At 72.9% G+C, this 55,892-nt stretch carries 53 protein-coding genes (1 of these 53 only partly in view); 33 read left to right on the top strand and 20 right to left on the bottom strand.

From position 1 onward, the window contains the following. From F7Q99_RS25205 to F7Q99_RS25195, 3 genes are all read left to right on the top strand, one after another. A protein-coding gene (locus F7Q99_RS25205; protein WP_153465019.1) for a hypothetical protein crosses the window boundary here: on the top strand, nt 1–640 show its 3' portion. It extends 83 nt beyond the left edge of the window; only the last 640 of its 723 coding nucleotides appear in the window; its start codon lies off the left edge, out of view; its stop codon occupies nt 638–640. An 80-nt stretch (nt 641–720) separates the two neighbouring features. Continuing rightward, a complete protein-coding gene (locus F7Q99_RS25200; RefSeq protein ID WP_153465017.1) occupies nt 721–1,344 on the top strand; it encodes a hypothetical protein in 624 nt (207 codons plus the stop codon). Between the two features lie 494 nt (nt 1,345–1,838). After that, complete coding sequence (locus F7Q99_RS25195; protein ID WP_153465015.1) at nt 1,839–3,497, top strand: APC family permease; 1,659 nt, start codon at nt 1,839–1,841, stop codon at nt 3,495–3,497. A gap of 176 nt (nt 3,498–3,673) precedes the next feature. Here F7Q99_RS25195 and F7Q99_RS25190 read toward each other — a convergent pair whose 3' ends face one another. Then, complete coding sequence (locus F7Q99_RS25190) at nt 3,674–5,299, bottom strand: FAD-dependent oxidoreductase (protein ID WP_153465014.1); 1,626 nt, start codon at nt 5,297–5,299, stop codon at nt 3,674–3,676. A gap of 302 nt (nt 5,300–5,601) precedes the next feature. Here F7Q99_RS25190 and F7Q99_RS25185 point away from each other — a divergent pair, with 302 nt between their 5' ends. From F7Q99_RS25185 to F7Q99_RS25145, 9 genes are all read left to right on the top strand, one after another. Further along, nucleotides 5,602–6,768 (top strand): SchA/CurD-like domain-containing protein, encoded by a 1,167-nt coding sequence (locus F7Q99_RS25185; protein WP_153465012.1) that lies wholly within the window; start codon nt 5,602–5,604, stop codon nt 6,766–6,768. Nucleotides 6,769–6,794: 26 nt separating this feature from the next. Then, nucleotides 6,795–7,220 (top strand): cupin domain-containing protein, encoded by a 426-nt coding sequence (locus F7Q99_RS25180; protein ID WP_153465010.1) that lies wholly within the window; start codon nt 6,795–6,797, stop codon nt 7,218–7,220. Further along, on the top strand, nt 7,217–8,473 hold the full coding sequence (locus tag F7Q99_RS25175; protein WP_326847098.1) for a beta-ketoacyl-[acyl-carrier-protein] synthase family protein: 1,257 nt from the start codon (nt 7,217–7,219) through the stop codon (nt 8,471–8,473). The genes F7Q99_RS25180 and F7Q99_RS25175 overlap by 4 nt, the downstream gene beginning before the upstream one ends. Nucleotides 8,474–8,478: 5 nt before the next feature. Next, nucleotides 8,479–9,720 carry a beta-ketoacyl synthase N-terminal-like domain-containing protein gene (locus F7Q99_RS25170; RefSeq protein ID WP_153465008.1) on the top strand — a complete coding sequence of 414 codons (1,242 nt, stop codon included), beginning with the start codon at nt 8,479–8,481 and terminating at the stop codon, nt 9,718–9,720. 34 nt (nt 9,721–9,754) lie between these two features. Next, nucleotides 9,755–10,015 (top strand): acyl carrier protein, encoded by a 261-nt coding sequence (locus F7Q99_RS25165; RefSeq protein ID WP_326847097.1) that lies wholly within the window; start codon nt 9,755–9,757, stop codon nt 10,013–10,015. Between the two features lies 1 nt (nt 10,016). Further along, nucleotides 10,017–10,472: an SRPBCC family protein gene (locus tag F7Q99_RS25160; RefSeq protein ID WP_153465006.1), complete on the top strand. Its 456-nt coding sequence runs from the start codon at nt 10,017–10,019 to the stop codon at nt 10,470–10,472. Nucleotides 10,473–10,477: 5 nt separating this feature from the next. Further along, on the top strand, nt 10,478–10,798 hold the full coding sequence (locus F7Q99_RS25155; RefSeq protein WP_153465004.1) for a TcmI family type II polyketide cyclase: 321 nt from the start codon (nt 10,478–10,480) through the stop codon (nt 10,796–10,798). A 310-nt stretch (nt 10,799–11,108) separates the two neighbouring features. After that, nucleotides 11,109–11,519, top strand: a complete 411-nt coding sequence (locus tag F7Q99_RS25150) for a hypothetical protein (RefSeq protein WP_153465003.1) — start codon at nt 11,109–11,111, stop codon at nt 11,517–11,519. A 92-nt stretch (nt 11,520–11,611) separates the two neighbouring features. Further along, nucleotides 11,612–12,310, top strand: coding sequence for a class F sortase (locus tag F7Q99_RS25145; RefSeq protein WP_153465001.1), 699 nt, complete (start codon nt 11,612–11,614; stop codon nt 12,308–12,310). Nucleotides 12,311–12,395: 85 nt separating this feature from the next. On the opposite strand, the gene F7Q99_RS25140 is transcribed toward F7Q99_RS25145, so the two are convergent. From F7Q99_RS25140 to F7Q99_RS43255, 3 genes are all read right to left on the bottom strand, one after another. Further along, nucleotides 12,396–13,427: a methyltransferase gene (locus tag F7Q99_RS25140; protein WP_153464999.1), complete on the bottom strand. Its 1,032-nt coding sequence runs from the start codon at nt 13,425–13,427 to the stop codon at nt 12,396–12,398. Nucleotides 13,428–13,463: 36 nt separating this feature from the next. After that, nucleotides 13,464–14,543, bottom strand: coding sequence for a right-handed parallel beta-helix repeat-containing protein (locus tag F7Q99_RS25135; protein WP_153464997.1), 1,080 nt, complete (start codon nt 14,541–14,543; stop codon nt 13,464–13,466). Between the two features lie 267 nt (nt 14,544–14,810). Then, entirely contained in the window at nt 14,811–16,085 is a 1,275-nt protein-coding gene (locus F7Q99_RS43255) for a cytochrome P450 family protein (protein ID WP_326847096.1), read from the bottom strand. Nucleotides 16,086–16,267: 182 nt separating this feature from the next. Here F7Q99_RS43255 and F7Q99_RS25125 point away from each other — a divergent pair, with 182 nt between their 5' ends. The 4 genes from F7Q99_RS25125 (at nt 16,268) to F7Q99_RS25110 (ending at nt 25,470) form a co-directional block, all read left to right on the top strand. Then, nucleotides 16,268–17,227, top strand: a complete 960-nt coding sequence (locus tag F7Q99_RS25125; RefSeq protein WP_326847095.1) for a deoxyribonuclease IV — start codon at nt 16,268–16,270, stop codon at nt 17,225–17,227. Between the two features lie 79 nt (nt 17,228–17,306). Continuing rightward, complete coding sequence (locus F7Q99_RS25120) at nt 17,307–19,403, top strand: MMPL family transporter (RefSeq protein ID WP_153464993.1); 2,097 nt, start codon at nt 17,307–17,309, stop codon at nt 19,401–19,403. 191 nt (nt 19,404–19,594) lie between these two features. After that, the gene (locus F7Q99_RS25115; protein ID WP_153464991.1) at nt 19,595–21,760 is read left to right on the top strand and encodes a TerD family protein; all 2,166 of its coding nucleotides are present in this window, start codon (nt 19,595–19,597) and stop codon (nt 21,758–21,760) included. Between the two features lie 557 nt (nt 21,761–22,317). Beyond that, the gene (locus F7Q99_RS25110; protein WP_195911163.1) at nt 22,318–25,470 is read left to right on the top strand and encodes an EAL domain-containing protein; all 3,153 of its coding nucleotides are present in this window, start codon (nt 22,318–22,320) and stop codon (nt 25,468–25,470) included. 53 nt (nt 25,471–25,523) lie between these two features. Here the strand turns inward: F7Q99_RS25110 and F7Q99_RS25105 are convergent, their stop codons facing one another. The 5 genes from F7Q99_RS25105 to F7Q99_RS25085 all read right to left on the bottom strand — a co-directional run bounded on the left by F7Q99_RS25105 (nt 25,524) and on the right by F7Q99_RS25085 (nt 31,656). Then, nucleotides 25,524–26,795: an MFS transporter gene (locus tag F7Q99_RS25105; RefSeq protein ID WP_326847094.1), complete on the bottom strand. Its 1,272-nt coding sequence runs from the start codon at nt 26,793–26,795 to the stop codon at nt 25,524–25,526. Between the two features lie 246 nt (nt 26,796–27,041). Beyond that, nucleotides 27,042–28,715: a sensor histidine kinase gene (locus tag F7Q99_RS43250; RefSeq protein WP_153464985.1), complete on the bottom strand. Its 1,674-nt coding sequence runs from the start codon at nt 28,713–28,715 to the stop codon at nt 27,042–27,044. Between the two features lie 6 nt (nt 28,716–28,721). Next, the gene (locus tag F7Q99_RS25095; protein WP_326847093.1) at nt 28,722–30,182 is read right to left on the bottom strand and encodes a glycosyltransferase family 2 protein; all 1,461 of its coding nucleotides are present in this window, start codon (nt 30,180–30,182) and stop codon (nt 28,722–28,724) included. Further along, on the bottom strand, nt 30,179–31,282 hold the full coding sequence (locus tag F7Q99_RS25090; protein ID WP_153464983.1) for a HEAT repeat domain-containing protein: 1,104 nt from the start codon (nt 31,280–31,282) through the stop codon (nt 30,179–30,181). Before F7Q99_RS25090 ends, F7Q99_RS25095 begins: the two co-directional genes overlap by 4 nt. Continuing rightward, entirely contained in the window at nt 31,279–31,656 is a 378-nt protein-coding gene (locus F7Q99_RS25085) for a response regulator transcription factor (RefSeq protein ID WP_153464981.1), read from the bottom strand. Before F7Q99_RS25085 ends, F7Q99_RS25090 begins: the two co-directional genes overlap by 4 nt. A 410-nt stretch (nt 31,657–32,066) precedes the next feature. On the opposite strand from F7Q99_RS25085, the gene F7Q99_RS25080 reads away from it, so the two are divergent. The 6 genes from F7Q99_RS25080 (at nt 32,067) to F7Q99_RS25055 (ending at nt 37,458) form a co-directional block, all read left to right on the top strand. Next, the gene (locus tag F7Q99_RS25080; protein WP_153464979.1) at nt 32,067–32,258 is read left to right on the top strand and encodes a YegP family protein; all 192 of its coding nucleotides are present in this window, start codon (nt 32,067–32,069) and stop codon (nt 32,256–32,258) included. A 109-nt stretch (nt 32,259–32,367) separates the two neighbouring features. Then, nucleotides 32,368–33,588, top strand: a complete 1,221-nt coding sequence (locus F7Q99_RS25075) for a glycosyltransferase family 4 protein (RefSeq protein ID WP_153464977.1) — start codon at nt 32,368–32,370, stop codon at nt 33,586–33,588. Beyond that, nucleotides 33,585–34,829: a glycosyltransferase gene (locus F7Q99_RS25070; RefSeq protein ID WP_153464975.1), complete on the top strand. Its 1,245-nt coding sequence runs from the start codon at nt 33,585–33,587 to the stop codon at nt 34,827–34,829. The genes F7Q99_RS25075 and F7Q99_RS25070 overlap by 4 nt, the downstream gene beginning before the upstream one ends. Beyond that, complete coding sequence (locus F7Q99_RS25065; protein ID WP_153464973.1) at nt 34,804–35,754, top strand: SGNH/GDSL hydrolase family protein; 951 nt, start codon at nt 34,804–34,806, stop codon at nt 35,752–35,754. The genes F7Q99_RS25070 and F7Q99_RS25065 overlap by 26 nt, the downstream gene beginning before the upstream one ends. 143 nt (nt 35,755–35,897) lie before the next feature. Next, a complete protein-coding gene (locus F7Q99_RS25060; RefSeq protein WP_153464971.1) occupies nt 35,898–36,998 on the top strand; it encodes an NUDIX hydrolase in 1,101 nt (366 codons plus the stop codon). Nucleotides 36,999–37,044: 46 nt separating this feature from the next. Further along, nucleotides 37,045–37,458 (top strand): DUF6188 family protein, encoded by a 414-nt coding sequence (locus F7Q99_RS25055; RefSeq protein ID WP_153464969.1) that lies wholly within the window; start codon nt 37,045–37,047, stop codon nt 37,456–37,458. Between the two features lie 71 nt (nt 37,459–37,529). Here the strand turns inward: F7Q99_RS25055 and F7Q99_RS25050 are convergent, their stop codons facing one another. From F7Q99_RS25050 to F7Q99_RS25025, 6 genes are all read right to left on the bottom strand, one after another. Then, nucleotides 37,530–37,904 (bottom strand): hypothetical protein, encoded by a 375-nt coding sequence (locus F7Q99_RS25050; RefSeq protein ID WP_153464968.1) that lies wholly within the window; start codon nt 37,902–37,904, stop codon nt 37,530–37,532. Nucleotides 37,905–38,067: 163 nt separating this feature from the next. After that, the gene (locus tag F7Q99_RS25045; RefSeq protein ID WP_326847092.1) at nt 38,068–38,463 is read right to left on the bottom strand and encodes a roadblock/LC7 domain-containing protein; all 396 of its coding nucleotides are present in this window, start codon (nt 38,461–38,463) and stop codon (nt 38,068–38,070) included. 82 nt (nt 38,464–38,545) lie between these two features. Continuing rightward, on the bottom strand, nt 38,546–39,601 hold the full coding sequence (locus F7Q99_RS25040) for a hypothetical protein (RefSeq protein WP_153464964.1): 1,056 nt from the start codon (nt 39,599–39,601) through the stop codon (nt 38,546–38,548). Continuing rightward, entirely contained in the window at nt 39,598–39,981 is a 384-nt protein-coding gene (locus F7Q99_RS25035) for a hypothetical protein (RefSeq protein WP_326847091.1), read from the bottom strand. The genes F7Q99_RS25040 and F7Q99_RS25035 overlap by 4 nt, the downstream gene beginning before the upstream one ends. A 579-nt stretch (nt 39,982–40,560) precedes the next feature. Further along, entirely contained in the window at nt 40,561–40,737 is a 177-nt protein-coding gene (locus tag F7Q99_RS25030) for a hypothetical protein (RefSeq protein ID WP_153464963.1), read from the bottom strand. A 242-nt stretch (nt 40,738–40,979) separates the two neighbouring features. Next, nucleotides 40,980–42,149, bottom strand: a complete 1,170-nt coding sequence (locus F7Q99_RS25025; RefSeq protein WP_153464961.1) for a peptidoglycan-binding protein — start codon at nt 42,147–42,149, stop codon at nt 40,980–40,982. Between the two features lie 370 nt (nt 42,150–42,519). On the opposite strand from F7Q99_RS25025, the gene F7Q99_RS25020 reads away from it, so the two are divergent. Then, nucleotides 42,520–43,500, top strand: coding sequence for a hypothetical protein (locus F7Q99_RS25020; protein ID WP_153464959.1), 981 nt, complete (start codon nt 42,520–42,522; stop codon nt 43,498–43,500). Further along, nucleotides 43,501–43,866, top strand: coding sequence for a DUF4386 domain-containing protein (locus F7Q99_RS25015; protein WP_326847260.1), 366 nt, complete (start codon nt 43,501–43,503; stop codon nt 43,864–43,866). It abuts the gene before it with no gap. 42 nt (nt 43,867–43,908) lie between these two features. Here F7Q99_RS25015 and F7Q99_RS25010 read toward each other — a convergent pair whose 3' ends face one another. Continuing rightward, on the bottom strand, nt 43,909–44,649 hold the full coding sequence (locus F7Q99_RS25010; RefSeq protein ID WP_153464957.1) for a VOC family protein: 741 nt from the start codon (nt 44,647–44,649) through the stop codon (nt 43,909–43,911). Between the two features lie 147 nt (nt 44,650–44,796). Between F7Q99_RS25010 and F7Q99_RS25005 the strand changes: the two genes are divergently transcribed. From F7Q99_RS25005 to F7Q99_RS24990, 4 genes are all read left to right on the top strand, one after another. Continuing rightward, nucleotides 44,797–45,465, top strand: a complete 669-nt coding sequence (locus F7Q99_RS25005; protein ID WP_153464955.1) for an alpha-ketoglutarate-dependent dioxygenase AlkB — start codon at nt 44,797–44,799, stop codon at nt 45,463–45,465. A gap of 122 nt (nt 45,466–45,587) precedes the next feature. Next, a complete protein-coding gene (locus F7Q99_RS25000) occupies nt 45,588–46,337 on the top strand; it encodes a VOC family protein (protein WP_153464954.1) in 750 nt (249 codons plus the stop codon). Between the two features lies 1 nt (nt 46,338). After that, nucleotides 46,339–46,680 carry a hypothetical protein gene (locus F7Q99_RS41455; protein WP_153464952.1) on the top strand — a complete coding sequence of 114 codons (342 nt, stop codon included), beginning with the start codon at nt 46,339–46,341 and terminating at the stop codon, nt 46,678–46,680. A gap of 374 nt (nt 46,681–47,054) precedes the next feature. Continuing rightward, nucleotides 47,055–47,798 carry an alpha/beta hydrolase gene (locus tag F7Q99_RS24990; protein WP_153464950.1) on the top strand — a complete coding sequence of 248 codons (744 nt, stop codon included), beginning with the start codon at nt 47,055–47,057 and terminating at the stop codon, nt 47,796–47,798. 81 nt (nt 47,799–47,879) lie between these two features. On the opposite strand, the gene F7Q99_RS24985 is transcribed toward F7Q99_RS24990, so the two are convergent. Next, on the bottom strand, nt 47,880–48,428 hold the full coding sequence (locus F7Q99_RS24985; RefSeq protein ID WP_153464948.1) for a universal stress protein: 549 nt from the start codon (nt 48,426–48,428) through the stop codon (nt 47,880–47,882). 424 nt (nt 48,429–48,852) lie between these two features. Further along, nucleotides 48,853–49,185, bottom strand: a complete 333-nt coding sequence (locus F7Q99_RS24980; protein WP_230210889.1) for a ribonuclease — start codon at nt 49,183–49,185, stop codon at nt 48,853–48,855. 353 nt (nt 49,186–49,538) lie between these two features. Between F7Q99_RS24980 and F7Q99_RS24975 the strand changes: the two genes are divergently transcribed. Together F7Q99_RS24975 and F7Q99_RS24970 are read left to right on the top strand one after the other, a co-directional pair. Beyond that, nucleotides 49,539–51,056 (top strand): carboxyl transferase domain-containing protein, encoded by a 1,518-nt coding sequence (locus F7Q99_RS24975; RefSeq protein ID WP_153464945.1) that lies wholly within the window; start codon nt 49,539–49,541, stop codon nt 51,054–51,056. A 468-nt stretch (nt 51,057–51,524) separates the two neighbouring features. Continuing rightward, nucleotides 51,525–51,914: an aggregation-promoting factor C-terminal-like domain-containing protein gene (locus F7Q99_RS24970; protein ID WP_153464943.1), complete on the top strand. Its 390-nt coding sequence runs from the start codon at nt 51,525–51,527 to the stop codon at nt 51,912–51,914. Between the two features lie 178 nt (nt 51,915–52,092). Here F7Q99_RS24970 and F7Q99_RS24965 read toward each other — a convergent pair whose 3' ends face one another. Continuing rightward, nucleotides 52,093–52,545: an HD domain-containing protein gene (locus F7Q99_RS24965; RefSeq protein ID WP_153464942.1), complete on the bottom strand. Its 453-nt coding sequence runs from the start codon at nt 52,543–52,545 to the stop codon at nt 52,093–52,095. 178 nt (nt 52,546–52,723) lie between these two features. Here F7Q99_RS24965 and F7Q99_RS24960 point away from each other — a divergent pair, with 178 nt between their 5' ends. Continuing rightward, nucleotides 52,724–53,650: an AEC family transporter gene (locus tag F7Q99_RS24960; protein ID WP_153464940.1), complete on the top strand. Its 927-nt coding sequence runs from the start codon at nt 52,724–52,726 to the stop codon at nt 53,648–53,650. A gap of 104 nt (nt 53,651–53,754) precedes the next feature. Here the strand turns inward: F7Q99_RS24960 and F7Q99_RS24955 are convergent, their stop codons facing one another. Further along, nucleotides 53,755–54,216 carry a MarR family winged helix-turn-helix transcriptional regulator gene (locus F7Q99_RS24955; protein ID WP_153466606.1) on the bottom strand — a complete coding sequence of 154 codons (462 nt, stop codon included), beginning with the start codon at nt 54,214–54,216 and terminating at the stop codon, nt 53,755–53,757. A gap of 165 nt (nt 54,217–54,381) precedes the next feature. On the opposite strand from F7Q99_RS24955, the gene F7Q99_RS24950 reads away from it, so the two are divergent. Both F7Q99_RS24950 and F7Q99_RS24945 read left to right on the top strand, forming a co-directional pair. Beyond that, complete coding sequence (locus tag F7Q99_RS24950; protein ID WP_153464939.1) at nt 54,382–55,251, top strand: alpha/beta fold hydrolase; 870 nt, start codon at nt 54,382–54,384, stop codon at nt 55,249–55,251. Between the two features lie 100 nt (nt 55,252–55,351). Continuing rightward, nucleotides 55,352–55,783: an MFS transporter gene (locus F7Q99_RS24945; protein ID WP_153464937.1), complete on the top strand. Its 432-nt coding sequence runs from the start codon at nt 55,352–55,354 to the stop codon at nt 55,781–55,783. Nucleotides 55,784–55,892 lie beyond the last annotated feature (109 nt).

The raw sequence follows: 55,892 nt of genomic DNA, 5'->3' as shown, positions 1-55,892 counted from the left end.
CACCACCGCACCGGACCGGGGCGACGACGCCGCGGTCTCGTTCGCGGTGTTCGGTGACACGAGCCTGGTCGACGGTCAGGAACTCTCCGTCGCCGAGCTGACCCGCGACCATCACGTCGACGCGAACCTCCTCCGGGCGTACGGTCAGGGCACCGCGCCGGACGACTCGGAGGCATCCGACGACCCCGAGTCCCCGGACGTCGAGGCACCGGACGTCGAGGCCCCGACCGCCGCCGCGCCCACCGTCCAGGCCGGCGACCCGGCCTACGCCCTGGTGGCCAGCTGGACCTCCAAGGACCACCGCACGGTCAACCTCCGCCGGGGCAACGCCTCCTGGGGCCTGACCAAGATCGAGCAGAAGCACAACCTCAACGTGGCCGCCGTCCGGACCACCACCAAGTACCCCGCGCCCGGCTTTCCGGTGAAGCAGGCCGAACCGGACAGCTGGAACTACGTGACCAAGGTGCTCCACGTACGCTGCTCGGGGTGGCTCTGGTGGCGGACCTGCAAGGTCGTCGAGTTCCTCAACGTGACCGTGACGGTGAACTACGGCAACGCCAAGGGCGTCATCACCGCGTACTGCCTGGGCGTCGCCGACCGCTGCCCGGACTGGGTCAAGAACGCCGCCAACGCCGCCTGACCGGCCGCCCCGGCACGGCCGGGGTCCGGGCGACAGAATCGATCCCGACCACCTGGAGCCAGGGGAAGGCGAGCCGGATCATGGTGTCGGACCAACAGCAGCTGCAGCGCGGGTACTTCCTGCGCGAGGCCGCCGCACTCCAGCGGACCAACACCGACGGCGCCCGCCGGCTGACACGGATCGCCTTCCCCGCCGCCGAATCCCCGGACGACGCCCCACTCGTGCTGGTCACGACGTCCGGCCCCGGCTCCTCGACGACGACCCTGCGCCTGGCCGCCACCGCCACTCGCGACGACCTGTACGCCGCCCTCGCCGACGAGGGCGGCGGCTGGGCCGCGCCGGACCCGGAACCGCTGACCCGGCTCCCGCGGACCGCCCCGGAGCCGCCGCTGCTGGTCTACGCCGACCTGCTCGACGACCTCGGCGACCTCCTCTTCACCCTGACCGGCTACCCGGCCGACGTCGGCCGCCCGGACATCGCGGCCGGCCTCGACGCCGTCGGCCTCACCGGCGAGACGACCGCCACGGTGGAGGTGACCGCCCTCGGGGCCGCCCACCGGATCCGCATCCCCCTGGACTCCGGTGTCCCGCTGGTGGCCGTCCCCCTGGAGATCGCCGAACACCTGCTGAAGGTCCCGCGCGCCTCCTCCGGGGAGGAGCCCGGGCCCGACTGGGACTACCCGGTCAGCCCCACCAAGGGCTGACTCTCGCGCGTTCGTACGAGCAGGGCCCAGCTAGGACCAGGACGGCGGCCGTGGTGCCGTCGGCAGGACGCCCTGCGCCGCCGCGAGCGGCAGCAGGCAGACCAGGCCGGTCGTGAACCGGCCCCCGGCTCGGGCTGATCGTGATCACGTCAGCAGCCACGTGGACGCTCCGTGGCGGACGAACGACCCCGGAAGCAGGCGGCTGCACGCACCGCGCCGGTATCACTATGCAGAGTCCGTCATGTCTATAACCGGGGCCGGACTCAAGAATGCCTGATCCACAGCGAAAGCTCAATCAGCGCTCAAATCCCGAAACTACTCGCCAGTCACGTAATGGCCACGTTGCAACAAAGCCCCCTACCTGCAGGAATATTCGAGCAAGTAGGTAAACATTCAGCAACGGAATCTGTGCAGAGGCCTATGAATACGCCTACTGTGTGGCAACTCTCCGCGCTCCGTTCGCCGGGGCCCCCACACACCAAGAGAGATTTCGCATGGCATCCCTCAACCAGCTCTCCCCGCCGAGCTCCGGCTCCGACACCCAGGCACCCGGCCAGCAGTCGCTCCGCCGCCACGTCGGCCTCATCGGCCTCATGTGGGCCTCGGTCGGTTCGATCATCGGTTCGGGCTGGCTCTTCGGCGCCAAGAACGCCGTCGTCGCTGCAGGCCCCGCGGCGATCATCTCCTGGGGCATCGGCGCCGTCGCCATCGTGCTGCTCGCCCTGGTGCACGCCGAGCTCGGTGGGCTCTTCCCCGTCTCCGGTGGCACCGCGCGTTACCCGCACTACGCCTTCGGTGGCCTCGCGGGCATGTCGTTCGGTTGGTTCTCCTGGCTCCAGGCCGCGACCGTCGCCCCGATCGAGGTCGAGGCGATGATCGGCTACGCCGGTCACTGGCAGTTCGCCAAGAGCTTCCTCAACGAGAACGGCACCCTCACCACCAGCGGCTTCATCGTCGCGGTGCTCCTGATGGGCCTCTTCGTCGCGGTCAACTTCCTCGGTGTGCGGGTCCTCGCGGCCACCAACTCGGTCGCCACCTGGCTCAAGATCGGCGTGCCGCTGCTCACGATCCTGGCGCTGTCGATCACCAACTTCCACGGCTCGAACTTCACCTCGCACGGCTTCGCGCCGTTCGGCGCCAAGGGCGTGCTCGCCGCGATCAGCTCCAGCGGCATCATCTTCGCCCTGCTCGGCTTCGAGCAGGCCATCCAGATCTCCGGTGAGAGCCGCAACCCGAAGCGCGACATCCCCCGCGCCGTCCTCGGCTCGGTCGCCATCGGCACGCTGATCTACGTCCTGCTGCAGGTCGCCTTCATCGGCGCGCTGCCGGTCAGCTCCTTCCTCAACGGCTGGGACAAGCTCGACTTCCCCGGCATCGAGGGCCCGTTCGCCGGTCTCGCCACCCTGGTCGGCCTCGGCTGGCTGTCCTACGTGCTGTACTTCGACGCCATCGTCTCCCCCGGCGGCACCGGCCTGATCTACACCACCTCCACCTCGCGCATCTCCTACGGCCTGAGCAAGAACGGCTACGCGCCGCAGCTCTTCGAGCGCCTGGACAAGCGCGGTGTGCCGTGGTTCGGCCTGGCCATGTCCTTCGTGACCGGCGTGATCTGCTTCCTGCCCTTCCCGAGCTGGCAGGAGCTGGTCGGCTTCATCACCTCCGCGAGCGTCCTGATGTACGCCGGCGCCCCGCTGGCCTTCGGCGCCCTGCGTCGCCGGCTGCCGGAGCGCGAGCGCTCCTACAAGCTGCCCCTCGGCGGCGTGATCTCCCCGGCCGCGTTCGTGGTCTCCAGCCTGATCATCTACTGGTCCGGTTGGCACACCCTGTCCCGCCTGGGCATGGCGATCGTGCTCGGCTACGCCCTGCTCGGCAGCTACGCCGCGTACGCGATCCGCAAGGGCCTGCCGAACGCCCCGCGCCTGGACTGGCGTCCGGCGCAGTGGCTGCCCGTCTACCTGATCGGCCTCGGCGTGATCTCGTGGCAGGGCGGCTTCGGTGACGGCACCGGCATGATCCCGATGTGGTGGGACATGGGCCTGGTGGCGGTCTTCGCCCTCGGCATCTACTACTGGGCGATCCAGGTGGCCCTGCCGTCCGACGCCATCGAGCGCGAGGTCGAGGACGTCCAGGTCGTCGACGCCGGCGGTCACTGACCCCCGGTCCTACCGCCCCTGCCCCTGACAGGGGCGCGTGGGCCCGCCGATCCGCTAGCCGGTCGGCGGGCCCACGCCCGTTTTCGGCGCCGGATGCCCGGACGCCAGATACTCGGACGCTGGATGCCCAGTGCGCCAGAGCTGCTGAATGCCCAGTGCGCCGGAGGCCCGGTGCGCTAGAGGCTCAGCACCTCGCGCAGCGCCGCCGACAGCGCCGCCTCCGGATCCGCCACCGCACCCTCCGACCGCCAAGCGACGAAGCCGTCGGGGCGGACCAGCACCGCGCCGTCCGGGCCGACGCCGTGCAGCGTGGCGAAGTCCGTGCCCGGCTCCGGCGCCAGGTCGTCCTCCGCGCCGTCGCCGACCCGGTAGGCGTCCAGCGGGACGGCCAGCCGGTCGGCCGCGCGCCGCGCGCCGGTGAGCCAGGCGCCGCCCTCGGGGCCGGTGAGCAGCACCATCGCCTGCTCGTACAGGTCCAGCGTGGACAGCTTCACGCCCGCCCGCCGCAGCCACTGGTGCGGCGCCCGGCTGCCCGGCTCTCCGGCCGACTCGAACTGCTCGGGCACCACCGCGCCCGCCGGGTCCGCCCCGACCACCGCGCCCTTCGGGTAGCGGTAGCCGAGTGCCACCGCCAGCACCCCGGCCTGCCGGCCGGCGCCGGGCACCACCGCGTACCCCGGGTGGCTGTGCTCGGCCGAGCGGGCCGAGGCGCGCTCGCTCGTCACCTGCGCGACCGGACGGCGCTCGCGCCCGTACGTCTCCAGCAGGCTCGGCCCGGCCCAGCCGCACAGCACGGCGGCCAGCTTCCAGGCCAGGTTGTGCGCGTCCTGGATGCCGGTGTTGGAGCCGAACGCGCCGGTCGGCGACATCTCGTGCGCCGAGTCCCCGGCGAGGAAGACCCGCCCGGCGCCGTAGCGGTCGGCCACCCGTTCGGCCGCGTGCCAGGGCGCCATGCCGGTCACCTCGACGTCCAGCTCCGGCATGCCGACGGCGGTGCGGATGTGCCGCTCGCACCGCTCGTCGGTGAACGACTCCAGCGGCTCGCCGTGCTCGGGGTGCCAGGGGGCGTGGAAGACCCACTCCTCCTGGTTGTCCACCGGCAGCAGCGCGCCGTCCGCCTCCGGGTTGGTCAGGTAGCAGGCGATGAAGTGCCGGTCGCCGACCACGTCCGCCAGCCGCTTGGCCCGGAACGTGATGCTGACGTTGTGGAACAGCTCGCCCTGGCCGCTCTGGCCGATGCCCAGCCGCTCCCGGACGGGGCTTCGCGGGCCGTCCGCCGCCACCAGGTACTGCGAGCGCACCCGCCGCTCCTCGCCGGTCTCCCGACTGCGCAGCAGTGAGGTGACGCCCTCGGCGTCCTGCTCGAAGGAGACCAGCTCGGTGCTGAACCGCACGTCCCCGCCCAGCTCGCGGGCCGCGCGCAGCAGCACCGGCTCCAGGTCGTTCTGGCTGCACAGGCACCAGGAGCTGGGGCTGAACCGGGACAGCCGGCCGCCCGGGTCGATCTCCCGGAACAGCCACTCCTGCTCGGCCCCGGTCAGCGAGGGCGCCTGCAGGATGCCGTGGTTCGGGGCCAGCACCGAGGCCGCCTCGCGGATCGCCGGCTCGATCCCGGCCACCCGGTACAGCTCCATCGTGCGGACGTTGTTGCCTCGGCCACGCGGGTGGTGCGAGGTGTCGGCGTGCTTCTCGACCAGCAGGTGCCTGACACCCAGTCGGCCGAGGAACAGCGAGGCCGACAGCCCGACCAGCGAGCCACCCACGATCAGGACCGGCACCCGGTCGTCAACCTTCGGATTCATCAATTGCTCCGCCCTGTACGGGGATTCCGCGGCGCGGCGACTGGGATCGGCGCCGCCCTCGACGGGGCCCGCAGCGACGGCGGCCCCGCTCTTCCATCCCCCGCCCCGGACCGGTTGTGCCGCCCCTTCGCCCGGATGGACCGCAAATCTCGCGCACCCCCGGACGCGCCGCGCACGATCGACCTCAGGCCTGGCGCCGACGGCCCGGCCGACCGTCACCGCACCGCCCTCCCCAGGCCGGGAGCCATCGCCGGACGCGGCCGGAAAGCCCGCAGCGTGCGGCCCAGAGCAGAAAGTGGATCATGACGACTCTGTCCGAACCGCAGGCGAACAAGCACGCCGAGCCCGACACCCGCCTGCGGGTGGTGCTGATGCTGGAGATCCAGGACGGCGCACAGCAGCGCTTCCTCGACGTCTACGAGAAGCTGCGGCACCAGGTGGCCGCGGTCCCCGGCCATGTCAGCGACCAGCTCTGCCAGTCGATCAACGACCCCCGGCAGTGGCTGATCACCAGCGAGTGGGAGGACCAGGAGACGTTCCTGGAGTGGGTCGACAGCCCCGCCCACCGCGAGATGGTCAAGCCCATGCACGGCTGCGTGAGCGACAACTTCCGCTCGATGCGCTACGCCATCCTCCGCGAGACCTCCGCAGCCGGCGCCACCGGCACGCGGGCCCCGACCGAGGTGCCGCCCGGCCTGCCGCGCACCACGCCCTCCGGGCAGGCCGGCCCGCCGAAGGCCGAACCCGGCCCGGACGGTGTGGTCCGGCACGCCCTCACCTTCACCGTCAAGCCCGGCAGCGAGCCCGAGGTGGCCCGGATCCTGGCCGGCTACACCTCCCCCAAGGCCGAGGTGGACGAGCACACCCGGCTGCGCCGCACCTCGCTGTTCATGCACGGCAACCGGGTGGTCCGGGCCGTCGAGGTCACCGGCAGCCTCGGCGACGCGCTGCGCCACGTGGCGATGCAGCCCGAGGTCCGCGCCGTCGAGGAGGCGATCAACCCGTACCTGGAGGAGGCCCGCCAGCTCGGCGACCCGCAGTCCGCGCGCGCCTTCTTCGCCAGGGCGGCGCTGCCCGCCAAGCACCAGGCGATCGCCAGCACCCCCTCCTCCGCCCGGCTGCACCGGCACGCCGTGCTCTACCCGGTCCGCCGGGACAGCGGGCAGGCCGTCGCCGAGCTGCTGGCCGAGTACGACAACCTCGCCACCGCCGATCCGACCGGCCCGATCGCCGGGAGCACCGTGTTCCAGCGGGACGACGTGGTCGTCCGCCTGGTGGACCTGCGGGTGCCCGCCGAAGCCGACCCGGCCGCCGCCCTCGGCGTGGCCGGCGAGCAGGAGGCCGCCGCCCTCGCCCGCCTGCTCGACCTCCGCCCCGAGGTCGACCTGCGCACCGCCGCCGGGCTCGCCGCGTTCCTCGCCGCCCGGTCCATGAACCCGGTCACCGACCGTACATCACAGGACAACTGACGGTCCGCCACTCACTCGGAGGAAACATGTCCACGCAGTACCCACGGATCGTGAACGTCGACGAGGCGCCCGAGAACCGCCGGCGCGGCGGCGACCTGCGCGCCATGCTCACCCCCACCAGCTGCGGGGCCACCAGCGGGTTCATGGGCCTGGCGATCGTCCAGCCGGGCGAGCGGATCGGCGAGCACTACCACCCGTACTCCGAGGAGTTCGTGTTCGTCGTGTGCGGCGACCTGGAGGTGGACCTGGACGGGGTCACCCGCCCCATCAAGCCCAACCAGGGCGTGATGATCCCGATCAACATGCGCCACCGCTTCCGCAACGTCGGCGACACCGAGGCCCGGATGGTCTTCCACCTCGGCCCGCTCGCCCCGCGCCCCGAACTCGGCCACGTCGACACCGAGGAGACCGCGACCTCCGGCCCGCCGGAACACGCCAAGGTCGCCTCGTGACACGGCGCGTCGCCGTCACCGGGATCGGTGTGGTCGCGCCCGGAGGGGTCGGGGTCCCGGCGTTCTGGGACCTCCTCACCTCCGGTCGCACCGCCACCCGGGGCATCACGCTCTTCGACCCCACCGGGTTCCGCTCCCGGATCGCCGCCGAGTGCGACTTCGACCCGGCGGCCCACGGACTCGGCCCGGAGGAGGTCCAACGAGCCGACCGCTACGTGCAGTTCGCGATGGTCGCGGCCGACGAGGCGATCGCCGACGCGGGCCTGGACCTGGCCGCCGAGGACCCGTGGCGGATCGCCGTCTCGCTCGGCACCGCCGTCGGCGGCACCACCCGGCTGGAGCACGACTACGCCCTGGTCAGCGCCGCCGGCGAGCGCTGGGACGTCGACCACCGCCGGGCCGAGCCGCAGCTGCAGCGGGCCTTCGCACCCAGCACGCTGGCCTCGGCGGTCGCCGAACGCATCGGCGCGCACGGCCCGGTGCAGACCGTCTCCACCGGCTGCACCTCCGGCCTCGACGCGATCGGCTACGGCTTCCAGGCCGTCGAGGAGGGGCGCGCCGACATCTGCGTCGCCGGCGCCTCGGACTCCCCGATCTCGCCGATCACCGTCGCCTGCTTCGACGCCATCAAGGCCACCAGCGAGCGCAACGACGACCCGGAACACGCCTCACGCCCGTTCGACGCCCACCGGGACGGCTTCGTCCTCGGCGAGGGCGGAGCCCTCCTGGTACTGGAGGAACTGGAGCACGCCCGCCGCCGCGGCGCCCGGATCTACGGCGAGATCGCCGGCTTCGCCACCTTCGGCAACGCCTACCACATGACCGGCCTCACCAAGGAGGGGCTGGAGATGTCCCGGGCGATCGACGACGCGCTCGCCCACGCCCGGGTCGACCGCAGCGACGTCGACTACGTCAACGCGCACGGCTCGGGCACCAAGCAGAACGACCGGCACGAGACCGCCGCCGTCAAACGCTCGCTCGGCGAGCACGCCTACCGGACGCCGATGAGCTCGATCAAGTCGATGGTCGGGCACTCGCTCGGCGCGATCGGCGCCATCGAGCTCGTCGCCTGCACCCTGGCGCTCGCCCACGGCGTCGTGCCGCCGACCGCCAACTACGAGACTCCCGACCCGGAGTGCGACCTCGACTACGTGCCGCGCTCCGCGCGCGAGCTGCCGCTGAGCCACATCCTCTCGGTCGGCAGCGGATTCGGCGGATTCCAGTCCGCCGTCGTGCTCAACAGAACGGGGTGAGATCCATGACGTCACGTCAGCAGGGCCGCCGGGCGGTGGTCACCGGCCTCGGCGTGGTGGCGCCGAACGGCGTCGGGGCCGACGCCTTCTGGAAGGCCACGAGGCAGGGCGTGAGCGTCCTCGACCGGATATCCCGCGAGGGCTGCACCGAGCTGCCGCTGCGCATCGCCGGCCAGGTACGGGACTTCGACCCGCAGGCCGTGATCGACAGCCGCTACCTGGTGCAGACCGACCGCTTCACCCACTACGCGATGGCCGCCGCCGACCTGGCCGTGACGGACGCCGGGTTCTCCCCGGACGCCGAACAGCCCTTCGCCGTCGGCGTGGTGACCGCGGCCGGCTCCGGCGGCGGCGAGTTCGGCCAGCGCGAGCTCCAGCAACTCTGGGGCAAGGGACCGCAGTTCGTCGGCCCCTACCAGTCGATCGCCTGGTTCTACGCGGCCAGCACCGGCCAGATCTCGATCCGCGGCGGCTACAAGGGCCCGTGTGCCGTCGTCGCCAGCGACGAGGCCGGCGGACTGGACGCGCTCGCGCACGCCGCCCGCTCGATCGAGCGCGGCACCGACGCGGTGGTGGCCGGCGCCGCCGAGGCCCCGCTCGCGCCGTACTCGATGGTCTGCCAGCTCGGCTACCCCGAGCTCAGCCTCGCCGAGCGGCCCGACCGGGCCTACCTGCCGTTCACCGCGCAGGCCTGCGGCTTCGTCCCCGCCGAGGGCGGCGCCATGCTGCTGCTGGAGGACGAGCAGGCGGCCCGGCGGCGCGGCGCCGCCGTCCGCGCCCACCTGGCCGGGCACGGCGCCACCTTCACCGGGGCCTCCCGGTGGGAGGAGTCCCGCGAGGGGCTGGCCGCCGCCATCCGGATCGCCCTGGACGAGGCCCGGATCGCGCCCGAGGAGATCGACGTGGTCTTCGCGGACGCGCTCGGCGTCCCGGCCGCCGACCGGGCTGAGGCGCTCGCCCTCGCCGACGCCCTCGGCCCGGCCGCCGAACGCGTCCCGGTCACCGCGCCCAAGACCGGCACCGGCCGGGCCTACTGCGGCGCCCCGCTGCTGGACGTCACCGCCGCCGTCCTGGCCATGGAGGACGGCGTGCTGCCGCCCACCCCCAACGTCACCGAGGTGTGCCACGACCTCGCCCTGGTGACCGGCCGCGCCCGACCGGCCGAGCTGCGCACCGCGCTGGTGCTCAGCCGCGGGCTGATGGGCTCCAACGCCGCGCTGGTACTGCGGCGCGGGGAGCGGTCCTGATCCACCCGTCGTTTCCGTTCCGAAGGGACACCCTGTGAGCATCACCCTCAGTTACTCCGAACTGGCCGCCCTGATCAAGGCCCGGGCCGGTGTCACCGTCGACCCGCTCGACCTGGAGCGCCCCGGCTCGCACTTCGACGAGTTCGGGGTCGACTCGCTCGGCCTGCTCGGCGTGGTCGGCGAACTGGAGAACCGGCACGGCCTGAAGGTCACCGCAGGCGCCGAGTCCGCCAAGACCCCCGCCGAGTTCCTGGAGCTGGTCAACACCTCCTTCGCCGCGAAGGCCGGTGCCTGACATGCCCGGACACACCGACAACGAGATCGTCATCGCCGCGCCGCTCGACCTGGTCTGGGAGATCACCAACGACCTGGAGAACTGGCCGGACCTGTTCAGCGAGTACGCCTCCGTCGACGTGCTGGAGCGCGACGGCGACTGCGTCCGGTTCCGGCTCACCATGCACCCGGACGAGAACGGCAAGGTGTGGAGCTGGGTCTCCGAGCGCACCACCGACAAGACCTCGCTCGCGGTGCGCGCCCGCCGGGTCGAGCCCGGCCCGTTCGAGTACATGGACATCCGCTGGGAGTACGCGGAGGTCCCGGCCGGTACCAGGATGCGCTGGATCCAGGACTTCGCGATGAAGCCCACCGCGCCGGTCGACGACGAGGGCATGGTCAACCACATCAACAAGAACTCCCGGATCCAGATGCAGCTGATCCGCGAGAAGGTCGAGAAGCGGGCCGAGGAGAGGTGACCGGCATGCACCGCGCCCTGATCGTCGCCCGGATGAAGCCGGAGTGCGCCCCGGACATCGCCGAGGTGTTCGCGGACTCGGACCGGGGCGAACTGCCGCACCTGATCGGCGTCACCGGCCGCAGCCTCTTCCAGTTCGGCGACGTCTACCTGCACCTGATCGAGGCCGACCGCCCGCCGGGCCCGGCCGTCGCCAAGGTCGTCGGCCATCCCGAGTTCCGGGCCGTCAGCGACCGCCTGGCAGCCTTCGTCCAGGCCTACGACCCCGCCACCTGGCGCGAGCCCAAGGACGCGATGGCCCGCGAGTTCTACCGCTGGGAGCGCTGAACCGCACGACTCGTCCGCACTCCCGGGCCCGCCCTCGGCCACCCGCCGGGGGCGGGCCCGCGTGTGTCCGCGCCCCGCCCCTTGAGCGCGATCACCCGGAACCACCGGGATTCACCCGGATCGCCGCGGCACCCGGGTGAACACACCCGGGACTCCACTCGAAGGGCGCACGGCCCGTACCGGCACTGCCACGCTCCGGTGGCAGGCGGCGGCACCGTGGTTGACGGTGGATCAGGCGCACTCCTCGCGAGTCCCCTTGTCCGGCGCCGTGCCGGCGATCGCGGGTCCGCGCACCGGAAGGATCACCTTCATGCCTACTGCACGCACGCTGCTCGCCGGGGCGGCCGTCGCCGCCGCGCTGGCCGTCGGCACCCCCCTGGCCTTCGCCGACGGATCCTCCTCCGACCAGGGCAAGAACCTCACCTGGCAGGAGAAGCAGCCCGACAAGGCCCCGGCCGCGGACGGGCAGAAGACCTGGGACGAGAAGAAGGCCCCTGGCCCCGCGTCCACCGAGGAGCAGAAGGGCAAGGAGGAGCACAAGGGCTCCGAGGCCAAGGAGGAGGAGCACAAGGCCCCGCACGGCGGCGTGCACACCGGCGGCGGCGGCCTGGCGCTGTCCGGCGGCGGCCTGGCCTCCGGTGCGGTGCTGCTGCTCGGCGGGCTCGGGGCCGGCGCGTACGCGCTGCGGCGTGGCCGCCGGACGGCCGGCGCCACCGTCTGATCCCCGCCGCCGCCCCTGGGCGCCTTCCCGTCACGGCGGGCGCGCGGGGGCGGCGGGCTGTTGCGGAACCGGTCGAGCGGAGGACGTGAACGATGGGCGGTCCCGTCTCCGGAACGCCCCGGCTGCTGCGCGTGGGTATGGGCGCGACGGCGGTCGGCCTGCTGCTGATCTACAACTCGGTGGACACCGGGCCGAGCACCGGCCCGGCCCCCGGCCCCGCCGCTCCCCCGGCGGCGACCGCACCGGCCGTCCCCGGCCCGTCGGCCGCGGCACCGGCCGCGAAGCCCGGCCCCGCGCCCGCCTCCGCGCCGGGGGCGCCGGCGCTGAAGCGGTCGAAGCCGACGCGGCTGCGGATCCCGCAGATCGCCGTGGACGCCCCGTTCACCGAGCTGACGCTCGACCCGGCGGGCCAGCTGGGCGCCCCGCCGCCGGACGACAAGAACCTGGTCGGCTGGTACAAGGACGGTGTGAGCCCCGGCGAGCGCGGCAGTGCGGTGGTGGCCGGGCACATCGACACCACCAAGGGCCCGGCGGTGTTCCTCCTGCTGAGCCTGCTGATCCCCGGCAACAAGGTCGAGGTGACCCGCGCGGACGGCACGGTCGCGGTGTTCTCGGTGGACTCCGTCGAGACCTTCGCCAAGAACGCCTTCCCCGACCAGAAGGTGTACGGGAAGACCCCGGACGCCCAGCTGCGGCTGATCACCTGCGGCGGGACGTACGACAAGAAGCGGCGGGACTACCTGGACAACGTTGTGGTCTTCGCGCACCTGGAGTCGTCGCGGAAGGCCTGAGCGCCGCCCGGCTGACGACACCTCGCGAACGACCGCCGGCCCCATGGGAGTCGGGGTCGGCGGTCGTTCGTTCCGGTCGGGTCGTTCAGCTGCGGACGGTGGCCTCGAAGGCGTGCAGGTAGGGGTTGACCGGGCGGACGTCGGCGACGTCCAGCCCCGCCTCCTCCATCAGCCGGACCAGGCTCTCCCTGGAGTGCTTGGCGCCGCCCACGTTGAGCAGCAGCATCAGGTCCATCGCGGTGGTGAAGCGCATCGACGGACTGTCGTCGACCAGGTTCTCGACGACGACGACGCGCGCGCCGGGCCGAGCCGCGGCGACGACGTTGGCGAGGGTGCGGCGGGTGCTCTCGTCGTCCCACTCCAGGATGTTCTTGATGATGTAGAGGTCGGCGCGGACCGGGATGTCCGCCCGGCAGTCGCCGGACACCAGCCGGGCCCGGGCGGAGAACTCGCCGCCGTCCTGGAGCCGCTGGTCGGCGCCGGCGACCACCTTCGGCAGGTCGAGGAGAGTGCCGTGCAGCGCCGGGTGCTTCTCCAGCAGGCTCGCCAGGACGTGCCCCTGGCCGCCGCCGATGTCCACCACCGAGTCGACGCCGGTGAGGTCCAGGTACTCGGCGAAGTCCTTGGCGGACTGCCGGCTGGAGGTGGTCATCGCCTTGTCGAAGACCTTCGCCGAGTCCCCCGCGTCGCTGTGCAGGTAGTCGAAGAACTCCTTGCCGAACAGCTCCGGGAAGACGTTGCGGCCCGAGCGCACCGCCTCGTCCAGCTTCGGCCAGGCCTCCCAGGTCCACGGCTCGGTGCACCAGAGGGAGATGTAGCGCAGCGAGTTGGGGGCGTCCTCGCGCAGCAGGCGGGACATCTCGGTGTGCTCGAAGCGGTCGTCGGTGGTCTCGGCGAAGATGCCGTAGCAGGTGAGCGCGCGCAGCAGGCGGCGCAGCGGCCGGGGTTCGGTGTCGAGCGCGGCGGCGAGGTCGGTGACGCTCGCCGGGGTGTCGCCGAGCGCGTCGGCCACGCCGAGCCGGGCGGCGGCCCGGACGGCGGCGGCGCAGGCGGCGCCGAAGACGAGCTCGCGCAGGCGCATCGCGGCCTGGGGGCTGGTGGCAGGTGCTGTGGTCATGGACGTCCTTCTCGGTGGAGGCGGTTCAGCCGGGGTTCAGCAGTGGCCGGACGGCTCGGAGACCGAGCAGTCGTTGCGGGCGAAGGCGTTGTCGGTACCGGTGTCGCGGTCGGCGATGTCGGCCGGGCCGTTGCCGCTCAGGTGGTTGCCGGTGACGGTGTCCCGGGTGTTGGGGACGCCGACGACGCTCCGGAACAGGACGATGCCGCCGGAGAAGTCCGAGGTGCCGACGTTGTCGCGGACGTCGTTGTCGGTGACCCGGACGTCCTCGGTGCCGGTGAGGACGATGCCGGCGCCCTGGATGGCACCCAGGCGCGGGTTGGCCGGGCAGTACTTGTTGTTGGCGACGACCTGGTTGAGGCGGATGTCGAGGTCGCCGGCGCGCGGCACGCCCTCGTCGCCGACGACGAAGACGCCGCCGCAGTTGCCGCGCATCTCGTTGCCGTCGACGCTCAGCACGCGCAGCCGGCGGACGGTGACGCCGACCCGGTTCTCGGTGAGCAGGTTCCCCCACACGACCGTGCCCTCGGTGTCGTGAGCGCCGCCCTCGCGGTTGGCGTAGTTGGCGAGGAAGACGCCGGACTGGCCGTTGCGGGTGGACTCGTTCCCGACGATGGCCGCCCGGGTGGACATCTCCTGGCTGATGCCCTGCTGGCCGTTGTCGTGGACGTAGGTGGCACGCACGGCCAGGCCGGTGGTGCCGCTGGCGTCGATGCCGTTCTTGCGGAATCCGGTGACGGCGAGGGCCTCGATCGTGACATCGGGCAGCGGGGCGGCCTCGGTGCCGACGACGCAGACGCCGTGCCCGGCGGCGGCACAGGCGTTCGCGGTCGCGGCCCCGGGGACGATCTCGCTCGCCCGGCCGGCGCCGCGCAGGGTGAGGCCGGCGGTGGTGATGCGGACGCTGCCGCGGTAGGTGCCGGGGAGCAGTTGGACGGTGTCGCCGGGTCGGGCGGCGTCGACGGCCTGCTGGATCGATTCGCCCGGGAGGACGAGGTGCATCGTGCTCGCGGCCGCGTGGGCCGGGGTCGTGGTGGCCAGGGTGGCGAGGGTGGCGGTCAGGGCGGTCGCGGCGGCGGTGGCCGCGGCGAGGTGGTGGACCCGTCGCGTGGGCATGAGTGGTGACCTGTCTTTCGGCTGCGCAGGGGCTCGGCACGCTTTGCTCGGCACGCCTCGTGCGCGGTGTGTGCGGGCGTTGACGGCCTGTGGGTACGGCCGAATCGACGCTATGAGCGCCCGGGCGGACCCGCCACCAGGGCTGGGCTGCGGGACTGACGGATCGTCGGCCGGGAGTGGTACGCCCGGCGTGGCGGGTGCCGCCCCCATACGGCGGCGCGCCCGGCCGCGGGGAGCGGTCGGGCGCGCCGGTGATCCGATGATCAGTCAGTCCAGGTGTCCCGCGGGCGTGCCGAGGCGGACGGGCAGGGCGGCGAGGTGCCAGGCCGCCGGGTTCGGCCCGCGCTCGACGGCCTCGGGCCCGACCGCGAGGGAGAGCTGAGGGTAGGCCCGCAGCAGCGTGCCGAAGGCGATCACCGCCTCCTCGTGCGCGAGCGCCGCGCCGAGGCAGCGGTGGGCGCCGTGGCCGAAGCCGAGGTGGGCGTCCGGGTGCGGCGCCGCGGCGGCGCGGCACAGGTCGAGGCGCTCGGGCTCGGCGAATACCCGCGGGTCGTAGTTGGCCGCCGCGAGGATCGGCATCACTGCCTCGCCCCTGCGGATCAGGGTGTCGCCGAGGGTGACGTCCTCGGTCGCGTAGCGCGGCAGCGCGCCGAGGGTGGGGCCGCACCAGCGCATCAGCTCGTCCACGGCGGCCGGGAGCAGCCCGGGGTCGGCGCGGACCATGGCGAGCTGGTCGGGGTGGGTGAGCAGCGCGGCCGTGCCGTTGCCGATCAGGGTGGCGGTGGTCTCGTGGCCGGCCACGATCAGGTTGAGGATCAGCGAGACGATCTCGACCCGGTCGAGGGTGTCGCCCTCGGCGGCGGCCAGCTGGGACACCAGGTCGTCGCCCGGCTCGGTGCGGCGGCGGTCGACCAGCCCGTGGGCGCCGACGAGCATGCCGCGCAGCGCCTCGTCGAGGCCGGGCCCGGCGCCCCGGCCGAGGTAGGAGCTCCACGCGCGCCACTGCGGACGGTCCGCCTCCGGGATGCCGAGCAGCTCGCAGATCACGGTGACGGGCAGCGGGTAGGCGAAGTGCGCGATCAGGTCGACGACACCGCTCCGGTCCGCGTGGTCGCGCAGCGCCCTGGCGTGCTCCCCGGCGAGCCGCTCGATCCGGGGGCGCAGCCGGGCGACCGCGCCGGCCGTGAAGGAGGGGTGCACGTGGCCGCGCATCCGCCGGTGCCGAGCGCCGTCCGCGTCGAAGACGCCCGCGCGCAGGTACGCGGCGCACTCCGCGGGCATGCCGCGGGCCCGCCAGACCTGCTCTGTGCGGTGCACGGGCGCGCCGCCGGGCACGCTGGCGACGTCGTTGACGAAGCGCGGGTCACCGAGGACGGTACGGACGTCCTGGTAGCGGGTGGCGATCCAGAACGGCTCGACGCCGGGGATGGTGCCGCGGGCCAGCGGGCTGCGCTCGCGGATCCCGGCGAAGGCCGTGAACGGGTCGTTGACCAGGTGTTCGGCGCGCAGGTCGACCGTCTCGACGGGCTCGGCAGTGGTCACTGGGTTCCTCCTCCGTGGCGCTGGTGTCGTCACGGATCGTGCCGGTCCGGGTGGCGTGAGGCCTGGTGGTCTCGCCCCGGATTCACTCGATCGAGCACAGAGGATCCGTTTCCCGGGCGTGCCGCCGCTCCCGTTCCGGACGGCCCACCACGGCATCCCGGGGTCGTGGCATGCTCGGGGCCGTGAACACCGCACTCGTACCGCCCGTCGATACCGTCAGCACCGTCGGCACCGCCCGCAACCCCATCGGCGCCCACGTGCCGGTGGCCGCCCGCGGGCTGGCCGGGACCGGTCTGGCGTACGCCCGGCGGGTCGGCGCCGAGACGGTGCAGGTGTTCGTGGCGAACCCGCGCGGCTGGGCCACTCCGCCGGGCAACCCGGCCCAGGACGAGGAGTTCCGGGCCGCCTGCGCGGAGCAGGGCATCCCGGCCTGGGTGCACGCGCCGTACCTGATCAACTTCGGCTCCGACAACCCGGCGACCAGGGAGCGCTCCGCCGTCTCGCTGCGCCACTCGCTGCTGCGCGGGCACGCCATCGGCGCCTTCGGCGTGGTGCTGCACACCGGCTCCGCCGTCGGCACCGCGCCCGGCGGCGGCTCCCGCCGCGCCGAGGCGATGACGCAGGTGCGGGCGGACGTCCGCCCGTTGCTGGACGAGCTCGACGCGCTCGGCGACGACGCCCCCTGGCTGCTGCTGGAACCGACGGCCGGTCAGGGCAGCTCACTCTGCTCCCGGATGGAGGAGCTCGCCCAGTACGTGGACGCGCTCGACGGGCATCCGAAGGTCGGCGTCTGCCTGGACACCTGCCACGCCTTCGCGGCCGGCCACGACCTGGCCGCGCCGGGCGGCGTCACCGAGGCGCTGGACGCCCTAGTGGCCGCCGCCGGTCCGGGCCGGCTCCGGCTGATCCACGCCAACGACTCCGAGGACGTCGTCGGCGCGCGCAAGGACCGGCACGCCAACATCGGCGCCGGGATGATCGGCGCGGAGCCCTTCCGCGAGCTGTTCGAACACCCGGCCACAGCCGGCGTCCCCCTGGTCGTCGAGACCCCCGACCGCAAGCACGGCGGGCACGGCACCGGGCACGCGATGGACATCACCGCACTGAAGGAGCTGCGCGAGCGCGCCGCCGTTCGCTCCTGAGGCCGCGCCCGGGCTGCCGGGTCCGCACGGCGGTGGGAGGCTGGGACGAGTCACTTCCTCCGGCTCCTGGGGATGCCCGATGACTCCGACCCGGAAACTCGCCGCGCTGCCGTGCGGACGCCGCAGCAAGTGGGTGGTGCTGGCGCTCTGGCTGGTGCTGCTCATGGTCACCGGCCCGCTGGCCGGGAAGCTGATGGGCGCCGAGGACAACCAGGCGTCCAGCTGGCTGCCCGGCAACGCCGAGTCCACCGTGGTGCTCACCGAGCAGCGCGCCTTCCAGCCGGTGGACACCGCCCAGGCCGTCGTCGTCTACCAGCGCCCCGGTGGCATCACGCCCGCCGACAAGGCGGAGGCCGCCCGCGACGCCGCCGCCTTCGCCACCGCCCCGCACGTCCTCGGGCGGGTCATCGGCCCGGTGGTCTCCGCCGACGGCCAGGCGATGCAGACCATCGTGCCGGTCGACATCGGCACCAACGGCTGGAACGACCTGAAGCCGGCCGTGGACAGCCTGCGGCAGACCGCCGCCGCCAACAGCCAGGGCATGACCATCCACGTCGCCGGCCCCGCCGGGGTCGGCGCCGACCAGGCCAAGGCCTTCGCCGGCATCGACAGCTCGCTGCTCGCCGCCACCGTCAGCGTCGTGATCATCCTGCTGCTGCTCACCTACCGCAGCCCGGTGCTCTGGATGCTCCCGCTGATCTCCGCGGCCGGCGCACTCACCGTCTCCCAGGCCGTCATCTACCTCCTCGCCAAACACGCCGGTCTCACCGTCAACGCGCAGAGCGCCGGGATCCTGATCGTCCTCGTCCTCGGCGCGGGCACCGACTACGCCCTCCTGCTCACCGCCCGCTACCGGGAGGAGCTGCGCCGGCACGCGGACCGCCACGAGGCGATGGCGTTCGCCCTGCACCGGGCCGGACCGGCCATCCTCGCCTCCTCGGCGACGGTCGTCGCGTCGATGCTCTGCCTGCTGATCGCCGAGATGAACTCCACCAGCGGCCTCGGCCCGGTCTGCGCGATCGGCGTCCTGGTGGCCCTCGCCGCCATGCTCACCCTGCTGCCCGCCCTGCTGGTGATCATGGGCCGCTGGGTGTTCTGGCCGGTCAAGCCCGCCTACGGCACGCCCGAGCCGACCAAGACCGGCCGCTGGGCCCACATCGGCGCCTGGATCGGCGGCCGCCCGCGCAAGGTGTGGGTCGGTACGGCGCTGGCGCTCGCGGCCTGCTGCGTCGGGCTGGTGTCGCTCGACGCCAACGGCCTCAGCACGGCCGGCACCTTCACCGGCAAGCCCGACTCGGTCGTCGGCCAGCAGGTCCTGGAGCAGCACTTCCCCGGCGGCACGGGCGCCCCGCTCACCGTCATCTCGACGGCCGGCGGCGCCGACGCCGTCCGGGCCGCCGCCCAGACCACGCCCGGGGTCGCCGGTACGTCCGTCCCCGTGACGCACGGCGGGCAGGCCCTCTTCCAGGCCACCCTCGCCGACCCGCCGGACACCCAGGCCGCCAAGGACACCGTCGACCGGGTCCGCGCCGCCGTCCACGCCGTCCCGGACGCCGACGCCAAGGTCGGCGGCAACACCGCGGTCATCCTCGACGCCGGACGCGCCGCCGGCAACGACAACCGGGCGATCATCCCGCTCGTCCTCGGCGTCGTCCTGCTCATCCTGGCGGTCCTGCTGCGGGCGATCACCGCACCGCTCGTCCTGATCGCCACCGTCGTGCTCTCGTACGCGGCCGCGCTCGGCATCAGCGCGTTCTTCTTCGCCAACGCCTTCCACTTCCAGGGCGAGGACAACGCGTTCCCGCTGTTCGTCTTCGTCTTCCTGGTCGCGCTGGGCATCGACTACAACATCTTCCTGATGACCCGCGTCCGCGAGGAGTCCGCCCATCACGGCACCCATCAGGGCGCGATCGCCGGGCTCTCCGCCACCGGCGGCGTCATCACCTCGGCCGGCCTGATCCTCGCCAGCACCTTCGCCGTCCTCGGCACCCTCCCGGTCGTCGGCCTCGCCGAGATCGGCTTCGCCGTCGCCCTCGGCGTCCTCATCGACACCCTGATCGTCCGGTCGGTGCTGGTCACCGCCCTCACGATGGACCTCGACCGCCACATGTGGTGGCCCGGCCGCCTCTCCCGCCGTTCCACACCGGTCCGGCCGGAGCTGAGCAGACAGTTATGAGGGGGGCTGGGGACCGCCGAGCACGACTCAACTCCGGACAGTGATCGTTCGGATCACGACGACACCCTGCTGGTCCAGGTACCGATCTACCGCTCCCGGCCGCGCGCAGCAGCGACCTGCCCGGAATGCGACCGGGGCTGCTGGTGGAAACCCGAGTGCGTGGGCCTGAGCGGTTCTGGGATCATGCGGGGATGTCCCAGCGCCTCGAACCCATGGTCGTCCGGCAGACGCACCGCCTCCCCGCCCCCTCCGGGCCCGCCGGGCAAGGAGGCGTCGCAGCACGGCAGTTCGACGCCGCGCTGATGTCCGTCGGCTTCAAGCTCTCGGCCGGCCTGCTGGAGCACCTGTCGGGGCTGGCCGAGGAGACGGTCGTCGACACCGCCGTGCGCACGCTGGACGCCGTCCGCGAGATGGCCGGCGACCACGTCGGGCACAACACCTACTTCATCGACTTCCCCGCCAACGTCCCGGACACGTTCGACTTCTGGATGCGGTGCATCGCCGGGGCGCTCGCCGACGACACCACGCGCGAGGGCACGCTCGCCCAGCTGCGCACCGGCGTGGTCGACCTGCTGACCCTCCCCGGCTACGGCAACTACCAGCACACGTACGCCGAGATGCTCGCCGCCCACGACGAGCTGATCGCCGCCGCGGGGGACCGCATGACGGTCCTGCACCTGGGCGGCGCCCTCGACGACGAGATCACCGCCCTGTACCTGGCCCTGGCGGGCAGCTCCACCCCGCTGGGCGAGGACGGCCTGCGCGACCTCCGCGTCATCGCCCGGCACTGCGTCGACGGGCCCCAGCCCGAGGCGATCCCCGTCCGGGAGAACCGCGCCCTCGTCAACCTCGCACGCCTCGACGCCGGTGCGAGCCTCCTCCTTGACACCGTCACCGACGTACTGCGCCTGGCCTGCGCGCTGTCGGACGGCGACGTGACCCTCGCGGAGCCGACCCGATTCCGCTCCCTCTCCCGCCCGGTGCGCCGCGCCCTGCTCGCCGGCCTGGACGCGGTCGTCGCCGCGGCGCCCGTCAAGCTGGCCGACGTCATCGCGCACCGCGAGGCGTTCAAGCGACTCGGCGAGCGCCTCCACCCGCACGAGTACCCGCGCTGGCCGCACGCCGCGGACGTGTTCGCCGTCGCCCGGGGCGAGAAGGAAGTCCGCTCCTTCGACGGCCAGGTCGAGGACCTCCTCCACGCCGGGGACGTCATCGGGGCGGCACGGCTGCTGTCGGCCGCCCCGGGCAAGCTGTTCCGCGCCCTGGACCGCCTGCTGCGCGCCTGCCGCGCCCAGGACGAGCGCGACGCCGTCACGGCCGCCGCCGAGCGGGCCACCCCGCAGGCCGCCGGCCGGGTCCTGCTGTCGGTCCGCGAGCACCTCCACAACCGGGCCACGGACGAGACCGCCGGGCGCCGCGTCTTCGCCAACCGCCTCGGCCGCGCCTGGGTCACCCCCGACACCCGCCCGCCCCTGCCCGCGCCCGAACGCAAGCGCCTGATCGACGCCCTCGACGCCGAGATACGCCGCCGCCTCCCCGATCCCGGACAGCTGCTGATCGACCCCGACATCCTCGACGTCGCCCTCCCCCTCAGCGGCAACGCGACCACCGCCGGACTCGGCGTGCTCCCCCGCGGCTCCCTCTCCCGCGTCGACGGCGAACTGCTCCGCTTCTTCGTCTACTGGAAGCAGGCCTGCTGCACCACCGACTTCGACCTCTCCGCGCTGCTCCTGAGCGACTCCTACCGGACCATCTGCTGGCTGTCCTACACCGAACTCACCCAGCTCGAAGGCGAGCACTCCGGCGACATCACCGAAGCCCCTGACGGCGCCTCGGAGTTCATCAACCTGCGTCTGGGCGCCACGCGCGGCAGCTTCATCGTCCCGCAGGTCAACATCTTCGACGGGGAGGGCTTCGAGGAGGTCGAGGAGTCCTTCTTCGGCTTCATGCTGCGTGACGCCGAACAGCAGGGCCGCCCCTTCGAACCGCGCACCGTCCGCATGAAGTCCGACCTGCGCGGGCCCGGCCGGGTCGCCCTGCCCGTGGCGTTCCTGCGCGGGCCGGACGGCACCTGGCGCGCCAAGTGGCTGCACGTCTACCTCAAGGGCAACCCGGCCTCCAACCGGGTCGAGGGCAACCGGGTCTCCGTCGCGACGCTGCTGCGCGGCATCGTCGAGCGCGACTACCTCACGGTCCGTTACCTCACCGAGCTGATGGGCGGCACCGCCACCCTGTGGGACGGCGGGGCGCTCCCGGCAGGCCCCGTCACCTACATCGGCCTGGAACGCCCGGACGGCCTGCACCCGGCGTCCGTGGTCATCACCCCGGAAAATCTGCGCGACCTGATCCCCGCCTGACTGCTACCGTTGTCGCCGGCGAGGCCATGAACGGACTTCCTTCTCATACCAAATTGAACCTAGTCCCTTCGCTCTCCTCGCCCTCGACCTCACGCCGGGGTGCCCCATGGCACCCCGGCGTTCGTCGTCGGGTGGGACGATCGGCCACCGGCGATCCCCCGCACGGCTGACGGATACGCCCACTCGGCGGCGTCCACGGCGTCCGCATCCCCCGCCCTACCGGCCGAATGCGTGATCGGGCAGCCGGACATACGCTTGAGCCGAGGCCTCGCGTCGGGGGAGGCCCCGAGACCCGACAGCACAGGGGCCGTCCCGCCCCATCAGGCTCCCCGTGTCCATTCCATTCTCCGTTCCATGATGAACCGCTCTGCCGCATCACCCTGGTGATCGCATTCCGACGCCGGGCTGCTGTTCGCCGGCCAGGGCATCGTCGAGATCCTTCCCGCGCACCTGGAAACGTCTGCATTCCGGGGCTGCTCGGCGGCGCGCCGGGCTGCAGCCGTCTTCCGGGCACGGGGCTTCCCAGGGAGGTGGCTGGATTGAGCACCACCAGGCGATTGAGCACCACCAGGCGCTGGCAGTACGAAATGCTGGGGTTCACCGCGGGGATGGTCACCCTGATCGCGGTCTACTACGCATACCCCGACCAGCGGATGATCTTCGTTGGAATCGGGCTGGCCGGAGTCGCCGGAATCATCAGAGGCATCATCCGCAACCGCCCCGCCCATCCGTTGCCCTGGGTGCTGCTGGCCGCGGCCAACCTGACGTTCACTGCGGGTGAGGCGGCACAGATCATCCTCATCCAGTACCTTCACGAGTCGAACCCGTTCCCCTCGGCGTCCGACGCCTTCTACCTGGCGACCTACCCCCTGTACGCGGCAGGCCTGTTGGGGTTCGTGAAGTGGCGTACGGCCAGACGTGACCGTGCCAGTCTCATCGACGCGCTGACCCTGACGGTCGGTTTGGCACTGCTCTCCTGGGTCTACGTGATCATTCCTTATGCCCACTTGGCCGAACTCACCTGGATCCAGAAGGCGGTGGCCATCGCCTATCCGCTCGGAGACATCCTGGTGCTGGCCATGCTGCTCCGACTGCTGGCTCCGCACGGTGGAAAGAGCGTCTCACTGGCGCTGCTCACCGCGGGCACCATCGGCCTTCTCACGGCCGACGTGCTGTACGCACTGATCCAGCTGCACGGAACCTGGGAGACGGGCGGACCGGTGGAGCTCGGCTGGGCCCTGTTCTACGTCGCCTGGGGAGCCGCGGCGCTGCATCCGTCCATGGTGACGCTGACCGAACCGGTCAGATGGCGTCCGGACACCGCGCTCGGCCGACTGGGCCTGCTCACCCTGGCATCGCTGATCGCACCGGGCATGCTGATCATCGAGGCGATCCGGGGGAACACCAAGAACGCCGGGGTCATCGGAGCGTTCTCCGCCGCCCTGTTCTTCCTTGTCCTGCTACGCCTCTCGGGCGTGGCGGCGACCCATCGTCAGGCGGTCCGCCGTGAGCGGATCCTGCGCGAGGCGGTGGCGTCGCTCGGTGCCGCCACCTCGGTCACGGGTGTGGTCGAGGCGGTGCGCCCGGCCGTCACAAGACTGCTCGGCGACACCGCACGCCACGACACCGTCATGATCCTCCCGCGGGGCGACACCCTGGTGGCGATGCCCGACGGCGGCGGGGCCAGACCGGCGCCACCGGAGATCACCGGCGTCGTGAGGGCGCTGACGGACGCCGGCGACAGCCGACTGGTGAGCAGCACCGCTCTCGGCGGCGAGCTCGCCGGGGAGCCCGCCGAAGCTCCGAGCGTCCTGGTCTGCCCGTTCGCGTTGCAGGACCACCAGGCCGGCGACACGGCCCTCGGGGCACTGAACGTCACCGGGGACGAGCAGGACCTCCTGGTCGTCCAGGAGAGCGTGCAGACGCTGGCCGCGCAGGCGGGCCTGGCGATCGAACGGATCGAGCTGAGCCGTGAGGTCACCAAGCGCAACAGCGAGGCGTACTTCCGGACCCTCGTGCAGAACGCCTCGGACGTCATCCTGATCCTCGACGAAACCGACCGGATCCGTTACGCCAGCCCCTCGGCCGATCAGGTGCTCGGCTACCCCAACATGGAGCAGACGCTTCTGACGGACCTCGTGCCTCCGCAGAACTCCCGCGCCGTCGTCCAGTCGCTCGCCCAGATGCGGCAGCGCAACGACCGCAACCGGCGGGAGACCTGGCAGATGGTACGCGTGGACCACTCGACCATCGAGGCGGAGGTCAGGTTCAGCGACCTGCGGCAAGAGGCCACGGTCGGCGGACTCGTCCTCACCCTCCGGGACGTCACCGAGCAACGCGCGCTGGAGCGCGAGCTCACCCACCGGGCCTTCCACGACTCGCTCACCGGCATGGCGAACCGGCTGCTGTTCCAGGACCGGATCAACCACGCGCTCGCGCAGAGTCAGCGCGAGGGGACGGTCGTCGGTGTCCTGTTCGTCGACGTGGACGACTTCAAGGTCGTGAACGACATCCACGGGCACGCCGTCGGCGACGAGCTGCTGGTCGCCGTCTCGCTGCGGCTGTCGACCACGGTCCGCGCGTCCGACACGGCGGCGCGCATCGGCGGTGACGAGTTCGCGCTGCTCGTCGAGGACTCGGTGACGCCGGCGGACGTCGAGACCTTCGCCGACCACGTGATGGGCGTGTTCGCCGAGCCGTTCCGGCTCAGCGTGGGCCAGGTGAGCGTCTACGCCAGCGTGGGCATCGCGACGACCGATGACAGCTTCGACGCGGTCGAACTGCTGGCACACGCCGATCTGGCCCTCTACGAGGCGAAGACCGCCGGAAAGCGCCAGTGGCGCCGCTACCGGCCGGCTCTGCAGGAAGGCATGGCGGAGCGGCACGAACTCCAGGAGAGTCTGGACCAGGCGCCGATAGAGACGTCGTTCACGGTCCTCTACCAGCCGATCGTCGACCTGGCCAGCGGGGCGGCCGCAGGATTCGAGGCGTTGGTCCGCTGGCCGCACGCCACGCGTGGCGTGGTGCTTCCGGAGGAGTTCATCAGCCTGGCCGAGGAGAGCGGCCGGATCATTCCCCTCGGCGCCTGGGTGCTCAGCGAGGCGGTGACCGAGACCATTCGGATGCAGACCCTCGTCCAGGCGGACACGTGGGCGACGGATCGCCACTCGCCGTACATGAGCGTGAACGTGTCTCCACGGCAGTTCAGGGACGAGGGGTTCGTCGACCGGGTCCGCCAGGTTCTCGACGCGTCCCAGCTCCCGCCGTCCTCCCTGGTTCTCGAACTCACGGAGAGCGTCCTGATGCGCCATGACGACCGTGTCCTGGCCGACATGCGGGCCATCACCGACCTCGGCGTCCGTATCGCGATCGACGACTTCGGAACGGGCTACTCGTCGCTGAGCTACCTGCGCGACTTCCCGATCTCGCTCCTCAAGATCGACAAGTCGTTCATCGACGAACTCGGGCGCTCCCCGCAGCAGTACGCCCTCGTCGAGGGCATCGTCCACCTCGCCGACACCCTCGGGGTCAAGGTGATCGCGGAGGGAATCGAGAACCAGAACCAGCTGGAACTGCTGCTGTCCATGGGCTGCCCGCTCGGCCAGGGCTTCCTGTTCGCTCGTCCGCTCGCCGCCGACCGGGCCGAATCCTTCGTCCTGGCGCCGAACGCCGACCACCTGGGGAACTGGAGCAGGAGCGCTTCCCAGTAGCCACAGCCGCCACCTCCACGGGCCGCCCCCCTGCACGGGATCGGGGCGGCCCGTCATGAGCCTCCGCGATTGCCCGGCGAGCCCTGGGACTCGCCCAGCGCCTCATCCACGCGTCCGTCCACGGCGGCGTCGGCTGCCGACGGCTTCGTAGCGGGGCGCAGCCGGTTCATGCCCAGCAGCGCGATGGCGGTGGCGAGCAGCCCGGCTGCGGCCGTCACGCCGTAACCCCTCGAGGCCCCGGCCGCGTCCACCACCCAGCCCGCACTCGAAGAGCCCAACGCCGTGCCGACCGCCAGTCCGGTGACGGTCCAGGTGATGCCCTCGGTCAGCTGTGCGGCCGGGACCAGGCGTTCCACCAGCCCCATGGCGGTGATGATGGTCGGGGCGATGGACATCCCGGAGACGAGGAGCGCTCCCGCCAGCACCGCCGGGTTCGGAACGAACTCCAAGGTGACCACGCTCGCCGTCATCGTCATGACGCCGACGAGGAACTGCCTGGAGAGCGGGCTGCGCAGAGTCATCGCGCCGAAGCCCAGTCCCGCCACGAACGAGCCGAGCGCGTAGAGAGCGAGGAGCACGCTGGCGTACGCCTTGTGGTGGTGCTCGCCGGCGAACGCCACCGTCGCGACGTCGACCGATCCGAAGATCGCACCGACCGCCACGAAATCCAGCGTCAGGACACCGAGCCCACGGGTTCGAAGCGCGGTGCCCCTCAGGTGCGGCGCGGCGGGGTGCGGGGGCGGTTCGGTACGCCGCTGGCGGGAGAAGAGCACCACTCCGACCGCCAGCAGGCACATGGCCAGCAACGGTCCCGCTTCGGGGAACCCCTCGGTGGACAGCCCGACCGCGAGGATCGGACCGATGATGAAGATCACCTCATCGAGTACCGACTCCAGCGAGTAGGCGACGTGCAGGAGCGGCTGGCCCCGATAGATCTCCGCCCAGCGGGCCCTGACCAGCGCGCCCATGCTCGGTGCGCAGCCCGCCGCGATCGCCGGGACGAACAGGGTCCAGGCCGGTGCGTCCAGGCGGGCCAACAGCACGAGCACGCCCAGGGCCGTGACGCTCATGGCCGTCGCGGGCAGCGCGACCCGGCGCTGACCGTGGCGGTCGACCAGCCGGCCGACCAGCGGACCGAGCGCCGCGGTGGCCAACGCGACGGTGGCGGCGACCGCACCCGCCAGCCGGTACCCGCCACGCACCTGGGACAGCATGGTCACGATGCCCACGCCGGTCATCGCCAGGGGCATCCGGGCGACGAAGCCGGTGGCGGAGAAGGCGAAGGTTCCGGGCGGGGCGAACAGCCGGCGATAGGTGGACAGCACGGGGCGTGCTCCAAGCTGCATCGATGACGAAGCGTAGGCGCAGCCGGCCGGGGAGGCTCCGGAATCAGTGGCCCCTGGCACCCGCACCAGAAGAATGTCTCTGCACGGAATGCTATGAACCTTCGCAACGCCGAGCACTCCGGGCTACTCCGAGCTGCTGCAAGCTACTCCAAGGCGCCGCTTACCGCCCGTGGTCCAAGTCCGGTCTGCCGAAGAGCCGGGCGCACTGAGCCTCGTGCTGCGGTGTCAGCTCCGACGGTCGAGCGGCGGAAGGTCCGCGGTGATCGTGGTGCCTTCGTTCTCCCGGGAGTGGACCTCCAGCGTGCCGCCGTGATTCGCCACGATGGCGTGGACGATGGCAAGCCCCAGTCCGGTACCGGGGATGGAGAGGTCGACGGCGTTCGAGGCGCGGAAGAAGCGGTTGAACAGGTCCTTCTGGTCGTTCTCGGGGATGCCGATGCCGGTGTCGCTGACCCTGAGCCGCACCTGGCCGCGGTGCAGGGCGGCGCCGACGGTCACCTTCCCGCCGCTCGGGGTGAACTTGATGGCGTTGGACACCAGGTTCCTCAGGGCCCGGTCCAACTGGTCGTGGTCGCCGAGGACGAGGACGGGTTCCTCTCCGCAGTCGCCCTCGAGGGTGATCGCGGCCGCCGAGGCCGCGGGCGTCGCCATGTCGACGGCCACCTCGGCGAGGCGCCGCACGTCGACCGGCCGCCTGTCGGAGGTGAACGACCCGGACTCGATCCGCGAGATGGTGAGCAGGTCCTCGATCAGTTCGGTCAGCCTGACGACGTTGCGGCCCACCACGGTCAGCATGTGCCGCTGGTCGTCCGAGAGCGGCCCACTCTCGTCCTGCAGCAGCTCGACGTAGCCGCCGATGCTGGTCAGAGGGGTCCTGAGTTCGTGGGAGACGTTGGACAGGAAGTCGTTCCTGGTCTTGTCCAGGGCACGGAGCCGCTCGACCACGGCGGTCTCCTGACGGTGGACCCGGGCCTGCTGCAGGGCCCGGCCGAGGCCGGCGACGATCGGCTCGGTGGCCTCGATCTCGGCCGGCCGCCAGACGTCCCCGGGGGTCTCGCGGACCAGGACGACCTCCCCCATCGGCTTCCCGGGGGGCCCGAACGCCACCGCCAGGACGGAGACGGCCCGCATCGCCGCCAGCGTGTCGCGGAGCCGTGCGGGCAGGCCGGTGCGGCCGAAGGAGCCGGGGGCGCCGGGCACCGGTTCGCCGTCGGCGACGAACCTGCGGACGTCGTCGACGTACCAACTCGTCCCGCGAGCATGGTGGTCGTGGACCATGTCCGCCGGCAGCGGAGGCAGCCCGCGCACCTCGTGCGCAGGCAGGCTGCCGTGCTTCGCGCTCCAGGCCCTCGCGGCGGGGGCGGTGGAGCTGTCGTCCCCGGCGAGGAAGAGGATGACCCCGTCCGCGCGCAGCGCCTGGCCGATTCCCGTGGCGGCGCGGTCGAGGATCTGGTCGACGTCGAGGCCGGAGCGGATGGCGATGCCCGCCTCGCGCGCTGCGGCCGCCAGGCGGGCGCGTTCACTCTCGCGATCACGCATCCGGTCGGTCTCGTCGGCGACGGCGTTGGCCGACCGGGCGATCGCCTGGATCTCGGCCGGTCCCCTCGGCCGCACACGGGTCGTCGGGTGCTCCGCGCGGGCGAGCCGACCGAGCGCCGCCTCGACGTCCGCGAGCGGGCCGGTGACGGCTCGGGCGGTACGGACGGTGATGGTCAACGCCGTCACCACGGCCGCCACGACGAGGGCGGCGATCACGGCGCCGACGATCTCGTCCGAACCGTCGCGCACGGCACCGGCCACCCCGGCCGAGCCGACCAGCACGATGAGTGCCGCCAGCAGCCCGAAGCGCAGGCCGAGGCTGCGGACGACCGGCGGCTTCTCCTCGGGACGGATGCTCACGGGGAGTCACCTCCCTGCCTTCGATTGGTCGGCGAAGCCCTGGCGCGTCATGGTGCCCCACTCCTGCGGGGAGCGGCGCACGCCCTCCCACGTGCCGCGCAACCGCCACCAGGCGGTGAACTGACGGTAACCGAGGTTCTCGGCGACCGCCCCGACGAGCGCGGCCCCGGTGTCCTGCCACCGGGGGTAACGGTGGAAGGCGTACTCCTCCGCGACGAGCGCCAGCAGGCTCACCACCAGCGCGTAGCCGTACGCGACGAGCAGGAAGCGCCACATGAACGACACGTCCACGGCGCCGAGCAGCAGGCCGAGCGGCATCAGGACCACGCCGGCCACCTCGACGACCGGTGCGAGCAGTTCGAACAGGACGTAGAAGGGCAGGGCCACCAGGCCGACGCGGCCGTAGCGGGCGTTGCCGATCGCCTGCCGGTGCTTGAGGAGGATCTCGGTGAGACCGCGTTGCCAGCGCCGGCGCTGCCGCCCGAGCAACGACAGCGTCGTGGGGGCCTCGCTCCAGGAGATCGGCTCGCCGACGAAGACGATCCGGTAGTCGCTCCCCTGTTCGCGCAGGTGCCGGTGGAGCCGGACGACCAACTCCGCGTCCTCGCCGATGCAGTCCGGGTCCATCCCGCCGACCGCGATGACGGCCTCGCGCCGGAACAGCCCGAACGCACCCGAGATCACCAGCAGGCCGCCGACCCTCGACCAGCCGAGGCGGCCGAGCAGGAACGCGCGCAGGTACTCCACGACCTGGATCCGCGGCAGGAGTTTCCGGGGCATCCGCACCCTGACGACGCGGCCGGCGGCGACGGTGCAGCCGTTCGCGACGGCCACGACTCCCCCGCAGGCGACGACCCGCAGCGGATCGTCGGCGAAGGGCTTGGAGACGGCGAGCAGGGCCTGCGAGTCGATGAGGGAGTCGGCGTCCACCATGCACAGCAGCGGGTACCGGGCCACGTTGATGCCGACGTTGAGGGCATCCGCCTTGCCGCCGTTGGCCTTGTGCACCACCCGCAGCGGCACGGGCCCGCCCCGGGAGATGTAGACGGCCTCCACGGCGCCGCGCACCGGGACGTCATCGGGCACCACGAACGGCACCTCGACGAGGTCGAACGCCTCGCACAGCCGGTCCACGCTGCCGTCGGTGGACCCGTCGTCGATGACGACCACCTCGAAGCACGGATGGTGCAGCAGGAGCATGGCATCCACCGCCTCGACGATTCCGGCCTCCTCGTTGTGCGCCGGGACCAGGAGGGACACCGGCGGGGTGAACGGGCTGGAGACGATGTCGTCGTAGCCGGCGAACGGCGCTCGGCGCGCGTGCCGGACGAGTTCGCCGCAGGAGAGGCCGATCAGTACCAGGTTGAAGGTGTTGATGGCGAGGAAGTACACCATGATCACGACGTCGCAGAGGGCGATCACCTGGTGCAGCAGGTCCTGCGGGGCGGCCGCAGACGCGCCGGTCACGGCTCTGCGTCCGCTTCCCGGGGACGGGCCACGTCCCCGCGCACGGCCGCCTCGGCGAGTACGGCCCGTGCCTGGGCGGCGGCCCGGTCGCCGAGGAAGCCGTTGACGGCGGCCTCCAGCTCTGCGCGGCCGGCGTCGCCGAGCTGGAGCAGGGCCTGTCCGGCGGTGGCGCCGAGGCGGTGCACCGGGTCGTCGAGCAGCTTCACCATCACGGGGGCGACGTCCGCCGTACCGAGGCTTCCCAGCGCCCCGGCCGCCACGATCCGCAACGCCTCCGGTCGGCCCACGTCGATGGCTTCCAGCAGAGGGTCGACTCCTTCCGGCATTCCGAGCGCGCCGAGGGCCCGGGCGGCCCTGATCTGCACTTCGGGATGGGGGTCGTCGACGAGCGCGGTGGCGATCCGGGGCGTCCACTGGACCGCGCCGGTGGCGCCCAGCACCTCGATCGCCACGGCCCGCACCAGAGGAACCGGATCGCTCAGCCCGGCGGCGGTCAGGTCCTGCGCGCCGGGGCCGAACCCGGTCAACGCCCGCACCACGGCGGCCGGCGGCACCGAGCGGGGGCCGTGCAGGCAGGCCAGCAACGCGGGAATCACCGTCAGGTCCCCCACCCGCCCCAGCGCACGGACGGCGACCAGCCGGACCTCCACGTCACGGTCGGTCAGCAGGCGGCACAGCGCCGGGGCCGCCGGGCGGTAGCGCAGCTGGCCGAGCACCTCCGCCGCCCGGCCCCGTTTGACCAGACGGATGCTCCGCAGGTCCGCGAGAGCGCGGTCCGCGATGCCGCGGCGCTCGAACAACTCCACCAGGCTCGACCGGGCCTGTCCACTGACCTTGGCGAGCATCGCGCGCGCCGTCGGCTCCAGAGTCCTCCACCTGCGCTCACCAAGAGTGGACAGCGACCGCAGGGCTTCGGCCGAGTCGTCGTCGTCCGCACACAGGGCATCGAGCAGCAGGGCGCGCAGCGGCTCGGCGGCCCGCTCCCTGCGACGCCGCGTGATCGCGCGCAGCAGGCGCATGCCGACGATCAGAACCGTCACCAGAAGCCCGAAGGCGGCCACGGCTGCCATGCCGTCGGCGAGCAACCGCGAGCTGATCATCGTTTGACCCTGGCCAGAACGGCCTGCACCCGGCTGCTCAACTCCCGTGGGCTGAACGGCTTGGTGATGTAGTCGTCCGCTCCGGCCGCGAAACCGGTCTCGATGTCGCCCTCCTGGGAGCGGGCGGTCAGCAGGATCACCGGGAGGGACTGCGTCCCGGGCTCGGCCCGCAGCGCGCGGCAGACGTCCAGGCCGGACATCTTGGGCATGCGGATGTCGAGAAGGACGAGATCCACCGTGTCGTCGTCGTGGGCCGCCGTGAGCGCGGCCAGGCCGTCCTCGACCGCGGTGACCTGATGGCCGGTCCGGGTCAGCTTGTAGACCACCAGGTCGCGGATGTCGGTGTCGTCATCGGCCACCAGGACGTGAGCCATGGTCTCTCCTCGGGCGCCGACAGCGGAATACGCATCGGGTCGCACACGGCCGCGTCCACGATGGGGACGTCGGTGTGCGGGGTGGGTTCCGATTCCCTTGCCTGTCCGGACGGTATCCGTGATCCGCGACCGAAGGAGACCGGAGATCCCTTTTCCTCCACGCTAGAAGCCGCCCCGGTGTCCCGCCACCCTGGTCGGCCGCGGCCGAGTCGGTCTGCGGCATCATCACTTTCCGTGAGGATCACGCTGAGTGTCGAGCGGGCCGCCTTCCCGGCCGGGATCGACGCCCTGGCGATCCGTCGTCGGTCCGTGCGCGCGTCGACCCGGATGGCCCATCTGGCATGCAGCGGACGGGATTTGGGCCTACGGTGCGGTGCGAGGGGGTCACTTGACGAGAGGGCAGGACTGCCATGGCAGGGAAGTTCGAGCTGTACACGGACGAGAGCGGGATGCACCGGTTCCGGCTCAAGGCGAGCAACGGGTCGATCGTCGTGACGGGCGATCCGCAGGAGAGCCGGGACGACTGCATCAAGAGCATCGAGTCCATCCGCAAGCTCGCGCCGTACGCGGAGCTGAAGGAGGCGGCAGCCGGATCGATGTGAGGCTGCCGGGTACGGCTCGCGGGTCGGTGATGCAAATCGCCGACCCGCGTTCGTTCGTACGAAAGATCCCTTTGGCCGGGCGCACGCCGGGCGCGGTCACAACACTGGCATGCGCGTCGTCATCGTCACCGAGTCGTTTCCGCCCGAGGTCAACGGAGTCGCCCACAGCGTGCTGCGGACGGCCGAGCATCTGGTCCACCGGGGCTATCAACCCCTCGTCATCACCCCCGCCCCCGCGCGCGGTGCCGAGTGCCCGCCGCACACGTTCGGAACCGGCGCCGATGCCGCGCAGCTGCGCGTGGTGCGGATCCCGTCCGTGCCGCTGCCGGGGTATCCGCAGGTGCGGATCGCGCTGCCGAGCCGGCAGCTGACCGCCGCCGTCGCCGCGCATCGGCCCGACATCGTGCATCTGGCCAGCCCGTTCGTCCTGGGGGCGCGCGGGATGCAGGTGGCGGCGCGGCTGGGGGTGCCGGCCGTGGCCGTGTACCAGACGGACCTGGCCGGGTACGCGCACGCCTACCGGGCCGGGCGGGGGCTCGGGGAGGCCGCCGCCTGGCACCGGATCCGGACGGTGCACCGGGCCGCCGCCCGGACGCTGGCGCCGTCGACACCCGCCGCGCAGGACCTGACCGCGCACGGGGTGCCCCGGGTGCAGCTGTGGCCGCGCGGCGTGGACTCGGTGCGGTTCCATCCGCGACACCGGGACGAGGCGCTGCACCGGGCGCTGGCGCCGGGCGGGGAGGTGCTGGTCGGGTACGTGGGGCGGCTGGCGCCGGAGAAGCGGGTGGACCTGCTGACCGCCGCCTCGGCGCTGCCCGGGGTGCGGTTGGTGGTCATCGGCGACGGGCCGTCGGCACCCGGGCTGAAGGCCGCGATGCCCAGCGCCGTGTTCCTCGGCCGCCGGACGGGTGAGGAGCTGGCGCGCTGCTTCGCGACGCTGGACGTGTTCGTGCACACCGGCCCGTTGGAGACCTTCTGCCAGACCATCCAGGAGGCGATGGCGAGCGGCGTGCCGGTGATCGGCCCGGCCGCCGGCGGCCCGCTGGACCTGGTCGCGCACCACCGGACGGGCCTGCTGGTGCCGCCCCGGGACGGCGCGGCGGTGGCCCGGGCGGTGGAGGCGCTGGCCGCCGACGCCGAGCTGCGGGCCGCGTACGGGCGGGCCGGACGGGCCGAGGTGACCGCCCGGACCTGGGAGGCGGTCGGGGACCTCCTGCTGCGGCACTACGCGGAGGTGCTGGCGGAGCACCACGGGGTCCCGATGCCGCCGACGGCCACTCCCCCGGCGCCGGTCGCACCGGCCGCCGTCCCCGAGGAGCTGTCGGCATGACGGCCGCATCGGGGAGCGGGCCGCTGCGGATCGTGCGGCTCGCGAACTTCGTCACCCCGGTCTCGGGCGGGCTGCGGACCGCGCTGCGGCATCTGGGCGCCGGGTACCTGGCGGCCGGGCACCGACCGGTGCTGATCGTCCCCGGCGACCGGCGCCGCGAGCAGGAGACCGAACAGGGCCTGGTCGTCACCCTGCCCGGGCCGGTGCTGCCGGGCAGCGGCGGGTACCGGCTGCTCATCGACCGGCGGGCGGTGGCGGCCGAGCTGACCCGGCTGTCGCCGGACCGGCTGGAGGTGTCCGACCGCACCACGCTCCGCTGGACGGGCGACTGGGCGCGGCGGCACGGCGTCCGGTCGGTGATGGTGTCGCACGAGAGCGCCGCCGGGGTGCTCGGCACCCGGGGCGTGCCGGGTCCGCTCGCCGCGTTGGCCGCCGACCGGCTCAACGCGGCGACCGCGCGGGCGTACGACACGGTGGTCTGCACGACCGACTGGGCGGCGGCCGAGTTCCGGCGCCTCGGCGTGCCCAACCTGGCGCGGGCACCGCTCGGCGTGGACCTGGACGCCCTGCGCCCCCTGCCGGCGCCCGCGCGGGCATGCGAGCGGGCGCGGTACGCCGAACCGGGGCAGGTGCTGCTCGTCCTCGGTTCCCGGCTCTCGGCGGAGAAGCGGCCGGAGCGGGCGATCGAGGCGCTGGCCGACCTGCGGGCGCGGGGGCTGCCCGCGGTCCTGGTCGTCGCCGGCGCGGGGCCGCTCCGGGAACGGATGGCGGCCCGGGCCGAGCGGCTGCGGCTGCCGGTGCGCTTCCTCGGGCACGTGAACCGGCGGGAGGCGCTGGCCCGGCTGCTGGGCTGCGCGGACGTGGCGCTCGCGCCCGGACCGGTGGAGACCTTCGGGCTGGCGGCCATGGAGGCCCTCGCATGCGGAACGCCGGTGGCGGTGAGCCGGTCCTCGGCGCTGCCGGGGCTGATCGGGCTCGCCGGAGTGGCCGCCGCCGACACGGGGGCCGGATTCGCTGCTGCGGTACGGGAGTTGCTGGCTCGACCGGAGGAGGCGCGGCGGGCCGCCTCCCGGGCGCAGGCCGAGCGGTACGGGTGGCCGGCGGCGGTGGCGGCGTTCCTGGCGGCGCACGGGGCGGCGCAGGGGATGGCTCACGGGGCGACGTCCGGGGCGGCTCACCGGGTCGCGAACTCGGTTCCGGTGAAGGATGGTTGCGATGAGCGTGCTCGACACCGGGCGTGAACGGGCGGCGGACGACGAGCGATCGGGGGACGGTCGGTCGGCGGCGGGCGGTCTGCGGGCGGCGGACGGCCGGTGGGCGACGGGCGAGCCGGTGCGGTTCGTGGCGCTCGGCGACTCGCTCACGGAGGGGGTCGGGGACCCGGTCGCGGACGGCTGGCGCGGGTGGGCCGCCGTCCTGGCCCGGTCACTGGCGCCGGAGGGGACGGGCGTCGAGTTCACCAACCTCGCGCGAAGCGGCGCCCTGACAGTTGATCTGACGACAAGCCAGTTGCCGGCCGCGCTGGCGCAGCGGCCGGAGCTGGCCGCAGTGGTGGTCGGCGGGAACGACACCCTGCGAGCCGGGTTCGACATCCGCCGCACCACCCGGGAGCTGGACGCCACGCTCGGCGAACTGTCCGCCCACGGCGCCCAGTTGCTGACGGCCTGCCTCCCCGATCCCGGCGCACTCCTCCGGCTCCCGGCACCGCTCGCCCGGCCGCTGGCGCGGCGGATGCGCGCGGTGAACACCGTCGTGCACGCGCTCACCGCGCGCCACCGGGCGGTCCACCTGCACATCGCCGAGCTACCGTGGCACGAGGAGCGGCGGCTGCTCAGCGCGGACCGGCTGCACCCCAGTGCCGAGGGCCACCGCCTGATCGCCCACCGCTTCCACGAACTGCTCGCCACCGCCGGCCGCCCGCTCGGCCCCGCGCCGGGCGACCACGTACCGGCCGAGCGCCCGCCGGGCCGGGCCGCCGACCTGTGGTGGATGGCCACCCGGGGCACCCGCTGGGTGGCCGCCCGCAGCACGGATCTCCTGCCGGGCCTGCTGGCGCTGGCGGCGTCGGAAGGCGTCGGCCGCCTGCGCGGCGCGACCGGGCGGCACGACCAGCGGATGGCCTGGGAGGCGGCACAGGCGCTGGCCTCTCTTTCGTCGCCGGGGTGAGCGACCCATCGACTCGGATACTGCCCGCAGTACTGACACCGAGTCAATATTGGCGTGCAGACGGAACCATGAGGGTATCTGTCGGTGTCGTCCGGAGAAATGATCACGCGTGATCACGGGAGTCGAGCCGGAAGGAGCACCGCGTGGAGGCGTCGGCGAGGAACGGGCGGGAGCTGTTGGCGGCGGCCGGAGTGCTGTTTCCCGACGAGCACGGGCGGGTGCTGGTGGTACGGCTGCCGTACGACCGCAAACATCCGGTGGCGATCCCGGGCGGTGGGTGGGAGCCGGCGGACCTCTCGCCGCGCGAGACCGCACTGCGGGAGATCGCCGAGGAGCTGGGCTTCACGCCCCGGCTCGGGCCGCTGGCCTGCATCGACTGGACGCTCGACGACTTCCGCCCGCCGATCGCCGCGCACCTGTACTGGGCGGAGCCGATCGGCGCGGAGCAGGCGGCGGCGATCCGGGCGGACGCGGCGGAGGTCGGCGGCTGGGCGTGGCTGACGCCCGAGGAAACGGGCCACGCGCTGCCACCTCGGCTGTCCCGGCGGGTCACGGCCTGCCTTCGGGCTCCGCGTACGGCCGGTCCGCTGGAGCTGGAGGACAGTTGGCCCGCCGGACACACGCTCGACCACCTGGCCGTCACCCCGCCGCCCGAGTACACGGGGCTGGCGGGGGTCGCCGCGCTGGGGAGCGCCCCTTCGGTCCCCCCGGAACCGCCACTGGACCGGGCCACCTTCATCGCCACCCGGCCGCGGATCCGGGCCAAGGCGCGGACGGTGTTCACGGACGCCGCCGGGCGAGTGCTGCTGGTCCGGCTGCGGCCCTGGGACGGGCCGCGCGGCCTGGTGCCGTACTGGACGCTGCCGGGCGGCGGCATCGAGGCGGACCGAGAACTGCCCCGGGCTGCGGCCCGGCGCGAGGTCCGCGAGGAGCTGGGGTGGGAGGTCGAGCCTGGCCGGCTGCTCGCCCTGGACTGGCTGCCGTCGGCCGAGGCCCACCCCGCGGGCGGGCGGGACACCGCCGTGCTGGTCTACGTCTTCGACGGCGGCACCGTGCCGGACGGGATGCTCGCCGAAATCGCCCTGGCCGAGGACGAGTTGGTGGACTGGCGCCTGTGCGAGCCGGCCGAGGCGCGAGCACTGCTGTCCGCCCCCTCCTGGGCCCGGACGGCCTCCGCGCTCGCCGCCCGGGAGCGGACGGGCGGGCCGCTCGAACTGGTGGACGGGCGGCCGGTGGGAGTCTGAAGGCGTGCCCTGGCCGCCGGACGGCGGAGTGATCCACACTGGGACCATGCGGAACGGGATCACGAAGGTACTGGCCGGCCGCCGGGTGGAGTCGGTCAGCGGCGGCGGCCGGCTCGACCTGACGCTCGACGGCCCGGTGACCGTCCGGGTGGCGCACGAGTTCCGGTTCGCGGCACCGTCCTTCGCCGCGCCGGCCGAGGTGGAGCACTTCTTCCCGGCGCTGACGTTCCGCCCGACGGCGACGCTGCTCGCGCTCGTCGGGCGGACCGTCGACTCGGCCCGGATCACCCTGGCCGGCGGGCTGGAGCTGGGCTTCACCGGGGGCGGCGCGCTGTCCGTCCCGCCGCACGCGCAGCTCGCGCCGTGGAGCGTGGTCACGCCGGACGGCGCGGTGTGCGCGGGGCTGCCGGGCGGCGAGGTCAGCTGGATCGAGGCGGAGACCGGCCCCGGCGAGGAGTGACCCGCCGGGCTCCGATCCCGTGCGGAGGCCGAGGAGACTCAGGCTTCCGGCCCCGATCCCGGTGAGCGGACTCAGACCTCCAGATCGGCCTCGATCCTGGTGAGCTGGTGGCGGGCCATCGCCAGGTTGGCCCGGCCCTTGTCCAGCGCGAGGTAGAGGAAGAGGCCCTTGCCGGTGCGCCCGGTGAGCGGGCGGATCAGGTGGTACTGGCTGCTGAGGGTGATCAGGATGTCCTCGATGCCGTCCTGCAGTCCCAGCATGTCCATGGTGCGCATCTTCGCGCGGACCACGTCGGTGTTCCCGGCGGCGGCGACGTTGAGGTCCAGCCCGCCGGGGCCGTCGAGGGTGGCGAGCGCCATGCCGCTGCTGTAGTCCACGAGCGCGGCGCCGATGGCGCCCTCGATGCTGGTCATGGCCTGCTTGAGGGCGCCGGCTGCGTCGGTCATGTCGGTAACTCCAGTTCCGTGGATGGTGGTTGGTTGAGCAGTGGTTGGTCGAGCAGTGGTTCGTCGAGCGGTGGGTCAGGGGCCGGCGGCCGGTCGGTGGCCGCGGGGGTGGTTGGCCGATGTCCAGGGGGCTTGCGGCCAGTCGGGTTTCAGGGGCTTGCGGTCAGTCGGCGTCCCTCGGGTCCTTCGGCACGAGGGTGTCGGTGAGCAGTGCGGAGATCCGCCCGGCGGAGCGGCGGGCCTCCAGGTGCAGCCGGCCGACGCTGACGTCCGGGTGCGCCAGCAGGGTGAGGACGCAGCTGCCGCCGGCCGCGTAGGTGGCGATGTAGCCGTGTTCGCCGCGCACCAGGGACTCCCGGAAGTCGCCCTGGCCGGTGGTGTCGGCAAGCCGCTGAGCCAGGGAGAGCGACGCCGCCGTCATCGCGGCCAGGCCCGAGGGCTCGGTTCCGTGGGTGTCGTGCGCGACCAGCAGACCGTCCACGCTGGCCACCAGGCCGCCGGCGAGGTGCGGGATGCGATGCCTCACGGCACGGAGTTCGGCGAGCAGCTCGGTCTCCAAGGCGATCAGCTGTCTCCTTCCGACACGCTGCTTGAGCGCCCGCCTCATGACCGTGACGGCGGGGTCGCGGGCGGAGAGTGGTTCAAAGTCGGGCCTCCAGAAGGGTTCGGACCCGGGTCAGCAGCGCGATGTCCGGGTCGGGGACGGTCAGCGGGTGGGCCGCTGCCGGGGTCGGCGGGTGGGCGAAGCGGGTGGGGCCGGGCGCCGCGGCGCCGGTGAGGGTGGCGCCGGGGACTCGGCGGTGCAGGCCGCCGGTGCGCGGGGCGGGGGCATGGGCGGGGGCAGGGGCCGGGACGGGTTCGGCGGCTCCGGCGGCGGGTTCGGGCGCGGAGCCGGCTGGGGCGGAATCAGGCGCGCGAGCCGGTTGGCCGGGGGCGGGTTCGGGCGCGGGGACGGGTTCAGGTTCCGGCCCGGGGACGGCCGGGGCGGCGTGCCGTGGGGCGTCGAGCAGCCCGGCCGCAGCGAGCCTGCGGACGTCCGCCGTGACGCCGAACCCGGACCGGCCGAGCAGACGGGCGAGTTCGGCCGGTGTTCTTCGGCCGTCCGCGTGGTCGAGCAGTTCCCGTCGGCGGCGGCCGGGCGGTCGGCGGGTCGGTCGCCGGGCTGCCTCGGCGGGGCGGACAGGCGCCGTGTCGAGCTGCGGCCACGGCCAGATGCCGTCCAGCAGCCGCTGCCGGCGCTCGGTCTCCCGGCAGAGCCGTTCGGCGTCGACCGTCGTCACCGGGCCGAGCCAGTGCCGCGCACCGGCTTCGAATCGCCAGAGGCCGCCGTCGACGTCGGCGAGGACGAAGAACGCGGCGTCGAACAGCGTGCCCAGGTGGCCGAGTTCGAGCTCGCCGCGGGTGAGGCGGCCCTGGTCGATCAGTGCCTCCCCGACCCGGGCGTGCGGTCCGTGGACGCGAACGAGGCTCTGCCACTCCTCGGGCGCGATCCGGCCGCAGCCGGTGAGCAGGTCGGCCAGGTCGGGCGCGCGGTCGGACTCGGCATGGGTCACCAGACCGTCGACGAGGTAGATGCTGCCGAGCGGTCCGCGCAGCGCGCCGGTGGCCCCGCGGGCCGCGAGCAGGCCGACGGCCTCGCCCGGGGTCCGCGGAACCACGGTCGGCAGCACGGCCACCGGTGCCGCGTGCGCGCTCACCCGAGCACCAGTTCCTCGGCGAGCGCCTGCAGCCGGTAGCGGGCGGCGGCGAGGTTGCCCTCCTCCCGGTCCAGGCAGAGGTGCAGGACGAGCCGGCTGTCGAAGACGGTGTCGATGAAGCAGATCAGGTGGTAACTACGGCCCGCGGTGACGATGATGTCCTGAAGCGGCGACCGCCGGTCCTCCGCCCCGGCGAAGGTCTGGCTCTCAACGGCCGCCCGTACCAGGTCGGTTGTCTCGGCGGCCGCGGTCTCGTGCTCGCCTGTCGGGCTCTCCCCGAGGCTGCCGAGAGCGAGTCCGCTGGTCCAGTCGACCAGGCTCGCGGAGCGGGCGCCGGCGATCGCCATCACTCCGGAGAGGCATTCGTCGATACCCGGCACACCGGCTCCTTTGCGGGGGGTCTGGGGCAGCCGGGCACAGCACCGCACCGGCCGGACCGCCACCACGAGTGGCGGGTTCGACACGGAAGGCTACTGCCGGATTCCGTATGACGAACATTCCAATGGCATATTCACACCACAGACGGTGAGTTCCGGCCAAGGTGTGATGATGCGTCACATCACCGGCGCCGGTGAAACCGCTGGCCCCGGACCTGCTCCCGGCGATCGCTCACCAGCCACCTGGAACGGGACCTTGGCCGATAGTCGGCCGCGAAAGAGGGTTTCAGCCACTGCATGCGATAAAGAACCCGCCGACCTGCCCGGGGCCGGAAAACGACGAAGGGGCTCGTTCCGTTGGACGGAACGAGCCCCTTCGAGTGGAGCGCCAGGCCCGGGTTGCACGGACTCTCCCCACTGAAAGTGGGACGTGCTCTGGTAGCACCGCTGACGCCTGTTCGAGAGATCATCTTCTCTCGACAGGAAGAACAGTAGCAGGTCATCGCGCCTGCTCGGAAATCGAACGGGCAATCCGCGCACGGTCACACCCGGGGTATTCGCCCCGACCGCCGACCCCAGGGCTCAGACCGAGACGATCACGTTGAAGAGATAGAGCGCCAGCGCCACCGACGGGACGATCACCGCGTTGTAGCGAACGAACCCCGGATCCATCTCCGCGATCGACCCGGTCGGGTGCGCGTCCACGGTGCGAACGGCATCGCGCAACCGCGCGGTGAGCGCGACCACGGAGGCCGCCATAGCGCCGAGGGTCAGCCAGAACTACTCCGAAGCGAGTACGAACACTGCCAGGGGAGCGCCTCGACGCTTCCCTGGCAGTACGTCAGATGCCTTCCGGTGCAGGACGACAGAGGCGACCCGCTCCGCGAGAGTGGTGGCCACAGAGATCCGGGCCGCTGCGCCCGGTTCACCGGTCGTCCGACGAAGGGGGCACCACCATGACGACGACCATCACGGCGAAGGCGATCGCCGCAGCGGTCCGCTCAGTCGGTGACGGTGAAGTCCTGGGCCGCGCCCAGGCGGTGGAGGGAATCGTAGCCGGGTATGCCGTCGGCGTCGGCGTCGGAGTAGCCGCAACGGCGCTGCCAGGCTGCGTAGGCGGTGACGGTCATGCTGCCGAACGAGCCGTCGACCCAGAGCTGTTCGAGCAGGCCTTCGTCGGTCAGGGCCTGCTCGACGATCGCGACTTCGGCACCGTACGTCCGGTGGCCCTGCTCGGCGCCGGGGTCGGTCCGGGCGGCCGAGACGGCGTGGGCCAGCGAGACGGTGCGCGGGCAGGGGAGGTAGCCGAGCAGCGCGCGGAGCGAGGTCTCGCCGGGGACGCCGTCCGCGTCCGGGCCGGAGTAGCCCAGACTCCGCTGGTAGTCCGCGTAGTTCTCGGTGTCCGCGTCGGTCCAGTCCGGGCCCGGTCCGGACTGGTAGTGGCCGCCGAAGCCGTTCGCGACCAGCGCCCGCCCGACGGCGGTGACCTGGTAGCCGTAGGCACCGTACCCGTACCGGAGGCCGTTGATGGTCACCTGGTAGCGGGCCGGGGTCGGCTCGGGCGGCGGCGGCGAGGACGGGGCGCCCACGAAGTTCGGCCAGGAGCCCGGGTCGGTGTGGTCGTTGTACGGGACGTGCGCGTGCGCGTACCAGCCGCCGCGGGTCTCCCACACCTGCTCGTCGCGGTGGCTGCCGAAATCGATCGGCCGGCCCATCGGCCACACGTCGGGCACGCCCCAGGAGGCGATCCAGGCGTGCAGCCGGTCCCAGCCGGCGCACGGCGTGTCGACGAGCCGGGCGTAGACGGTCCCCTGGTGGCGGCAGTAGGGGAAGAACACCGCCTCGATCTGGATGAGCACCCGCCCGGCCCGGTTGGTGCGCGTCGGGCTCGCGGGCGGGCTGAGCAGGCTCTTGGAACGCGAGTCGGCCGGGAACAACTGCGCCGCGCGACCGCTGAACGGGTCCCAGACGATGTGCGGTGCATCGCCGGCGCCGGCGCCGGTGAAGTAGGCGACCAGGTCGTCGAACGGGCACCAGTCCTGCGGGGCGGAGGGGGTGGCGTTACGGTCCCAGGTGATGTGGGCGATGGCCTTCGGCGGGTACTGCTGGTCGGTGGGCGCATGGTCGCCGAGGTCGTGGATCTCGGCGCCGGGAAGCCACAGCTCCGGCATGATGTCTCCTCCTCACGGAGTTCGGACGTCGCTGTCCTTATCGGCATGACCACGCCCCGAGATAACCCAAATGGCGGAATGCGAGGCACTGAACCGCTCATGTCCGCACACCCCTTCGAGCCAGGGATGGGCATTCGTCCATCCGTACGGCCCGCACACCCCTGCGCACCCGCGCCAAGCCCTGCCGCGACCTGCCCGCGCACGGGTCGCCGTGCACCACCTCGGCAAGGCGCAGCAGCGGGCGTTCTCGCTCGTCCCGTAGGCGTCCGAAAGGCGTTGCAGTTCCGTTCCCGTTTCGTCGGCGGGTGTCCGGAACGGCCGCGGTTCCGGGATGGTGGTGTCAACGACTCGTGCGGTAGGGGGAGTTGTCATGGCGGATGGCCAGGAGCTGGTGGCTCGCGTCGTCGACGCGCTGAGACAGACGGCCGCCGGGGGCTCGCCGGCGGCGCCGGGGAGCGTGGTGGCGGATCTCGTACGGACGCGGCTGCGGGCGATGCCCGCCGGTGCGCAGGCGGTGGACGCGATCGAGGCGGGCCCGGCGGATCCGAAGGCGCGGGCCGCACTGACCACCGTCGTCGCCCAACTCCTCACCGAGGACCCGGCGTTCGCCGGCTACCTGCTCACCACCGAACTCGGCAGGCCCGCCGACCCGCCGACCGTCCACCTCCGTATCGGTCCGCCCCCCACCTCCGCCCGCCGCACCACCGGCGGCATCTTGGTGACGCTCGCCCTGGTGGTCGTCGCCTCGCTCGTCGCCCTCGGGATCAACCTCGGCAGCCGGCCTCTCCTCCAGCCCGGCGTGCACGGCTACGCGCACGCCGCAACCGCCCTCCGCGACCCAGGCCAGGCCCAAGGCGTCCTGCCCGACGTCCAGGCCATGCCGAGCGGCTGGCGGATCGAGAGCGGCCCGCACGCCGGGACCGGCACGACGGACGATGTCCCGTGCGTCGTCCGGGATACTTGCGACGAGCAACTCGCCTACGCCACCGTGACGTTCCGCGTCGGCTCCCGGCGAAGCGTGCAGTTCACCGTGCTCACCTTCGCCTCACCCGAGGCCGCCGGCCGGGCCTTCGACACGATGCTGGGCAGCACGGGCGGCGGCGACGCACCCGTCACCGTCCCCCTGCCTCCGATCGGCGACCGGAGCGCCGCCCGAACCCGCGGTTCGCAGGGCGGGGAGGCCTTGGTCCGGGTCGGCACGACGCTCCTCCACGTCCACGACTCCGGCCCGGGCGCCACCGCCGCCGACATACCCGTCCTGACCGCCTTCGCCCGCCTCCTCGCCACCCGCTCCCAGCAGGCCCAGGACGGCCGGACCCCCGACGCCGCCGCCCCAAGTTCGCTCACCTGACTGGGCACGACAACGCACCGCGCGGACACCAGCGCTCCTGGGCGCCCTGTTCGGGGTGGTCCTCGCCATCGCGATCGTCAGCACCCCTTCACACTGTTCCCCGTCGCCCGGCGACACAGCGAAGGTCTCGCCGTCGGCTACGTCGGCCTTCGCACCTTGGAGGCCGCCGTCATCACCGGCGGCATCGTCAGCCTCCTCGCACTGGTGACGCTGCGGCGGCATCCGCCACAGGAGGCCGACTCTGCCTCGCTCCTGGTCACGGGAAAGGCACTGGTCGCGGAAAACGACTGGACGTTCCTGCAAGCTCTCGCCGCCCGAATCCACCGAGACGCCGCAGCGCAACCCACTCGGGGTCATGGCACATGAGCAGACAGGGCCCACGTGTCGGGGCGTCGTCTCGGCTCCGCGTCAGGACGGTTCGAGGACGCAGAACTCGTGGCCCTCCGGGTCGGCCAGGCACGTCCACGAGACGTCGCCCTGGCCGAGGTCGAGGTCGGTGGCGCCGAGGGCCCGCAGCCGGGCCACCTCCACTGCTTTGTCGTCACCGGGGTACGGCAGCAGGTCGAGATGGACGCGGTCCGGCACGGTCTTCACGTCGGGCGTGCGGAGGAACTCGAGATAGGGTCCGACACCCTTGGCGGATCGGAACACCGCATGATCGTCGGCCACCTCGTGCAGGGTCCAGTCCATCGCCTCGCCCCAGAACCGGGCCATGGCCCGCGGATCCGCACAGTCGACCACCACCGCGGCGATCGGCCCGGTGCCCCGGTAGATCGCCCGAGGCTCCAGCACACAGAACTCGTTGCCCTCGGGATCGGCGAGGACCGTCCACGGTACGTCGCCCTGGCCCACGTGGGCTGGCGTCGCACCGAGAGCCTGGAGGCGCGCGACCAGCTCCGTCTGATGGGCCGCAGAGGTGGTGGCCAGATCGAGGTGCACACGGTTCTTCGTTGTCGTCTTGGGCTCCGGGACGGGAACGACGTCGATGCCGACAACGACCGGGTCCGGCCAGACGAGGCCGCCGGCGGGTCCGACGTAGGTGGTCACACCGGGGCTGTAAGCACTCCAGCCGAGCGCCTCCGCCCAGAACCGGCCGACCGCCGAGGGATCAAGAGCCTTGATGTTCACCATCACAGGTCGCAGTGCCATGCCGGCGATCCTATGCGCCCGCTCCACAACGAGCTCCGCATCGTCGCCCAACAGAGATCGACTCGCCCACCAGCCGCAATGCTCAGCTCGCCGACCGGAGGGCCAAGCGGCTCGAGCACCTGTTCGAATCAGGCGTACGCTGGAGCCATGCGCAGCACCGTCCACCTCCAGCCCTCGCTGTTCGACAGCGTCGACACCCTCGACGACTTCAACCACGTCGGCGGGGACGGCATCCGCCTCGGGCCGTTCGACGGCATGCGGCGGATGGTGCTCGGTGACGGGGCGTGGTTGGACGTGTTGCCCGGGTGGCTTCGCGGGGCGGACCGGCTGTTCGACCTGTTGGCGGCGGGCGTGCCGTGGCGGGCGGAGCGCCGGGAGATGTACGAGCGGATGGTCGAGGTGCCGCGGTTGCTCGCGTCGTACCCGGAGGGGGTCGAACCGCCGCATCCGGTGGTCGGGGAGGCACGCGAGGCGCTGAGCGCCCACTACGCGGAGGAACTGGGCGAGCCGTTCCGGACGCTCGGACTCTGCTACTACCGGGACGGGCGGGACAGCGTGGCCTGGCACGGGGACCGGATCGGGCGCGGGAACCGCGAGGACACCATGGTGGCGATCCTGTCCGTGGGCGAGCCGCGGGCGCTGCTGCTGCGGCCCCGGTACGGGGGCGGCGCGGTCGTGCGGCAGCCGGTCGGGCACGGGGATCTCGTGGTGATGGGCGGCTCCTGCCAGCGGACCTGGGAGCACGCGATCCCGAAGACGGCCCGGCCGGTGGGGCCGCGGATCAGCATCCAGTTCCGGCCGCGCGGTGTGGCCTGAGATCCCGGGTTGCCGCTCGCACACCGGGCGCGGAGGCTGGCCAGTGGGGGCGGACCCGGCGGACGCGGCAAACCCGGCGGACGAATCGCGAACGAGCGGCGGGCGAGCGCCAGGAGGGCGGCATGCCGAAGGCCGGCAGGTACCACGAGGGCGTCCCGTGCTGGGTGGCACTCGCGGTGCCGGACGTCGACCGGGCCGAGCGATTCTACGGCGCGCTGCTCGGGTGGGAGTTCGTGGCGACCGGCCCGGCCGAGGCGATCGCCACGCTGCACGGGGCGCAGGTCGCCGTCATCGGACCACCGAGCACACCGGCCGCCTGGATCACCTATCTCGCCACCCCGGACGTCGGCCACACCGCCACCGCCGTCCGGGCAGCGGGCGGGCGCCTGCTCCGCGAGCCGTACGAGGTGCCGGACCAGGGCCGAGCCGCACTGGCCGCCGATCCGCTGGGCGCGGTGTTCGGCCTCTGGCAGGGCGGGCCGGTGCCGGGCGCGGGGCTGGTCAACGAACCCGGCACGTTCACCTGGAACGAGCACCTCTCCCCCTCCCCGGACTCCGTGCGCACCTTCTACCGGCAGGTGTTCGGCTACACCTACGACCAGCCGCGGGACGGCTACACCGTCTTCCGCTCCGACGGCCTCCCGGCGGGCGGGATCGGGCCCGCCGACGCGCACGGCCCGGGGGCCTGGCTGACCTCCTTCGCGACCGCCGACGCCGACCGTGCCACCACACACCTGCGCACACTCGGCGGCACCGTGCTCACCGGGCCGGAGCCGACGCCCTTCGGCCGCGCGGCGCTGGTCCGGGACGACAGCGGGGCGGTGTTCAGCCTGATCGCCGTCCCACCCGACGAATCGGCGGAGGCCGCCTGACATGACCCGCAGAGCACCCGATCAGCCCGAGGACCGATTCGCCGCCCTCGTGGAGGAGTTGGCCGACCTGGACGGCGTCACACCACCCGGCGCCGGCCCCGGCCGTCGCTTCGGTTCCGACGCGCTCAAGGCGGACGGCCACATCTTCGCCATGCTCTCGGCCGACCGTCTGGTCCTCAAACTGCCTCGCGCCCGGGTCGACGAGCTGGTCGCCGCCGGGGAGGGCACGCACTTCGACGCCGGCAAGGGCAAACCGATGCGCGAATGGCTCGCCCTCGATCCCGCCAGCGAACTCCCCTGGCCCCAACTCGCCCACGAGGCCTACGCGTTCGTCCACCCCTGAGACCGCAGATCCGCTTTCCACCGCGCGATGTCCTCAGCACCCTCGGCCCAGGCGCGGGCCGAGGGTGCTGAGGACCTTGATTTCCAGATCACCGACGGGATGACCACGCATTTCCCGCGAACTCGGCTCCGATCGCCGGCCGTCCTGACACCCGGCCAATCCTGGTCGTCAAAGCAGAAAAGGCCCGGCACCCAAGTGGGTACCGGACCTCATCCGACAGTGGAGCGCCAGGCCCGGGTTGCACGGACTCTCCCTACTGAAAGTAGGACGTGCTCTGGTAGCACCGCTGACGCCTGACGAGAGATCATCTCCCTCGCGACGAGAAGTACAGTACCAGGTCAGAGGCCCTTCACCGAACCGGAGGCGAACCCGGTATGACCAGCACTCGACCTGAGGCCCCCGAGGTCGTCCTCTACGCGGACGGGCGGCCGATGGACGTCCACCGTCCGCCGGCCGGAACCGCCGGGGCAGCCGGGCCGGTGCCCGTCGTGCTGCTGTGGCACGGGCGGGGGCCCGACGAGCGGGACGTGCTGCGCCCGCTGGCCCGGGAGGCGGCGGGGTACGGGCTGCTGGTGCTCGTGCCGGACTGGCGCTCCGACCGCGCGGACGGCGGTCGTGCCGAGCTCCTCGCCTCCCTCGCCCACGCCCGCGAGGCTGCGCCCGCTCTCGGGGGCGACCCGGACCGGCTCGTCCTGGCCGGCTGGTCGATGGGTGGCCGGGAGGCCGTCGCCGTGGCCGTAGCCGACGCCACTCCCGCCGAGCTGCGGCCCGTCGCGGCCGTCGGCATCGCCTCCAGCTACGACCGCCCGGCCGTCACCACCGGCGAGGCGCCCCTCGACGTGCTGGCCGGACGCCCCGCCCCCGTACCGCTCTGGCTGGTGCACGGCACGGCCGACGAGGTGCTGGGGGCCGAGCACACCCGACGACTCAGCACCGTCGCCCCGACGGCCCGGCTCTACGAACTCCCCACCGACCACGCGGGCGTGGTGATGACCGAGTACGACCCGGCGGCCGACCGCTGCCTCCCCGCCACCGCCGCCGGCGCTCTGGAAGCCGGCCGCCGAACCGCCGCCGTCCTCGCCGAGGCGGCCGGGCCGACCGATCCGCCTGGGAGGTGATCGAGCCGTTCGCCGCAACCAGCTGGTGGCCCGCCGTCGAGTTAGCTGCCAGGGTTCTGGAGCGCCGCGGTAGCGAGCCTCCTACCGCCCGACCGGGATGAAGCTCACACCGCGGCTGCGCTCCAGCGCCTCCAGTTCGCGCTGGAGCGGTGGCTTGGGGACGGCCACCACCGGACAGGTCGCGTGCCGGACGCAGTAGGCGGTGACGGACGGGCGCAGCATGCGGGCGAGCCTGCCGCGACTACCGGCGCCGAGGACGAGGACGTCGCCGGGGCGGTCGGCGCAGCGGACCAGTGCCTGGCCGGTCTCGCCGCGGACGACCTGGCAGCGCAGCCGGACGCCGGCGAAGCCGCCGCCGAAGGCCTCGTCGAGGGCCTGGCGGAGGCGGGCGACGGCCGCGTCGCGGCTCGCGGTGAGCGGCGGCGGGCAGGGGGTGCGGCGGTGGCCGGTGTCGCCGCCGTTCGGGGTCCAGCAGAGGACGGCGAGGACCTCGGCGTCGGTGCGGCGGGCTTCGGCGACGGCGTGGTGGAGGGCCGCGAGGCTGCCGAGGGAGCCGCTGACGCCGACGACGATCCGGCCCCGGCCGTCGTCGGGTTCGCCCGCCGCGTCGGGCACGCCGCTGTCAGTCATCGTCCGTCCCGTTCTTCCGCTCACCTGTGTGGTCCCGCTCACCCGTGTCGTCCCAGCAAAGCGCGGCCGTGGGGCCGGCTGCCAGGCGTTGACGGGCTGCTGACGCGCGGGCGGGCGTTCCGTACGCATCCCTGATGCCCGGGCGATGCCGGAACGATACCCGAACCGGTTTTCCCCGAACCGGACTTCGTCGCCCCCGGAAGGCCGGCCTGCTCCGCCTCCGGACAGTCGGCGGAGGTCCGGTCCGGGTACTCCTCGCCGATCGACGGGCCGGGCGACGGGACGGGCATTGGGTGGGCGGCCCGGGAGCGAAGACGTCGAGGAGGGGGTGACGCACCGGCGCCACCGGCGCGCCTCTGAACTACCCGGCACTGTAACGCCGTTGGCCCCGGCGAGAGCGTCGCCGGGGCCAACGAAAGCGGGATCAGCAACCCTGGTTGATCAGGGAGAACGTCGCGTAGTGGTCGCCCGTGTAGTAGTCCTCCTGGAAGGCCTCGCCGGTGACGACCCGGCGCGCGCCGCGGGTCGGGGAGTCCGGCGTGATGACGGTGTACTCGTGGTAGTAGCCGTTGGACTGGCTCGGGAGCACGTGCTCTCTGTTCTGGAACACCTGACCGTCCTGGTCGAACGGGAACGGCCCGTCGGTGGCGATCAGGTTGAGGGTGTCGGTGGCCTCGGGCGGCAGGGCGGAGAGGCAGACCGTTCCGCTCACGTCGGCGTGCGCCTCGGTGGCGACGGCGACGGGCGCGAGGGTCATCAGGACGACGGCGGTGACGGCGGCAGCGCGGGTCTTCCACGCGCGTAGAGTACGGGTCATGTCAAACAGTGTGGCGAGCCTCCGATTACTCCGGAAGCCCTGCGACAACAATTTACCGACAGGTAACTCGCCAGCCCTGCACCCGACTTGACCCGCACTCAGGTCGCACGGTGACCTCTCCGACACCCTCCGCGAGACCGTTCACGAACCACCCCGGCCAACCGGCACCGCGCGGCGGCGGCGAGGCTGTCGACCTCCTCACACCTTCACGACGCTCCCGTTCCACCCCGGCCGCGCCGCATAGAGTGTCGATCATTTCGGGCCGGGACGACCACTGACGGGGCGGGCAGGGCATGGGGATCGGTACTTCGCTGACGGCACACCAGCTCATCGGGCTGCTCGTCGACCCCGGAAGCTTCGCCGGCTGGGACACTCCGGCCGATGCCCACCCGGCCGACCCCGACTACCGGGCCTCGCTCGCCCGGGCCCGGGAGCGGACCGGCGTGGACGAGGCGGTCGTCACCGGCGCCGGCCTGATCGGCGGGCGACCGGTGGCCCTGGTCGCGTCCGAGTTCGGCTTCCTCGGCGGCTCCATCGGCGTCACCACCGCCGAGCGGATCACCCGGGCCGTCGAGCGCGCCACCGCCGAACGGCTGCCACTGCTCGCCCTGCCGGTCTCCGGCGGGACGCGGATGCAGGAGGGCACGGCGGCCTTCCTCTGCATGCTGCGCATCACCGCCGCCGTCCAGGCGCACCGGGCGGCGGGCCTCCCCTATCTCACCTATCTCCGGAACCCGACCATGGGCGGCGTCTTCGCCTCCTGGGGCACGCTCGGTCAGCTGGTCTTCGCCGAGCCGGGCGCCCGGCTGGGCTTCCTCGGCCCGCGGGTGTACGAGGAACTGCGGGGCGTGGAGCTGCCCGCCGACGTCCAGCGCGCGGAGACGCTGGCCGAACGCGGCCTGGTGGACGCCGTCGTGCCGCCGCAGGAGCTGCGCGAGGTGGTGCGACGGTCGCTCGCCGTGCTGACGGCCGCACCTGTGACGGCCCCGGCTTCCCTCTCTGCGCACGAGCCCGCCGAGATGGGGGAGCCCGCCGAGCGCCCCGACGCCTGGGACTCCGTCCGCCGCACCCGGCGGCCCGACCGCCCCGGTACGCGCGAGCTGCTGCGCCGCACCGCCGAGGAGCTCGTGCTCCTCGACGCGCCCGGCGGCCGGGACGGCGCGCTGGTCCGCGCGCTCGCCGTCCTCGGCGGGCGGCCCGTTCTCGTCGTCGGCCAGCAGCGGCAGACCCCTGACCACGAGCGCCCGTTCACCGCGGCCGACCTGCGGGCCGTTCGGCGCAGTGCCCGGCTGGCCGAGCAGTTGGGGCTGCCGCTGGTCACGGTGGTGGACACGGCCGGGGCCGAGTTGTCCGCGCAGGCCGAGCTGGACGGCGTCGCGATCGAGATCGCGCACTGCCTGACCACCCTGCTCGCGCTGCGCACCCCCGTCCTGGCGGTGCTGCTCGGCCAGGGCTCGGGCGGCGGGGCGCTCGCCCTGCTCCCGGCGGACCGCGTGATCGCCGCCGGGAACGCCTGGCTGGCGCCGCTGCCGCCCGAGGGTGCGTCCGCGATCGTCCACCGGGACGGTGCGCACGCCGCCGAGCTGGCCCGCGCGCAGGGCATCGGCGCGTACGACCTGGCGGAGGTCGGGCTGGTGGACGCGGTGGTGCCGGAGCTGCCGGACGCCGCCGACGAGCCGGGTGCGTTCTGCGAGCGGCTCGGGCAGGCGGTCGGGGCGGCCGTCGGCGTACTGGCGGCGGCTCCGGAGGCGGATCGCCTCGCGGCGCGGGCGGCGCGGCACCGGCGGTTGGGCGATCGGCGCTCCCGGTGACGGGCGTCGTGTGGCGGCGGTCTCATCGAGGCACAGATCGTCTGTACCCAAAGTGGCGGCCGCGGACCGGCCGGTGACCACCCCCGGGGGCTGAACGGTGAGTGCGCTCACACGGGAAAGCGGTCCACGACGCACGATAGTGGTGCCGCCGCAGCCGCCGCACCGATCTCGGCCCTGCGGGCATTCGGGCAGGTCGGAAGGGGTCGGCGCGTGTCACGCACGACCCGCGCATTGGGTCCTTCGAATCCACGGCGACCACCGCAGGTACGACCGCGGATCGTATCGAGGGGGTCTTGGCGGCGGCCGATCCGGTCTGGCAACAATGGCTCTCGTCGTCAGCCGCACCGGCTCCTGTCCCGCCGGTCAGCGGCTTGCTGCCGAGTCACGCCCCGCGACCGTCGGCCCCTGTCCGGCCATGGTCCTGGGCGGGGTGTGACCCGGCCCAACCTGATTGAGGTCTTGTTCTTCATGCCCGCTTTCAAGCTCCGTATGCGTACCTCCGCCGCTCTTCTCGCCGGCGTCGCCGGTCTGACCGCCCTGGGCGCCGGCGTCATGCCCGCCACCGCGAGCGCCGCGACCCCGCAGCAGATCGCCGCGAAGATCGTCCCGGCCAACCAGCTGGCCTCGTTCAGCCAGATCATCTCCCACGAGTCCAGCTGGAACGTGACCGCGACCAACCCGAGCTCGGGCGCGTACGGTCTGGCGCAGGCCCTGCCGGGCTCGAAGATGGCCTCCGCGGGCGCGGACTGGAAGACCAACCCGACCACCCAGATCAAGTGGGCGCTGAACTACATGAACACCCGCTACGGCAGCCCGAACGCCGCCTGGGCGTTCTGGCAGACCCACCACTGGTACTAAGCCGACCCCTCGGCACACACCGGCTGCACCCGCTTCCTGGCCACTCCCCCCAACCCCGGGGGTCGGACAGGGACCACCGGGGTGACCAGGCAGGGCCCGCACCCGCGCGATCCGCGTGGTGCGGGCCCTGCCGCCGTTTCCGCTCCCTGTAACCGAGTTGACGGTTCGCCCGAGGGTGTCAGAGTTCCCCGGTGAGTCCCAGCAGTTCCCGCATCCGTGCGTACTTGGCGGTCAGCCGGGCCGCGGTCGCGGCGTCCAGCGCGGCGAGCCGGGCCGGGTCGGAGTTGTGGGCCAGGTCGGCGCGCTTGACCAGCAGGGCCCCGGGCGTGGCCAGGATCCGCGCGGTGTAGTCCTCGACCGGCTCCTCCGGCCGTCGGGTCAGCGCCTCCACGATGGCCTTGGTGGACTCGGGCAGCGCGGCCTCCGCAAGCCACTCGGGGCTGAGCCGGCCGTCCTCGACGGTGTCGTGCAGCCAACCCGCCGCGATCTGCGCCTCGGTGCCCCCGCGCGCCGCCGTTCCCCGGGCGACCGCGGCGATGTGCTCGCTGTAGGGGTGTCCGTTCTTGTCGACCTGCCCCTCGTGCGCGCGACGCGCGATCGTCTCCACCTCGGCCAGGCTCAGATAGTTCATCGACTCATCGTAGGGCCTGCCTTCGGGCCCGCCCTCGCGACGGTCCGGGTGTCCCGGGCCCGTGATCGACCGGTTGACGCGGCTGGTTTACTGCCCGGGTCCACTGCTCCGGGCGGAAGACCCTGCCCACCTGGCGCACCGTCCGACCCGGCGCACCGTCCGAGCGATCCGAGGAACCATGCCCACCCTGCCACCGCTGCTGTCCGGATTCGCCCCGATCTGGGCGCTCACCGGGGTCGGCTACCTGGTCGGCCGGTCCGGGCTGCTCGGCCTGCAGGCGGAGGCGGTGCTCAGCCGGTTCGTCTTCCACGTGGCGATGCCGGCCGCGCTCTTCCTGATGATCGCCCGCACCCCGCTGGAACGTTTCGCCAACGCCTCGATGCTCGCCTTCGCCGCTGGCACCGCCGTCGCGGCCGGCATCGGACTGCTCGCCGGACACCTGCTGTTCCGGCGCAAGCCCGGCGAACTGGCGATCGGCGGCATGGCCGCGGGGTACGTCAACTCGGCCAACCTCGGCATCCCGGTGGCGATGCAGGTCCTCGGCGACGCGTCGTTCGCCGCTGCGGTGGTGCTGTTCCAGACCCTGCTCGTCACCCCTGCCGTACTCGCCGTCCTCGACGGCCGCACGGCCGGGCGGCGCGCCCTGTTCACCCTCCCCCTCCGCAATCCCATCCTGCTGGCGGCCGCGCTCGGCGCCGCCGTGTCCGCCACCGGCCTGCACCTGCCCGCCGAGCTGAACCGTTCCTGCGAACTGCTCGGCGGCGCCGGCGTGCCGACCGCTCTGGTCGCCCTCGGCATCTCGCTGCACAACCGCCCGCCCACCACCGGCGGCTCGCGCCACGCCGAGGTCGGCCTGGCCGTCGCGGTCAAGACCCTGATACAGCCGCTGGCCGCGTACGCCGTCGCCGCCTTCGCGCTCCACCTGCCCGCCCACCAGTTGCTCACCGTCGTGCTCTTCTCCGCCCTGCCCACCGCACAGAACGTGTACGTCTACGCGCGCGAGTACGGGCAGGGCACGGCGCTCGCCCGGGAGGCGGTGCTGTGGTCGACGCTCATCTCGATGGCGACGCTGTCGGTGATCAGCTGGTCCCTCGGGCCCGCCTGACGCGGGAGTCGTCACCGGCTCCGTACAGGTGTCCACCGCCCGTACACGGAACGACAGTTGTCCCCCCGAAGCCGTACAGAACGGTGGAGCCACCCCGGGCCGCACTACTGCGAGACCTGGTTCTGACCCACCGCCCCGCGGCGGGCGGCCGCCACCACGTCCGTCATCGCCAGCAGGAAGCGCCTGGCCGTCGCCAGCTCCGCCGCGTCGAACCGCCCCATCGCGCCCACCAGATCGCCGATCAGCTCGCCGAAGAACTCCTGCCCCAGCTCCATCGCCCCATCCTCGACCACCAGCCGGACCTTCCGCCGGTCCCGCGGATCGCGCTCGCGCCGGATCAGCCCGAGCCGCTCCAGCCGGTCCACCAGCCCGGTGGTGCCCGCCGAGTTCAGTCGCAGCGCCTCGCCGAGCCGGCCCGGGGTGACCACCTCCCCGGCCCGGTCGGCGTCCAGCAGGTGGATCAGCGCGCGCAGATCGGTCGGGTGCAGCCCGCTGCGGCTCGCGAACTCGGCCCCGAACAGGTCGAGTTCGACGGTCAGCCCGCGCAGCAGGTGGACCAGCCGCATCGGGTCCTCGACCTGCGGGTCCCTGACGTCCGACACCCTCTCGTCCTTCCTCGGCACCCCATGTGCCAGTATTCTCTCGTTCATCGAGATACTTGTACAGCGAGAAACTCGTCCGGCTTGATACTTGTGCGGCGAGTGATTCCATTCTTCCAGCGGAGGCCCGCCATGTCCGCACACACCGCCGCCCCCTTCTTCGCCGCCTACGACGCGCTCCTCGCCCGCTGGCCCCTCCCCGTCGAGCCGCTCACCGTCCGCACCGCCCACGGCACCACCCGGGTCAACGCCTGCGGCCCGCGCGACGGCCGCCCCCTCGTCCTGCTCCACGGCGGCGGCGCCACCTCCACCACGTGGTTCGCCAACGTCGGCGCCTGGGCCGCCGCCGGGCACCGCGTCCTCGCCGTCGACCTCATCGGCGACCCGGGCCGCAGCGTCCACGACGGCGCCGCGCTCGGCGGCGTTCCCGGGCTGCTGGGCTGGCTCGACGCGGTCCTGGACGAACTCGGCGTCCACGAGGCCGACTTCTGCGGCCACTCCTACGGCGCCTGGATCGCCCTCGAGTACGCGCTGCACGCACCCCGGCGGACCGGCCGGCTCGCCCTGCTCGACCCCACCCAGTGCTTCGCCGGCTTCCGCCCCGGCTACCTCCTGCGCGTCCTGCCGCTCTTCCTCCCCCGCCGCACCGCCGCCCGGGCCCGCTCCTACCTCGACTGGGAGACCGCCGGCACCCCGCCCCTCGACGCCGGCTGGCGCGAGGTGTACGCACTCGGCTACGCCGACTTCCCCGCCTCACGCGTCGTCACCGGCCCCCAGCCCACCCCCGACCGCCTGCGCACGCTCACCGCGCCCACGCTCGTCCTGCTCGCCGAGCACAGCCGCACCCACGACGCCCACCGCGTCGCCGACGCCGCCCGGCGCGCCCTGCCCGACGCCACCGTGGCCGTCCTGCCCGGCGTGGCCCACAACAACCTGCCGACGGCCGGCGCGGACGAGGTCAACCGGCGGCTGACGGAGTTCCTGGCGGCCGTGAGGGGGTGACCCGAACTTCTGCAGGGGCCGGCGCTACAGCCGGCCGAAACGGTCCTGGGCCGACACGACGGCGTCCCCGTAGGCCGCCGCCCAGGCACCCATCGCGCGGATGGGGCCGATCAACGCGGTTCCCCTCGGGATGCTCTGGTTCAGCGGGCTCGGCGTCTCCTCCGGTTATCTGACCGGGTTCATCGGGCCGTCGCTGGTCACCAGTGTGGGCATCGGGATCTGCGCGGTCGCCAACACCGCGATGGGCACCTCGGGCGTCGACCCGCGCGAGGCCGGCCTGGTCAGCGGACTGCTCAACGCAGGGCGCCAGTGCGGCGGGAGCATCGGCCTCGCCGTGATCTCCGCCCTCGCGGTCGCGGCCACGCGGCACGCGACGGAGGCGGGCGACGCACCGCTCCAGGCGCTCGCCTCCGGGTACGACCGGGCGTTCGTCGCGACCGCGGTACTGCTGGTCGTGGCGGCGGTGATCGCGGTGTTGTTCGTCCCGGCGCGAAAGCGCACCGCACGGCGGAAGCAGGCTGCACGCGCGTAGGCGGGGCTCGGGCCGCCGCAGAGCCGTACTGCGGCGGCCCCAACCCGCCTACGTCCGAGGCGCGTTGAGTCGATCGTCAGTAGCAGCTGACGGATCAGTAGCCGTCGAT

The organism is Streptomyces kaniharaensis, assembly GCF_009569385.1.
In the GTDB taxonomy this organism is placed as follows: Bacteria; Actinomycetota; Actinomycetes; order Streptomycetales; family Streptomycetaceae; genus Kitasatospora; species Kitasatospora kaniharaensis.
This window is presented reverse-complemented; position numbering and strand designations above follow the sequence as displayed.

Coding starts and splice junctions, on each gene's coding strand:
- F7Q99_RS24950 (WP_153464939.1), top strand. CDS start 54,382: ATGTCCGCACACACCGCCGCCCCCTTCTTCGCCGCCTACGACGCGCTC.
- F7Q99_RS25070 (WP_153464975.1), top strand. CDS start 33,585: ATGACGGCCGCATCGGGGAGCGGGCCGCTGCGGATCGTGCGGCTCGCG.
- F7Q99_RS41455 (WP_153464952.1), top strand. CDS start 46,339: ATGACCCGCAGAGCACCCGATCAGCCCGAGGACCGATTCGCCGCCCTC.
- F7Q99_RS25160 (WP_153465006.1), top strand. CDS start 10,017: ATGCCCGGACACACCGACAACGAGATCGTCATCGCCGCGCCGCTCGAC.
- F7Q99_RS24970 (WP_153464943.1), top strand. CDS start 51,525: ATGCCCGCTTTCAAGCTCCGTATGCGTACCTCCGCCGCTCTTCTCGCC.
- F7Q99_RS24965 (WP_153464942.1), bottom strand. CDS start 52,545: ATGAACTATCTGAGCCTGGCCGAGGTGGAGACGATCGCGCGTCGCGCG.
- F7Q99_RS24975 (WP_153464945.1), top strand. CDS start 49,539: ATGGGGATCGGTACTTCGCTGACGGCACACCAGCTCATCGGGCTGCTC.
- F7Q99_RS25030 (WP_153464963.1), bottom strand. CDS start 40,737: ATGGCGGCCTCCGTGGTCGCGCTCACCGCGCGGTTGCGCGATGCCGTT.
- F7Q99_RS25200 (WP_153465017.1), top strand. CDS start 721: ATGGTGTCGGACCAACAGCAGCTGCAGCGCGGGTACTTCCTGCGCGAG.
- F7Q99_RS25005 (WP_153464955.1), top strand. CDS start 44,797: ATGCGCAGCACCGTCCACCTCCAGCCCTCGCTGTTCGACAGCGTCGAC.
- F7Q99_RS25025 (WP_153464961.1), bottom strand. CDS start 42,149: ATGCCGGAGCTGTGGCTTCCCGGCGCCGAGATCCACGACCTCGGCGAC.
- F7Q99_RS25065 (WP_153464973.1), top strand. CDS start 34,804: ATGAGCGTGCTCGACACCGGGCGTGAACGGGCGGCGGACGACGAGCGA.
- F7Q99_RS24960 (WP_153464940.1), top strand. CDS start 52,724: ATGCCCACCCTGCCACCGCTGCTGTCCGGATTCGCCCCGATCTGGGCG.
- F7Q99_RS25075 (WP_153464977.1), top strand. CDS start 32,368: ATGCGCGTCGTCATCGTCACCGAGTCGTTTCCGCCCGAGGTCAACGGA.
- F7Q99_RS25000 (WP_153464954.1), top strand. CDS start 45,588: ATGCCGAAGGCCGGCAGGTACCACGAGGGCGTCCCGTGCTGGGTGGCA.
- F7Q99_RS25140 (WP_153464999.1), bottom strand. CDS start 13,427: ATGACCACAGCACCTGCCACCAGCCCCCAGGCCGCGATGCGCCTGCGC.
- F7Q99_RS25020 (WP_153464959.1), top strand. CDS start 42,520: ATGGCGGATGGCCAGGAGCTGGTGGCTCGCGTCGTCGACGCGCTGAGA.
- F7Q99_RS25090 (WP_153464983.1), bottom strand. CDS start 31,282: ATGATCAGCTCGCGGTTGCTCGCCGACGGCATGGCAGCCGTGGCCGCC.
- F7Q99_RS25190 (WP_153465014.1), bottom strand. CDS start 5,299: ATGAATCCGAAGGTTGACGACCGGGTGCCGGTCCTGATCGTGGGTGGC.
- F7Q99_RS25180 (WP_153465010.1), top strand. CDS start 6,795: ATGTCCACGCAGTACCCACGGATCGTGAACGTCGACGAGGCGCCCGAG.
- F7Q99_RS25050 (WP_153464968.1), bottom strand. CDS start 37,904: ATGACCGACGCAGCCGGCGCCCTCAAGCAGGCCATGACCAGCATCGAG.
- F7Q99_RS25195 (WP_153465015.1), top strand. CDS start 1,839: ATGGCATCCCTCAACCAGCTCTCCCCGCCGAGCTCCGGCTCCGACACC.
- F7Q99_RS25080 (WP_153464979.1), top strand. CDS start 32,067: ATGGCAGGGAAGTTCGAGCTGTACACGGACGAGAGCGGGATGCACCGG.
- F7Q99_RS24945 (WP_153464937.1), top strand. CDS start 55,352: ATGGGGCCGATCAACGCGGTTCCCCTCGGGATGCTCTGGTTCAGCGGG.
- F7Q99_RS25170 (WP_153465008.1), top strand. CDS start 8,479: ATGACGTCACGTCAGCAGGGCCGCCGGGCGGTGGTCACCGGCCTCGGC.
- F7Q99_RS25010 (WP_153464957.1), bottom strand. CDS start 44,649: ATGGCACTGCGACCTGTGATGGTGAACATCAAGGCTCTTGATCCCTCG.
- F7Q99_RS24980 (WP_230210889.1), bottom strand. CDS start 49,185: ATGACCCTCGCGCCCGTCGCCGTCGCCACCGAGGCGCACGCCGACGTG.
- F7Q99_RS24985 (WP_153464948.1), bottom strand. CDS start 48,428: ATGACTGACAGCGGCGTGCCCGACGCGGCGGGCGAACCCGACGACGGC.
- F7Q99_RS25085 (WP_153464981.1), bottom strand. CDS start 31,656: ATGGCTCACGTCCTGGTGGCCGATGACGACACCGACATCCGCGACCTG.
- F7Q99_RS24955 (WP_153466606.1), bottom strand. CDS start 54,216: ATGCGGCTGGTCCACCTGCTGCGCGGGCTGACCGTCGAACTCGACCTG.
- F7Q99_RS25055 (WP_153464969.1), top strand. CDS start 37,045: ATGCGGAACGGGATCACGAAGGTACTGGCCGGCCGCCGGGTGGAGTCG.
- F7Q99_RS24990 (WP_153464950.1), top strand. CDS start 47,055: ATGACCAGCACTCGACCTGAGGCCCCCGAGGTCGTCCTCTACGCGGAC.
- F7Q99_RS25135 (WP_153464997.1), bottom strand. CDS start 14,543: ATGCCCACGCGACGGGTCCACCACCTCGCCGCGGCCACCGCCGCCGCG.
- F7Q99_RS25155 (WP_153465004.1), top strand. CDS start 10,478: ATGCACCGCGCCCTGATCGTCGCCCGGATGAAGCCGGAGTGCGCCCCG.
- F7Q99_RS25150 (WP_153465003.1), top strand. CDS start 11,109: ATGCCTACTGCACGCACGCTGCTCGCCGGGGCGGCCGTCGCCGCCGCG.
- F7Q99_RS25120 (WP_153464993.1), top strand. CDS start 17,307: ATGACTCCGACCCGGAAACTCGCCGCGCTGCCGTGCGGACGCCGCAGC.
- F7Q99_RS25115 (WP_153464991.1), top strand. CDS start 19,595: ATGTCCCAGCGCCTCGAACCCATGGTCGTCCGGCAGACGCACCGCCTC.
- F7Q99_RS25185 (WP_153465012.1), top strand. CDS start 5,602: ATGACGACTCTGTCCGAACCGCAGGCGAACAAGCACGCCGAGCCCGAC.
- F7Q99_RS25145 (WP_153465001.1), top strand. CDS start 11,612: ATGGGCGGTCCCGTCTCCGGAACGCCCCGGCTGCTGCGCGTGGGTATG.